Raw genomic sequence first — 57,671 nt, 5'->3', positions numbered from 1 at the left:
GGCGCAGGTAATGCGGATACATCACCTCGAACAGCGCTTCCGTAAATTCCGGATAGTCGTCGTCCAGTTTCTTGTTGATGCGCGCGCCCAGCAGCGCGAACGATTCGATCATCCGCTCGACGTGCGGATCCTCGCAGGTTTCGCCGGACAGCCCGAGCCGCGCGGCGATCTTCGGATAGCGCTGCGCAAAATCGCGCGACGAACCGCGCAGAAAGCCCAGTTCGCGTTCGTAGTAAGGCAGCAGTTCTTCCATCTTTCCCTTCTTCGCCGGCGGCGTGCCGCCAGCGCCCGCGTGCATGGTTTGTTATCAGGCGGCTGCCGCGGCCTTGGCCCGGCCCTTGCTCACCGAGTACTGCAAGGTGGACGGCTGCAGCGTCGCGTCGAACGTGACCGGCTCATGCGCCGGCCCCACGTCCAGCATCGCGGTAATCGCGAAATACAGCACCGAGGTCGCGCGGCTATCCACCTGCAGCAGCACCCGCACATGCGTCAGGCGCGGCTCGTGGCGGGCGATCGCCTGCTCCAGCGACCGGCAGATGAACTCGCGGTCGTAGTGGCTGGCCAGGCTCAAGCCGGAAAAATCCGACAGGCCATAGGTCAGGATGGAGCGTTGGCAATTCGGATAACGCTTGAGCGAGTCTTCGGTGAAGACCATGCGCGTATTGAGCAGGGCCTCGATGTCGCGCGCGACCGTTTCCTTGATTTCTTCCACCGACAGGCGTCGCAACGCATGCGGTGTCTGCCCGTCGCCGTCGAACAACTTGTCGAACAGGCTGGGTTCGAATCCCTTCATCGCGGCCTCATTGAGCAAAGGCGCCGGACCAGCCGGGGCCTTTGCCGTTCATGCGGTCAGGTTCAGACCGAGTACGTCTTGTCGTTCTTGGTGAGGCTCCATGCGCCCTGGGCGTTGCCGCCCTGGTTGCCGCCCACCTTCTGCTGCGTGTACTTCCACTGCACGGCGGCGTACTTCAGCGAGAACGATTCGTGCGGCAGGCCTTCGCTGACGACTTCCGGCGCCACGCGCGAGATGATCACGTACTTGAGCTTTATTTCCAGGTACTTGACGCGGTTGCCCTCGCCGTCGGCGCGCAGGAAATCGATGGTCACTTCATCGAAGGTGGTGCCGCCGGAAGCGTGCTGATACAGCAGCGGGCTGACCACGTCCAGGTCCTTGGTGAAGACCATCTCGCCATGCTCGGTACGCTCGGCGGTGTGGCCGCCGGAGGTGGAGGCGGTAGCCGAACGCGGCTGGATGATCTCATGGCGCCACGATCCGACTTCGATCCAGTCCGGATGGTCCTTGTCCTGCGACTCGCCCTTGAGCGCGGGATTGCCGAATTTGACGTAGATGTCCTTCATTAATAGCCTCTCCAGTTAAAAACGTCGAATCTGACGGTGATCACGATTTCTGGGCCTGGGCGGGCAGTTCCGCAACCAGGCGCAGCGAAATCGAAAGCTCGTCGAGCTGAAAGTGAGGCCGCAAAAACGCCACGGCCCGGAACACGCCGGGACGTCCCGGCACCTCGGCAACCTGCACCGATGCCTCCCGCAAGGGGAACTGCGCCTTCTGCTCCTGGCTCGCGTTGTCGTCCAGCAGCACGTACTGCGAGACCCAGCGGTTCAGGAAGCTCTCGACAGATTGCGCGGAGGCAAAGCTGCCGATCTTGTCTCGCATCATCGCTTTCAGGTAGTGCGCCACGCGCGATACCGAAAAGATGTATTGCAGCTGCGCCGACAGCACCGCGTTGGCGTTGGCGCTGTCGGTGTTGTATTTCTTGGCCTTCTGCACCGACTGCGCGCCGAAGAACGCGGCATAGTCCGAGTTCTTGCAATGCACCAGCGGGATCAGGCCCAGATCGCTCAGTTCCTTTTCGCGCCTGTCGGTAATGGCGATTTCCGTCGGGCACTTCAGCGCGATCTCGCCGTCGTCGGTCTTGAAGGTATGGGTCGGCAGGTTCTCGACCAGGCCGCCGCCCTCCACGCCGCGGATCGCCGCGCACCAGCCGAAGTCGGCAAAGGCCGCGGTCAGGCGCGCGCCGAAGGCCCAGGCGGCGTTGCACCACAGGTACTTGGCGTGGTCTGTCCCGTCCACTTCCTCGACGAAGTTGAAACCCTCCACCGAGGTGCCTTCCTTCGGGTCATACGGCAGGCGGCCCAGGAAGCGCGGCATGGTCAGGCCCACGTAACGCGAGTCTTCCGAATCGCGGAAGCTGCGCCACTTGGTGTATTCCACGGTGTCGAACACTTTGGCCAGATCGCGCGGGCGGCCCAGGTCGGCAAAGCTGTCCAGGCCCAGCAGCTCGGGCGAAGCCGAGGCGATGAAGGGCGCATGCGAAGCGGCCGCCACGTGCGACATCTGCTCGATGAAGTACATGTCCTCGGGCTGGCGCGTGATCTCGAAGTTGCCCAGCAGCGCACCGAACGGCGAACCGCCAAATGTGCCGAATTCTTCTTCGTAGACCTTCTTGAACATCAGGCTCTGGTCGAAGTCGATGGCGGTCTGGAAGTCGCGCACCAGATCACGCTTGGTGACGTTGAGCACCTTGATCTTCAGCATCGGGCCGGTGTTGCTCTCCTGGCACAGGTAATGCAGGCCGCGCCAAGTGCTTTCCAGCTTCTGGAATTCGGCTCCGTGCATGACTTCGCTCAGTTGGGCCGAGATCAGGCGGTCCAGCTCGGCCACGCGGGCGTCCAGCATCGCGGACAGGTTGTCCGACACGACCACGGTGCCCTTCATGACTTCGCGGGCGAGTTCACCGATCAGGTCCTTGGCGCGGTCGTGCTCGGCCGTGGACTTGGCCACGCGGCTCTGTTCGACGATCTGATCCAGCAGGCCCGAGTCGGCCTCGGCGGCGGGCGCGGATACGTTCTGCGCGGCGGCGGAATTACTCATTGCTGCCTCCCTTGCCGTTCTTGTCGGCTTCGCTGGTCAGTTGCTGCAGTTTTTCCGTGCTGCTGAGCACTTCGCCCAGCAGGTCTTCCAGCTTGTCGTTGCCCGCCAGCTTGTTGCGCAGGTCGGCCAGCTTGGTACGGATGTCCAGCAACTCCTTGAGCGGCTCGATCTGCTGCACCACGGCCTCGGGACGGAAGTCCTCGACCGAGCGGAACTTCAGATCCACGCCGAAGGTGCCGCCTTCGTCGGTCAGGCGGTTCTTCACGCGGTAGGCAGCGCGCGGCTCCAGGCCGCGCATCACGTCGTCGAAGTTGTCGACGTCGATGTTGACGAACTTGCGGTCTTTCAGGCGCGGCAGCTCGGCTTCCGACTGCGCGCTGAAGTCGCCGACCACACCCACGACGAAAGGCAGTTCCTTCTGCTCGATCGCGTCGCCCTTCTCGACGTCATAGGTCAGTTGCACGCGCGGCGGACGTACTTTCTGGAGTCTTTTCTGAACGCTTTCTTTCTTAGCCATGGGGGCTCCAAGCGAAGTGCATAGTGAAGAGGCCGTGGGCCCGATCAGGGTTTGAGAAGGTTGCCGAAAGGATCCGGCGCGCGGCCGGCCGGCGCGGCGCCGGAAGGCGCCGGGGCCGTGGGCGGCTTTGCGGCGGAAGCTGCGGCGGGATTCGCGGCAGGGGCCGCGGGCGTTGCGGCCGGCGTCGTCGCCGCCGCCGCGTTGGCGGCTGGCTTGGCCTGTTGCGCGGCGGCCGCGCCCTGCGCATCGCTGCGCCGCGGTTGACGCGGACGCGGGGGCTTGTAACCCTCGGGGAACAGCACGTCCTGGCCCAGGGTTTCGCGCATGGCGGCAGCCAGCGCCACCGCATCGGTGCGGGCGTTGCCCGCCAGCAGCGCGTTGGCGCGCAGATCAGCCAGCGACTGCATGGCCACGCGCAGGCCGCCCACTGCACGCACGGTCTTGGCCGTGAAGTCTTCGGGGTCGCGGTTCAGCGCTTCATCGGCCGCGACGATAGCCTCGCCATACTTTTGCTCGTCGAAGCGGATCTTCGCGATGTACGACCACGGCTCTCCTCGCGCGGGATTGAGCAGGGCAATCTCCTGGAACTCGGCGACCGCCTGGTCGTTGCCCTTGGCAGCCAAGGTCTGCGTGGCGTGCGTCATCGACTGCTTATATTCGGCGTCGGTCTGCGGCTTGGGAGATGTGGCGCAGCCCGCGAGAAAGGCCAACATTCCGCTGATGAGGAAAACCCGGTATCTGTGCATTTTTTTGGTATGTAGGAGGGTGTAACCAAGGCCGCGTATTTCAACAACCTTTTGTTAGCGCCACACTACAGTGCATTACTTCATGTAACTCACCCAAAAACTTCGCTCATCGTGCCGTGATCTGTATGTTGTCGCAGGCTTCCGGTATAAAGAGCCATGTCAAAACATCTCTATTTTTCTCGGTGCGTGGCAGTAGCGGCGATCATCTCGGCAAGCCCCGTAATCAGCGGTTGCGCAGCGGTTTCAGCGATTGGAGCGGTGGCCGGAATGACCGGCGGCATGATGGATATGGCGGGCCTGAAGAAGGACCCGAATGCGCCAATCGATGTGAAATTGGCGATACATGCCGGAGAAAATTTGAATGCGAGTAGCGGACAGCCCATGGCTGTGGTTACGAAAATATACTATTTGAAGAATGCCGAGGCATTTCAACGCGCACCGCTCACGCAATTGGTTGATACTGACGCCGAAAAGGCGGCGTTGGGTGACAGCATCATCGCTGCACGCGAAGTCACACTGACGCCGGGACAGCGCTACGAGCACCTGGAAAAAGTGCCGAAAACCGCTGCCTACATCGCTGTCGCGGGCTTGTTCTACGCGCCCGCGCCACAGCGCTGGAAATACGTATTCGAAGTGAAGACCGCCGAGGACACCGGCATCGTCATGGGCGCCCATGCCTGCGCGATGACCGTGGTCACCGGACAGATAGTGTTGCCACCGGGCGTGCCCGGCTTCGACCCGGCCCGTCTCGGCTCGGTGCAATGCCCGAACTGAACGCGAGCCGGCCATGCCGATCCGCCGTCCTCGACGCCCTCTCTATATAAGAAGCAAGAGCCAGCAAACGTGAGCCATTCAGCGAAGATATTGTGGGGAGAGGGGCTGTTCCTGCGGCCCCAGCATTTTCAACGCCAAGACGCGTACCACGAGGCCCGCCTCGCGGAAATGAGCCGCGCGCTGCATCCCTATGCCTGGGGCCTGCGCGCGGCGCGCTTCGACGCGGCGGCGCTTGCCAACGGCATGCTGCGCGCCACCGAGCTCTCCGCGATCTTTCCCGACGGCGAAATCTACAGCGCGCCCCACAACGACGACCTGCCGCCCGCGGTCGCGCTGGACGGCCTGGACGGCGCCAGCACGGCGGTGTTCTACCTGGCGCTGCATCCGATGAAGGACATCGGCGGCAACTATCGCGACACGCGCCAGGAGCAGGGCTTCGATGCACGCTATGCGCACCAGGACAGCCCCGCGCCGGATCTGTACACCAACGCCAGCACGGCCGAACTCGCCTTCCTGCGCAAGAACGTGCGCCTGCTGTCGGAACACGAGCCGCGCGACGCGCTGCTGACCATCCCCGTTGCGCGCGTGCGCCGCACCGCCAGCGCCGGTTACGAGCTGGACACCAGTTTCATCGCCCCCAGCGTCACGGTGCAGGCATGCAACGCGCTGTTCGAGCAGCTGCGCCGGCTGCTCGACGCGCTGCAGGCCAAGGTCAACGCGCTCTATGGCTTTCACCGCGAGCCGAACAAGAACATCATCGAGTTCCGCTCGGGCGACGTGGCTTCCTTCTGGCTGCTGCACACCTGCAACGAAGCCTATTCGGCGCTGTCGCACCTGTTCCACAACCCGCAGTTGCACCCCGAGCGCCTGTTCCAGGAAATGCTGCGGCTGGCCGGCGCGCTCATGACCTTCTCCAAGGTACACACGCTGGCGGACCTGCCGGCCTACCAGCACGACGCGCCGGGCGCGGCCTTCGCGCAGCTCGACGAGATCCTGCGCGATCTGCTCGACACCGTTATCTCCACCCGCTACTTCTCCATCGTGCTGGAAGAGCTGCGCCCCTCGTTCCATGTCGGCCGGCTGGATTCCGGCAAGCTCGACGAGACCACCGCGCTCTACCTGTCGGTATCCGCCGCCACGCCCGCCAGCGAACTGGCCGAAACCGTGCCGCTGCGCTTCAAGGTGGGCGCGCCCGACGACGTGGAAAAGCTGGTGCTATCGGCCATGCCCGGCGTGCAGCTTGTCTACACGCCGCAGGTTCCGCCCGCCGTGCCCGTCAAGCCGGGCGCGTGCTACTTCACCCTGCAGACGCGCGGCTCGCTGTACGACCGCATGCTGCAGGCGCGCAGCATCGCCATCTATGCCCCCTCGGGCATACCCGAACTGAAACTGGACCTCATCGCCGTCACCCGTTAGAGCCTGCCCATGACCGCCGACGCGCCCACCCTGATGCCCGGAGCCTCGCTCCCTCCCCGAGCCGCCGATTTTTACGGTTCACGCCCCGCGAAGTCCCTGCTGGACCTGCTGTACGACGGTTTCCTGATGCTGTTTCTGTTGAAAAGCGGCCAGGAGCCTGTGGACGCCGCCTCGTTCTCGGCGCGCGTGCAGCAGTTCCTGGCGGACTTCGAGCGCAGCGCCAAGAAAATGGACATTCCCGCCGAGGACGTCTACGCCACCAAGTACGCGTTCTGCGCGGCGGTGGACGAGACCGTGCTGAACTCCGGCTTTTCCATCCGCGACGCCTGGATGCTGCAACCGCTGCAACTGACGCTGTTCGGCGAACAGCTCGCCGGCGAGAATTTCTTTGCCCGCCTGGAAGACCTGCGCGCGCAAGGCGCGCCGCGCCTGCAATCGCTGGAAGTGTTCTATATGTGTTTGTTGTTGGGCTTCCAGGGCAAGTACATGATCGAAGGCCAGGAAAAACTGGGCTATCTCACGGCGCGGCTGGGCGACGAGATCACGCTGCTGCGCGGCAAGCGCGCGGGCTTCGCGCCCCACTGGCCCCTGCCCGACAAGATCGCCCACACGCTCAAGCGCGACGTGCCCCTGTGGAGCATTGGCGCGTTGTTCGCGCTGCTGGGGCTGCTGGCCTATCTGGGCATGAGCCACTTCCTGAACCGCGACATGCAGACCGCCATGGCTCCGTACCATGACATCGTCAAGATCGGGCCGCGCGCCGCGCACCTGACCATCTCGCTCCCCTGATTCGCTACCCTGACAGCCGCAGGCCGACCGCTCCACACCATGACCGACCGTTCCCAAACGCCCGCCGGATTCAGCAGCCTGGATGTTGCCGCCCTCTCCCAGAACGCCCGCATGCTGCAAATGCGTACACCCCTGGATGCGGCGCTCGCGGTAGAGCGCATGAGCCTGCGCGAAGGCGTCTCCGAACTGTTTGCCCTGACGCTGGACTGCCTGGCGTCGTCGGCGGAACTGGATGTGCAGGCCCTGCTGGGCCGCGAGATCAGCGTCAGCCTGCTGCTGGCCGATGGCGGCAGGCGCCAGTGGCATGCGGTGGTGGAAGGCGTGGACGCGCTGGGCGCGGATGGCGGCCTGGCGCGCTACCGGCTGCACGCCGCCCCCTGGCTGGCGGCCCTGGGCCTGCGCCGCGACAGCTTTCTTTTCCAGGACAAATCGGTCACCGACATCCTGAGCGAGATCTTCGCCGACTACCCACAGGCAGCCTACTCGTTCGACATCGCCGAACCGCCCGCGCCGCGCCCGCTGCGCACGCAGTACCGCGAGACCGACCTGGCCTTCGTGCTGCGCCTGATGGCCGAGGCCGGCTTGAGCTTCCGCTTCGACCATCAGCAGGGTGAACAGCAGAACGAAGCCTCGGGCGGCGCGCGTCACCGGCTGGTCGTGTTCGACACGCGTGCGGCGCGGCCCGCGTGCCCCGACGCCACGCTGCGCTTTCACCGCAGCGACGCCACCGAAACCGAGGACAGCATCACGCGCTTCGGCGCCTCCCGCGCGGTACGGCCCAACGCCGTGACGCGCCTGGCCTGGGACGATCGCAAGCTGCTCGCGCACGCGGCGCATGCGCAGTCCGACGTCCAGGCCGGCGCGGTGCCTCGCCTTGAAGATTACGACTACGATGGCCACGGCCGCTACGCCGATGGCGACAGCGCGGAGCTTGCCGCCGCGCGCAGCCTGCAGGCGCACGAAGCCCGCATGGTGCGCTTTGACGGCGGCGGCACCGCCCGCCAGATGATGCCCGGCCATGACTTCACGCTGACCCAGCACAGCCGCTACGCCGCGGGCTCGGGCCAGGCCGTCGATGAGATGGGCGGCAACCGCTACACGCTGCTGCACGTCGAACACGAAGCCGCCAACAACCTGGGCAGCCAGGCCGCCCACGCGCTGGGCGAGTCCGATCTGGAGCACGGCTCCTACCGCAACGCCTTCGGCGCCCTGCCCGCGGCCGCGCCGCTGATGCCAGACTGGCGCGCCAAGCCCACGGCGCCCGAAGGCCTGGCGGCCGTGGTGGTGGCCGCGCAGGACGCGCCCATATCCTCGGGCCGCGACCTGCGCATCAAGGTGCAATTCCCCTGGCAACGCGGCGCGCGCCCGCTGCCTGGCGGACTGGCGCACCGCAGCCACGGCGACGACACCGGCAATGCGCCGGGCGACGACAGTTCCGGCACCTGGCTGCGCGTCGCGGGCGCGCAGGCCGGCCCCAACTGGGGCGCACATCATCTGCCTCGCAAAGGCACCGAGGTCCTCGTCGAATTCCTGGATGGCGACATCGACCAGCCCGTGGCTTCGGCACAGCTGTACAACGACGCCGACCTGCCGCCCTGGTCCGCCGGCGAGGACGCCGCGGCCAACCATCCCGGCACGCTCAGCGGCTGGCACAGCAAAGCGCTGGGCGACGAGGGCCACAGTCAGTGGCTGTTCGACGACACGTCGCGGCAGATGCGCACCCGCCTGTCCAGTTCCATAGGCGCGACGCAGCTGGGCCTGGGCTATCTGGTCGAGCAGGCCGCGGACGAATCGAACCGCGGCGCATGGCGCGGCACCGGCTTCGAGCTGCGCTCGGATGCCTGGACGGTGGTGCGCTCCGGGCAAGGCATGCTCGTGTCCGCCAGCGCACGCGAAGATGCCCGGTCCACCCAGGCCGACGCCCAGGAAGCACTGACGCGTCTGCGCGGCGCACAGCATGCGGCGCAACGCCTGGATGCCGCGGCAACAAAGCGCCAGGCGCGCGCGCTCGCGGCCACCAGCCAATATGACGCGCTGACCCGCGCCATCGACCCCAAGGGCGACGGCCGCTATCCCGGCAGCGTGGGCGGCCAGCAGGCGGTCAAGGCCAGCGGCGCCGAGCGCACCGGCACGGAGGCAGTGGAGCGCATCGATGGCGCCCGCATGTTGATCGACGCGCCCTCCTCTCTCAACTTTGCCACGCCCGCCTCGGCCATCCTGCACGCCAGCGAAAATCTGCACGTCACCGCGCTGGCCGACGGGCACGTCGCCGCGCGCCAGACCTTCGCCACCGCCTCGGGCCGCTCCACCAGCCTGTTCGTACAGGACGGCGGCATCCGCGCCGTCGCCGCCGAATCGCCGGTGTCGATCCACGCGCATACCGACATGCTGGAGATGCTGGCCGGCCAGGACATCACCGTCACCTCCACCGCCGACAGCATCGAGATCCTGGCGAACCAGAGCGTCACCCTGCAGGCCGCCGGCGCCAGCATCGTCATGAACGGCGGCGACATCCTGTTCAAGGGGCCGGGCATGTTCTCGGTCAAGGGCGCATCGCACAGCCTGATCGGACCTGCCAGCGACGCGGCCACGCTGCCCGCGCTGCCGTCCACCCAAGTGGGCGACCCGATGCTGGTGACGGCCGAACTGGTGCACCGCCCCAAGGCCAAGCCGCAGGCGCAAGCCGGCTCCGGCCAGGCGCTGAATGCAGCCGGCGCGACCGGCGCGGTCGCCGCGGCTCCTGCCGCAGCCCCTACGGCGGCTGCGGCCGCCGGATCGCAAGCATCCATGCTTGGCAGCGCGGGCGCCGCGCTTGCAAGCGGCGCAACTGCCGTATCCAAGACCCTGTCCACAGTGGCCGATGGCGCGTCCGGCATGCTGGACCAGGCCAAGAGCATAGCCGGCGATGCGCTCAAGCCCGTGCAGGAATTGGGCGCGATGGCCGGCAAGACCATGCAGGCAGCGGACAAGGCCGGCTCGGAGCTGATGTCGGGCGCCATGGCCAAGGCCGGTGGCATGGCGAAGACGGCCATGCAGAATGTGGCTCCGTCGCTGACTGGCGGCGCCACGTCCTCACTGGCGAACGGCGCCACGCAATCCTTGGCGAACGTGGCGACGCCGTCGCTGATGGATGGCGGTCTCTCCACCATGAACATGGCACAGGGCGCTGGCGACGCGCTGGCTGGCGCGGTATCCATGCCGCAGGCGTTGACGGACGCGGCAGGAGCCATAACGAAGGCCAGCGGCATGGCATCGCAGGCCTCGGCCCTGGCGTCGCAGGCATCCACCCTGGCCTCGCCGGCCGCAGGCGCCGGCCCATCCGCCTCGGGCATGCTGTCGGGCGCTTCCAGCGCCGCCACGGCGATGGGCAGCGCCACGGCGGCATCCGCCCTGGGCGCCGCCTCCAACCTGACGACGGCCGGCAGTGGCGGCGTGGGGGCCGCCATCGGCCCGGTCATGACCCAGGCCATGGGCACGATGGGCGGCCGCCCTGCAGCGCTGAGCACGGCGGTGAACACGCTGCTGACCATGCCGGACGTCACCCAGAGCAATCTGCCGACTGTGGCGGGCGCGATTCTCAGCACGCCGGGCCTAACCGACTCCGCGATTCCGTCCGTGGTCGGCGCCATCCTGCAATCACCCACGATATCCAACGCCACGCTGCCCAAGGTGGCGGAGGCGATCATGAACATTCCCGCAGTGGCCAACTCGCCTTATCCGGCGATGGCCAAGCGGGTCATGGAAATGGCCGGCGTCAGCCTGCCCGGCGCCGCGGCCAAGCCCGCAGGCACGCCCGGCGGCCAGGACGCAGGCGGCGCCGCCGCGGCCGGGACGCCGGATGCCGGCGCGCCCACGCCGTCCGCCTACCAGGCCAGGAGCGGCGCCAAGCTCCAGTACGTCAACCTGCAGGAAGAGGACGAGGTCTGGAACGATGGCCAGGCGCTGGACAGCCTGGACCGCCAGACCAACAAGCCCAGGATCCGCGTGCGCTTCAACAAGGCCGGCCAGCATCGCTTCAGCGTCAAGGTCAGCCCGCGCCCGGGCAATGCGGTGTACTCCGCGCGCGAGCAAAGCCGCCAGCCGCTGTATCGCGAGCCCAACCAGCGCTCCTACAGCTACGTGACCGACGCCGACGGCACCAAGGTGGTCGACAACATCACCTTGCCCGCCGCCGGCCTGAACACCTATACCTTCGAGGTGGTGAACGACAAGAACCAGACCATCTCCACGGAGCAGGTCGAAACCGCAAGGCGCCTGTATCTCCAGGAGATCATGCTGCCCGGCCCCGAGGCCCTGGCGCGCCGCCACGGCTTCCAGCCGACCGCGACAGAGTACGCGCGGCATGGCGTCGACGTCGTGCAATTGCCGCCGGTCAGCACGCGCGGCGACGCCAACTCGGACGTGTTCACCGACGACGGCTACGACCGCCTCTGCCAACTGGCCCGCTCCGTCTACCCCCGATCGCAGGGCCCGGACCGGGAGCCCTACACTCTCGCGGTCTGTCACCTGGACAGGCTGGCGTCAATGCTGCCGATCCAGCCCATGTACGTGCAAGCCACGGCCGGCCCCGGCGCGGGCGACAAGCAGATCCAGTTCGCCAGCGCCGACGGCAACGTCAGCTTCCTGTGGTACCACATAGAGCCCACCGTGGACTGGTTCGTGGAATGCCTGTTCGAGTACACCGACCCAGCGGCCGGCGTCAGGCGCGCAGTCATTCCCAAGGACCGCGTCACCCCGGTGCCCTACGACCCAGCCAGCCCCAAGGCTTGCCATGCCGTAAATATCCGCATGGCCGGCCTGCTGCCCGTCCCGGCCTCGGGCAAGATCATCCTGCGGGTCCGGCTGATGGAAAGCGCCGCGGGCGGCGTGGCATTCCCCGGCACCAACCTCCTGGGCGTGGCGGCGATGACGCCCTGGGAACCCGTCACGATGGATTATCAGCAGCAGACGCTGGTGCACGAGATCGGCCACCTGATCGGCATGACGCCCAGCGGCCCCGAGTGGGCGCGGGCCCACCCGGACGAGGCAGAGATGGACTCGTCCAAGCTCGACAAGGGTCCGTACTTCTATTCCCAGTCCGGCAACCACTGCCATTTCGGCCTGACCGCCAGCCAGGCCGATCCCAGCAACACGGGCTCCTGCGTCATGTTCGGCGGCGACTGCGTCAGCATCCGCTTCTGCGCCAGCTGCGCCCAAGCCGTACGCAAGACGGACATGTCCAATGGCTGGCCCTCGTTCTGACGCGCGGCGCCGCCTGGCGCCGGCGCTGGCCCTGCTGCTCGCGGCCGCGCTGGCCATGGCCGCGCCCGGCGCCGCCACGGCCGCGCGCCCCACCCCTCATACCCAGAAGACCACGATGAACACCGACTGGATCGATCCGCCCTCGTTCGCCACCGCGCCCATCGGCACGGTGCGCGACCACGCCTGCATCCCGCCCAACCATGGCAGCGACGACCAGCTCAACATCGCCGCGCCCGCGCGCGTGCGTCCGCAGGCTTCCGGCGCGCTGGTCATTCCCGTCTGCGCGCAAGGCATCATCCCCGTATCGCAGAACCAGAAGCTGCCGCGCTTCGTCGCCGTCAACACGCAGACCAAGGCGGTCTATGAAGGCGTGGCCTACGAGTACAAGCCGCGCAAGCGCCCCGGCGTGGAAGTGGACGAGATCCCCAGCTCGCGTCCGCCCAAGGGCATCCCCATCAGCCCCGGCATCAGCGTGGGCACGCAGTTCAGCACCGATCTGGCAGCGCAGGTGCGGCTGCCCAAAGACCCGGCGGTCTACGAGGTGTATATCGAATCGAACGGCGTGCGCTCGAACACAGTGAAGATCGAAGTGCAGGCGGCGCAGTAGGCGCCCCGTTTCCAGCGGCCGCCTCAGCCGCCTGGCCGGCGGTTCCAGATCGCGCCGCCCCATATCCAGCCCGCAAGGGCCAGCGTCAGCATCGCGATCATGAATTCCACCCGGTGCTGCTGCGGCACCGGATTCAGGTGGGACAGGGTCAGGAAGGGCTCCACGGACAGCAGTTCGGTAGCCGCAAGCGAACTGAAAAACATCGCCAGCACCAGCCCAGTAAAGCGCGGACGCGCGCCGCGCGTCTCTTTGTCGCCCGTGATGAACCACAGCAGGCGGATCAGCTGTATCGCCGTCGCGGCGAACGGCACGCAGATGGCCAATGCCAGGGCGCCCAACGCAAGAAGACCGTAGATCGACATCATGCGTCCACCCTGGCCGGCCGCTAAGACGCGCGGGCCCCGATCATGCGCAGCACGCGGTCCCGGATCGACCGCCCATAGGCCCAGCACCAGACGGCCAGCGCCAGCATCGCAACGGTGAAATAGGCCCTGGCCTCGATCGGCACCGGATTCAGCGCCGAGATCGTCAGAAAGGGCTCATAGCCCACGAAATCGCTGGCGGCCAGGGTACTGAAGATCAGAGCCAGCACCGGCCCCGTGAAATGCGGCCGATCGCCGCGCGTGGTCTTGTCGGCCCAGAAGGACCAATGGATGAAACGGCTTAGCTGGATCGTCACCGCGAACAGCGGGATGACGACGGCCAGCAGCAGGACGAAAAGGGCGACGAGTACTTGAGGCGGAAGCATGGCGGGATTTTAGCGGCTGTGGGAAACGGCGCCGCGCCCGACACGCGCGCGCAACGCCAGCCCGAACACCGCCATTCCCATCGACAGCGACAGCAAGCGCAAGGCTTCCAGCGCCTTGTCGAAATAGGCCGGCTTATCGAACTGGGCGGCGACGCCATAGCCGAAGATGGCGTACGCAATGCAGGCCAGCAGAAACACCGCCATCAGCGCGATCGTGACGTCGCGCACCGCGCGCCAGGCCCCGGGCGAAAGCCCCGGAAGATTGGACTCCAGGCACGGCAGGATTCCAGCGCCCCACCAGAGCGGAACTATCTGGAATACCCCCCAGGCCAGCAATTCGCCGGACTGCAGGACATTGGCGGGATACACCTCATTCATGGCCGCGCTCCCGCTTCGCCATTCTCCGATGGACCAGCAGGACGATCAGGGCGGTAAGAAGAGACGGGCTCATGTACGGCATCAGCCCAAGCAGCGGAAACTCGTAGCCGCTGTCATGGTTGGTCGCCAGCCAATAGAACATGCCCAGCAGGACCAGCGCGAAAACCCAGACCGCCAGCATTCCAGCCGATATTCCGCGTCTGAAGGAACGCGTCCCCAGTCGGCCAAAATGCTGCGGCCACCGGCAGATGATCAGCGCCAGGATGCCCGTCGCCGGCACCAGGTAGGCGGTCGACTGGGCCATCAACATGCCAGACTCGGCAATCGCAGCAAGGACTGCATGCAAGTTCTTCTCCCAGGGCTAGAACCGACGTTCTCAGCGCAATCTGTGGCGAGCACCAGGCCGAACAGCGACAGGATCAGCGATGGCCCCAGATGATAGGGCAATCCGAGCGGCAGCGGGGACTGGAGCACGGCATACGCCCACGAAGAATCGTCATGAGTTCTGCCTGGATCGGCGATGGACCCACAGCACGACTCCCGCCAATGCCAGCGCGATCGACACCCACATCGTGGACAAGGTGCGTAGAGTAAGGTTCGTGAACCCGTGATCGTCGAAGTAAACAGCCACTGCCGAACCGTATATTCCGTAGACAACTACGTACACCAGAAACAGCGCCATCAGCGCCACGATCACATTCCGCAAAAGACGCCAGGTCGTCGACCGCAACAATGGCAAGTCGGACTCGATACACAATAGCAAGCCGATGACCCATACCATGGGCAGCAACGAAATCGATTCCGTGGCGAAGGTCTCTCCCGCCTTTAGCAGCGTAAGCGGAACGTCAATCATCTTCTCCGCCCCTGGCGCGAATCTTGTATCGGACGATCAATCCGATCAGAGACAAAATCAGCGACGGCGCCAGATAGGCAAGAAAAGCGACCAGGACAAAACCATGCTCCCGGGAATAGCTCCGCGAAACATAGAAGAGCAGAAAAAATCCCACGATTGCCAACAGCCATACGGCCGCCATGACTATCGCGAGACCCGTACGCGAGGCCGACGATCCCAACACACCGAAGCGACGCGGCCAGACATGAACCGCAATCCCCACGACGCAGACTAGTGGGAGCACGTACACCAGAGCGTACGCGGTCTGAAACGCCATATCGGCAGCCCAGATCAAGAATTCACGCACGACTTGTCTCCTAGGGCGTCAACTGGCGGCACCAATTGCCGCACTGCGAGCAAGAACCTCATCATGCTGCCTGTTCTTCTTTCTTGCTTTCAAAAATATCTTCCTTCGGCTTATTCGTCTGCTCCGCAATGACGCTATCCAGGACGCGTCCCGGCGGCTTCGGCGTATCTCCTTCGCCAGCCCCCCACGCCAAGGGCATTTCAACGAAAAATCCCTTAACTTTGGAACGCAAATAGGCAATTGCCTGCTCGATCTTATGCTCTGAATTCGCCATGTATGTCGGCTGTAAATCAGGCAACTTGGTGAAATCGTATTCCCCCGAGGGCGGACCGTCGACCAGAATGTAGCCATCACGCAGCTTGCCGTCCGGCCCGACATTGCCGATTGGAACGCCATTCACCTCGTACTTCTTAACCTGTGTATAGATCGGTGGAAAGGCTTTCCGTCCATCCAGGAGCTTGCGAAAACTGTTGCGAGGCGTATGCCGGAAAACAGTGCTGTAGGCCTCGCGGTTATCGTGCGCGAGCTTCTGCAAAGCCTGGATGCTGGAGGGATCCAAAGGTCTCTCCAGGCTGATTCCTTGCGGTACGCCGGCAGCTTTCTGGACGCCCGTCGAGCCGCTCTCGACCATCATGCCAAAGTGTTTGCGCCAGAGCTTCATGCGCAGGTCTCGGGCGAATTTCCGCGTCACGACTCTCACGCCAGCGCCAACATCGGTCATCGCAGCCCCATCGTCGTCCACTACCACGGCAGCCAGCTCGGTATCGCCGTTCCCGTTCAGGCTGCGATCGTTGATGTTTGCGCTGCCGATGATGGCGACCGCATCGTCGACGATGGTCAGCTTGCTGTGTACGTAGACCATCTCCGTAACAACACCCAGACGTGTCGAACCGTAATTCCGCAGATTCAACACCGTCAGGTACTTGCGCCATTCGTCCGCCATACCCCAATTGGCAAGCGCGACAGCGATGTCCGCGTTCGTCTGGGCTGGCTGAGCCACCTTCCTGGTCTTGCTGTGCTTGGCGTACAGTGTGGCGTTGATTCGATGCACCAGGCTGTTGCGCGCGCGCTTGACGCCCTGTAGTGCCCACCACGTCTGGGAGATGGTCGCCGGCTCTTCCAACAGGCCTTCCGGATGCTCCGGCAGTACCAGCCACACATGGAAGGGCCGGTCAGCATAAATGGCTGCCCCTATCGCATTGGCCAGTTCCGGAATGATGGGATTCGTCCCCGGCGAAGTTTTCTTGCCGAGCTGATCCACCCCGCAATCGGAAATGAAGAACTGATTCTCGATGTAGATGTAGGCCTGCGCCGACCGGATGCAGTTGACCATCGCGTCCCGGATGCTGGTCTGATGGTTGGCCGCCCACTTCGCCCGGGCAGCCTGAACTATCTTCCGGCGCTTCGGGTTGGGAGTCTTCCAGTCGTCGTTGACGTACTTGTAATTGTCGCCCCAGAGTTTCAGTTCATCCTGCAACTGTTGCGACGAGGCCGAACGGCATATCTGCACCGTGGCATTGCCGCTGCCGCGCGTCTGCGGATCAAGCAAATGCTGAGACCCTTTCGCTTGGTCGAACCAACTCGCATCCATGCCTGGATCGAACACATTGGTACCCACGCGCGCGAAGCTGTTCCAACGCAACACGAAGTTCAGGAAAACGTCGAAGGCCGCGGGTCCCTCGACTTTCATGGCCACGTCTTCCCATGGTTCCCGCGGCTGCCGCAAGGGATCGAGCAGAGTTCCACCCAACGGAGGCTCAAATCCCGGCAGTCCCCCTGAGGCCCGGGTGAGGTCCAGTTCTGCCTGGGTCGCCTTCCTGGCCGCCACAAGCTGCGCGTTGTACGCGTCGTTCAGCACGTGTATCTTCGGGTCGATGACGACATCGAAGGACGGCGTTTCCCAACGGCCGTAGGCCAGATCGATTCCGCCCAGGAATGCTGCTTTTCCGTCCACCAGCACGAACTTCTGGTGATGGGAAAAAAAAGTGTTTGTTGCAGGGACCCGCCCCGTATTGGCGTACTGCAGCATGACACGGATAGAACCCTTGCCCTTGGGCAAGCCATGCAGCATGTCCTGTGTCGTGTCATCGTGCGTATCTACAGCCATACTGATCGAATCGTAAAGCAGGATACGAACGTGCACCCCGCGCTGTATCGCGGCCGCCAGCAGCGACGACAAACGCCCCGGATGGCCATCTTCGCCGCGCCGGTCCAGCTCCACGTCGTAGTCCATCTGCCAGTCCGCGATCATGATGAAACTTTGCGCCCCGCGGATCGCGGCCGCCACGGCCGCCATGTAGTCCCGGCCGGTGATGTAGGACTCGCAGCGGTTGCCATACCGCGGCATGGCGAAGGGCTGGTTCAGGTCGAAGTACTGGCCCGATACCGTCGTCATCGTGTCCGGGACGATCTGCGCGGTGTACTGGTCTATGTCGAGTTTATCCATGGCCTTTTTCTTGAACGCAAGCTGGCGGACGGCTGCCTTATGCCTTCGTCTTGGGTTTGAGCGTCTCCATGCCCTGCGCCGACCCGTCGGCCAGGGCGTGCTCGGACAGCCAGTCGGCATGCGCCGTATCCAGTTCCGAACCCTTGCGCGCAAAATTCAGGGCATCGAGAATCCGCTCCGAGGTCGCCTGTTCCGAGGTCGTCGTCCAGCGCGCCGGCGTCATGGCTTGCGCGGTCAGGCCGCTGATCAGCCATACGCGGCCGGGATTCGCCATCACTTCGCTGTGGACGGCGTATTGCTGCGCTTCCGACAGGCCGAGCTCGCCGCTGGCGGGCGTCTTTCCTTCGCCCAAGACCTCGGACCACTCCGACGAATCGAACACCTGGGGGTTGATGCGTCCACCCTGTTGAACCACGTTCAGTTCCGCAGGCACCTTCACGATGCGCCAGGTCTCGCCCTCCGGCGCGATGCCATGGGCCCCCGGCATGTCCTGCAGGCGCAGGGCCAGCTTCATCGGCGCGGGCGCGCTTTGCACGAACACGGGCAGGGCATAGGACATCTGGTCCGGCCCGGCAAACTGCTTGTTCCCCGTCTTCACATCGATGCGCCCCGGCGCGGTCACGGTAATGTTGCCGCCTTCCAGCACGATGCTGGCGCCGGCCGCGGTGGCGATGCGGATGCGTTTGGGCGCGGCACACTCCACGGAGGTCTGCGCGCTGCCGATGGTAATGTCCTTCTGCGCCTGCACGCGCAGGATGTCGTGCTGGGCCTGAACGTGCACGTCGCCCGTGGCGGAGATCAGGTCCAGGCCGGAGTCCGCGCCGCCCTGCTGCAGACCAGCGACGATGCCCAGGCCCTGGCCGGTGTGCACGCGCAGCGCGCCCATCACGGCCAGGTTCTGGTCCTTGCCGGCCGACCAGTGCACGGTCTCGCCGGCGGTGTATTGCATGTGTTCGCCGGAGACCTGCGCCAGGCCCGCGCGCGCGGCCATGAACACGACCGGATCGGTGAGGTGCGGCACCTTGCCCTCGGCTGCCTGGGTGTGTTTGGCCGAGGCATCGCCGCGCGCGCCATCCAGGCTTTCGCCCGCGACGGTGCCGGATACGGCGCGATGCATGGCGGCCAGCGGCGCCTTGCCGTCGTCCAGCACGCTGGCTTCCGGTCCCCTGGAGCCGAGCGCGCTCGCCAGCCGCAAGCCCTGGTGTGCGCCGACCACGCCGTCCAGCGAACGCACCATCTGGTCGGCCTGGCTGGCCAGCGCTTGCAGCCCTGCGGCCTCGCCTGCGGGGCCGGCGGTGCCGGCGTAGGTGCTGAGCAGCACGCCCGCGCCGCCGCGCACGGCGCCGTAAGCGTCGGTGCGCAGCTCGGCGCCCAGGCCGCGCAGGCCGCCGCGGTAGTTGCCGGCCTGATGGATCAGGTGGCCCAGGTTCAGTTCACTGGCTTCCTGGCTGCTCTTGATCTGCAGCCGCAGTTGTCCGTCGCTGTCGTCGAACACGATCTGGTTGTAGCCCGAGCCGCCGAACTCCTTGCTCTTGAAGCCGCTCAGCGCGGCGGCGTTGCGGTGGTTCTCGTCGCCGCCCGCGGCGCCATGCCAGGCGGGCGCGTTGCTCCCTGCCAGGTTGGCCTGGGCGCTGGGCGCGGTATCGCGCGCGGCGGCGTAGACCTGGGTGTCGGCCTGGCCGCCGTCGCGGCCGCCCGGCGTGGCGGGCGTGCCGCCCTCGCCGCGGCCGTTGTACAGCGCGCCCACGACGATGGGCTGGTCCACGTCGTCGTCCAGGAAGCGCACCAGCACCTCCTGGCCGATGCGCGGCACGAAGCTCATTCCCATGCCCGCGCCCGATTGGCGCTGCGCCACACGGGCCCAGCGGCTCTTGGCCAGCCCCTCCGCGTCGTCGGCCTGCCAATGGAAACGGATGCGCACGTCGCCGCGCTTGTTGCGCAGGATCTCGTCCTGCTCCCGCGCCTGTACCGCGCCGTCCGCGTCCGTGACAATGGCCGTGTGCACGCCGTGGACCGACGGCGCGCCGCTCAGGCGCGCGCCTCGTGTCTGCGGCAGCGGCCGCCGCCAGGGACGGTCGCAGCGCACCGCCTGGAAGCGGTTGGCGTAGCCGACCTCGCGCGCCTTCGCCAACACGGCAGCGTCTGGCCGCGACGGATCGGCGCCCGTGCGCTCGGTGCCTGGCGACTCGGGAGCCTCGGCGTCCAACGCCAGATACGCATCCAGCCCGCCCAGCCGCTGCGCCAGCGAGGCGCGGGTTTCGGGCGGCAGGTTGTTGATGCCTACGTGCTCGACCCGGTCCAGCGCGAAGGCGGGCTCGAAGCCCTCTTCGCTGGCGGGCCCCAGTGGAGACATGTTCTGCAAAGTGAAGCGCGTGCCGGAACGGAAGGTGCGTACGCTGCCCAGACCGACAAAGGTTTCCGCAGCGGCCTGCACGGCTTCCATCGCCAGGGTGGCCTGACGCCGCGCCTCGGCCTCATCGGCAAAGCTGCCGTGGCCGGCGACTTCGTACCATTCCAGGCCGGCATCCTCGCCGCCGTCGACAGGACGCGCCAGCGCCTCGGCCGCCACCGCGCGCTTGCCGCCGCCATGCCAGCCCAGGACCGTGACGCGGTCCGGACCGCGCCGCCATTGGCGCGCCATGGCCTGCACGGTGTCACGCGATTCGGTCGCGCCCGCACGGTGAAAGCGCACGCCCTCGCCCGCGGACTCCGCGTCCTCGGCCAGGCCGCGGCTATCGGCGAAGATCAGCACGACATGCCGCGCAGGGACCTCCGGGTCTTCAACCACCGTCCAGCCCAGTCCCGCCTCGGCCAGCAGGCGGCTGATGAAGGCGTGGTCGGTCTCGCGATACTGCGTGGTGTAGGGGCGCGGCGCCAGGCCAGCCTGCGCTTCAGCCGCGTCGGTGGCCACGCGATGCACATAGCCTTCGTAGCCGCCCAACACATGGCCGACGATGTCCAGCACGGAACGCGCTTCGAACACGCGGCTGTTGCGCTGCTGCGTGGCCAGCCACAGCCAGGGCGCGAACGTGAGGCGGTAGCGCGCCAAGCCCGCGTTGCCCGACAGCAGCTCGGCTTCGCGGACCAGGCCGCTACGGCCCGCGCGACTGCCATCGGCGCGCGTGGTCCACAACGTCACGGGGCGTCCGATCATGTCGCGCAGATCCAGGCCGGCGTTGTCGGACAGCGCGACCACGCGCGTCTGCGAGATGCCCGACAAGGCTTCGCGCGCGATCCAGCCCTCGACCTGCAGCGAGGCGAGCGCGCCCTCGCCTTCCAGGCTGTAGAGGCGGGCGTCGGAACTGAACAGGCCGGGCGTTGCAGTCGGATCCATTGCGGGGAAAAACCTTCTCTGAAGACTCAGGGTTCGACCTGGGCTTGCGGATTGGGGCATTCGGGCGCGGTGCCCCAATAGCCTGAACACACCCGCAAGCGGCATTGCTCGCTTTCCAGGAAGCCCAGCTTGCGGCACTGCTCCAGGCGCGCCGCCAGGGGCGAGCCCGGCAGTTCGCGGACAAAGACGCCGTCGTTCTTGTAGACCTTGGTCCCAGGCGGCGAAGCAGGCGGCAGGCCATAGGACATCAGCGCGGCCAGCAGCGCGGCGTCGGAATCGTTGCGCGGCGTCTTCGCGCGCTGCGGCGCGGCCTGGGGCGGCGCCTTGGGCGCGGCTTGCGAGGTGTTCGCGCGCTGCACGGTGGGTCCGGTTGCCTTGGGCGCGGCAGCCTGCGCCTGCAACGCTGCACGAGGCGGCGGCGCGGCGGTGACGGCCAGCGCCGACAAGGGATTCTCGGGCACGCGGTCCTCATCGGCATTGGGAAGTCCCAATTGCGCCAGGGGATGGTCTTCGATGACGGCAGCCGAAGCAGGCTGCGTGTCGGCATCGGCCGCTGCCACGCGTGCACTCGCGGCCGGCGCAGGCGACACGGCCGCGGGCTGGGGCGGCTGCGCGGCCGGGGGAGTTGATTCGGCAACCACAGGCAGCGGCGGCGTATCGAACACGCTGTACAGCATGGCGCCCGCGGCGCCAGTCAACAACACCAGCAGCAGGGCCAGCGGCAGGCGGGAACGGCGCTTGGGCGCCAGGTGTTTGACCTCCGCGTCCGGCACCCGGCCCTCAAGCGCGGCGAGGATGCGCGAGGCCGCGCGTTCATCCGATGACGGTGAACGTCCTGCGAGCAAGCTGGGAACAGAGGTCGGTGATCGCGATCTTTTTTCGTCTTCTGCCATGCGAAGTCCCGTGTCTGCAGGGGCTGTCTGCACCCCTGTAACCAAGGGGTTCGAGAATACCTGATGACTTCTTTCACATCACCGTTTCTTGTTACGAGTTCTAAGCTACAGACGCGTTTTGCAACGCCCAAGCGCTTGCCTGAATCCCAAATAGAACAAAAGATTACGCCTTCGTAACTGAGGGACCTCCTTGCTGCTCCTGCTGCCTCTCTACTTTCTGCTCGCCATCGGCGTCTCCGCGTTGCTTGTCTTTCCGTCCTTGCGGGAGGCCTCGGCACGGGGAGCGCGCGCGTTCGCGCAGGGAATACGCCGGGGCATGGCGCGCGGCGCGGGACACGCCGGCGGGGCCGTGGGCGACTCCGCGCAGGCGCTGCGCGCGGGCTTCGGAAAGGCCGGCGGCGCGTTTTCGGCGTACCGCTGGCACATCGCCGTAGGCCTGCTGGTGGTGCTGCTTCCGTCACTTTTCGCTTTCGTCATGCGACACAATCACACATTTGTTTACGAGGATCGGACCGCGGGTCCGGACCCCCGCATCCAGGCTTTGCTGACCGGCGAAAGACTGGTCCCGCCGCCCCCGCTGGCGCCTGAAGCATTCACCACGCGCGAAGTGGAATTGGTGCGTCCCAACCTGGGCGGCGCCAGCCGCGACTGGAACCTGCTGGACGCCGATTACCGCCAGCGCCTGCTGGCCGCTTACCGCGTGATGCGTGAAGAGCACGGCTACGAGATGGTGCTGATCGAAGGCTATCGCAGCCCGGACCGCCAGGCGCAACTCGCGAAGATGGGCTCGCACGTGACCAATGCCGGCGCCTACCAGAGCTATCACCAGTTTGGTCTGGCCGCGGACAGCGCCTTCCTGCGCGACGGCAAGGTGGTCGTGTCCGAGAAGGATCCCTGGGCCATGCGCGGCTATGAACTCTTCGGCGAAACCGCCGAGCGCGTCGGCCTGACCTGGGGCGGCCGCTGGAAGATGATGGACTTCGGCCACACCGAACTACGCCGCCCCGGCGTCATGCGGCGCAACGGCGAGGCCGCGCAATGATCAACTCCGCAAACGTCGGATCGCATCCATGAGCCGCATACTCAGAACCGGGCTCCTGCTGGCCCTAGTCTTCGGCGTGGTCTGGCTCGCCGTCATCATCTGGTGGCAGGAGTCGCGCACGCTGCCCACGGGCGTGGACATCGGCCTCTATCTGTTCGCGCTGCCGCTGGCGCTGATTGTCGCTGCATGGGGCGGCGCGCGCATCGTCCACGCGCGGCGCGAGGCCCGCGCCGCGCCGGCCCAGCCTGCACAGGACAACACGGCCTCAACCGCCGAGCCCGCGCCGGCCGCCGCGCGCCTGCGCGTGCTGGCCAGCGCGGCCAGCGCCGCCATGGGCAGCGAGCCCGCCGCCATCCACGCGGCGCTGGCCGCACAGCAGCGTCCGGACCTGGATCCCTCTTTCAAGAACACGCAAGGCTTTCCGGTCTTCAGCGCGCGCGCGCCGCAGCTCGATACCGATGCGCTGCGCGCAACGGCGCGCGAGGCCCGCGCCCCGGCCGCCGCGCTCGAGGAAGAACGCGTGCGCGCAACCGCTCTGCTGGCGGAAGTGGTGGAGGCGCTGTCGCAGGAGGCGCGCGGCATCGTGCTGAACCAGGACGAACCGCAACGCGACGAAGCCTGGCCGCTGCTGCAGCTGGAACTGCTGCTGCCGGCGCAATGGCCCGACGCCGTGCGCGACCATGCCGCGCACCAGGTGCGCGCGATGGCCACATGGCCGGCCAGTCGCATCGTTCAGCGCCTGCATGCCGCGCAAGACGCGCTCGCCTGCGACGGCCTATTGCGCCAGCTGGCGCAGGAACCCCTGACCGCGCGCAGCGCCACGCTGCGTCTGGTCGCGGTCGCCGATTCCTACATCGACGCCACACGGGTGGAGCAATGGGACGCCGCAGGCCAGCTCATGACCAATTCCAATCCGCAGGGCCAGGTTCCTGGCGAAGCCGCGGCGGGCCTGCTGCTGGACCTGGCCGCGCAAGCGTCCGGCGGCGAGCCCGCACGTACCGACTCCGCGCTGATCCTTATCCTGTCGGCACAAGCGCAGCGCGCGGTCGGCGCCGACGCGCGCGGCGCGCTGCATGAACCCCGGCTGACCGAATTGGCCACGCAATTCCTGGCCGAACAAGACCAGCCCGCCGACGGCGTGGCCGCGTTGATCAGCGATGCCGACCACCGTGGCAGCCGCCCGCTGGAGACCGCCGGCCTGGCTGCGGCGCTGTTTCCGGCGCTGGACCCCAATCAGGACTGCCTGGCCGTGGGCTCCGGCTGCGGCCACACCGGCGCGGCCGCGCATCTGCTGACCGTGGCCGTCGCGGGCGCCGCCTGCGCCCAGGCCGGCGCGCCCGTGCTCGCACTCATGACCCAGGACCCCGCGCTGCGGACGCTGGTGCTGGTGTCTTCCTCCGAACCCCTCCCCGCCTGACCCACAAGAACATAGCTCAAACCATGCGCAGCCCCTCCGATCTCCTATCCGGCGCCTCCCGCGCCATCAGCGAAGGCCGACATTGGTCCTCGCGCGCGCTGGCCAGTCCCCGCACCTTCATGGCGCTCGGGCTGCTGGCCCTGGTGGTGTTCCTGTTCCTGTTCGCCGACACGGTGGAGATCGGCCTGGTCTGGGCGGGCATCGCCCTGGGCGTCTGCGTGCTGCTGTGGCTATGCGCCTATCTGTGGCGCCGGCGGCGCACCCGCAAGGCAAACAAGAACCTGGGCGATATGCTGGAGCAGCAGGTGCAGACCGGCGCCGCCGCCAACCGCAATGACGTGGAAGCGCTGCGCACGCGGCTGACCCAGGCGGTACGCACCATCAAGACCTCGAAGATCGGCCAGACCTCGGGCAACGAGGCTCTGTACGAGTTGCCCTGGTACATCGTCATCGGCAACCCCGCGGCCGGCAAGAGCAGCGCCGTGATCAATTCCGGCCTGCAGTTCCCCTTCGCGGACAAGAACGGCGCGGCGGTGCGAGGCGTGGGTGGAACGCGCAACTGCGACTGGTTCTTCACCACCGAAGGCATCCTGCTGGACACCGCCGGGCGCTACTCGGTGCATGAAGAGGACCGCAACGAATGGATGGGTTTCCTGGACCTGCTCAAGCGGCACCGTCCCAAGGCGCCCATCAACGGCATCATCGTCGCCGCCAGCATCGACGAGCTGACGGGCGCAGGCCCCGAGTTCGCGATCAACCTGGCCAAGAACCTGCGCCAGCGCGTGCAGGAGCTGACCGACCGCCTGGAAGTGTTCGCGCCGGTCTACATCATCTTCACCAAAGCCGACCTGATCTCGGGCTTCAGCGAGTTCTTCTCCGACAGCGACCAGAGCGAGCGCGACCGCGTCTGGGGCGCGACCCTGCCCTACGGCGCCGAGGAAAACCGCGACGTGCTGGCGCTGTTCGACAGCCGCTTCGACGAGCTGTATGAAGGCCTGAAGGAAATGGGCACGGCGCAGATCTCGCTGCGCAACAGCCGCGACCTGCCCCCGGGCCTGCTGACGTTTCCGCTGGAATTCGCCGGCATCAAGCCCGCGCTGCGCACGTTCCTGTCGACGCTGTTCGAGACCAATCCGTTCCAGTACAAGCCGGTATTCCGTGGCTTCTACTTCACCAGCGCGCTGCAGGAAGGCGTCACGCAAAGCACGTCAACCGAACGGCTGGCCGAACGCTTCGAGCTGCGTCCCGCCGCGCGCGCGCAGTCGCGCAGCGTGACCTCCAACAACGGCTTTTTCCTGCGCGACCTGTTCTCCAGCGTGATCTTCGCGGACAAGAAGCTGGTGCGCCAGCACGCCAGCCCCGCCAAGACGCGCATGCGCTATCTGGCCTTCTTCGGCCTGGTGCTGGCGCTGGGACTGGTGCTGGGCGGCTGGAGCTGGTCGTACCTGGGCAACCGGCAACTCGCGCACAACGTGCAGGCCGACCTGGACAAGGTGGTGCGCCTGCAAAGCGAGCGCACCGACCTGCAGAGCAGGCTCGAAGCGATGGAGATCCTGCAGGACCGCATCGAGCAACTGGACCGATATTCCTCCAGCCGGCCGTGGTCCCTGGGACTCGGCCTGTACCAGGGCGACGTGCTGAAGGAGCGGCTGCTGGCCGAGTACTACAACGGTGCACGCCAATTCATGCTGACGCCGGTGAAGACCAGCCTGGAAGACTTCCTGGCCAAGGTCGATACCTCTGCCGCGGCGGCCAACGGGAGCGCGCCGCAACCGGCGCCGCAGCAGGCCCGCGCCGCGCAGGCAGCCAATGGCGACACCCTGTTCCAGGATGCCTCGCCCACCAATGCGGACGACGCCTACAACGCGCTCAAGACCTATCTGATGATGGCCAATCATCAGCACGTGGACCCCACGCACCTGTCCGACCAGATCACGCGTTTCTGGCGCGGCTGGTTGGAGACCAACCGCGGCGCCATGCCGCGCGACCAGTTGATCCGCAGCGCCGAGCGGCTGATCTCGTTCTATGTCGGCCGGGCGCAGGACGACGGCTGGCCGCAGATCGACACCAATCTGGCGCTGGTCGAGAAGACCCGAGGCAGCCTGCGCGCCGTGATGCAGGGCATGCCGGCGCGCGAACGCGCCTATGCCACGCTCAAGGCGCGCGCCGCCACGCGCTTCCAGGCCATGACGGTGGCACGCATCGTCGGCGAGAACGACGCGGGCGTGGTCGCGGGCAGCTACGCCATCCCCGGCACCTTCACGCGTGAAGCCTGGGAGCAGTACATCCAGCCCGCCATCGGCGAGGCGGCCAAGAAGGAAGTGCAGACCAGCGACTGGGTGCTGGGCGTGAACGCGCGCGACGACCTGACACTGGAAGGCAGCCCGGAGCAGATCCAGAAAAGCCTGGCGACGATGTACAAGACCGAGTACGCCGAGGAATGGCAGAAGTTCCTGCGCGGCGTGACAATCAAGCCCTTCACCAGCTTCGAGCAATCGGTGGGCGCGATGAACCGCCTGGGCGATCCGCAGACCTCGCCCATCGCCAAACTCATCAACACCACCTATGAGCAGACCTCCTGGGACAATCCTTCGCTGATCAACGCCGGGCTGCAGCAGGCGCAGAGCGGCCTGGTCGGCTGGTTCAAGCGCGTCATCCTGCGCCAGACGCCGCCGTCCGCCGCGCCCGCCACCACCGCCAACGGCGAGGCGATTCCGATGGGTCCGGTGGGCCGCGAGTTCTCCGACGTGGCGCGCCTGGTGGTCACGCGCGACAATCAGTCGCTGCTGGGCAACTACATGGGCGCGCTGTCGAAGATCCGCACCCGCTTCAACCTGCTGAACAACCAGGGCGATCCCGGCCCCGGCGCGCTGACGCTGATGCGCCAGACGCTGGAAGGCAAGGAATCGGAACTGGCCGATGCGCTGAAGCTGGTGGACGAGCAGATGCTGGCAGGCATGTCGGCGACGCAGCGCGAGACCCTGCGTCCGCTGCTGGTGCGCCCGCTGATCCAGGCCTACGCCGTGACCATGCAACCGGCGGAGTCCGAGCTGAACAAGGTCTGGAACGCGCAGGTCTACCGTCCGTTCAACCAGACCCTGGCGGAGAAGTATCCCTTCGCCAGCCGCGCCAGCGTGGAGGCCAGCAGCGACGAGATCGGCCAGGTGTTCGGCCCGCAGGGCAGCATCGCCAGGTACGTCAACGACACGCTGGGTCCGCTGACCGTGCGCCGCGGCGACATCCTCACGGCGCGCACCTGGGGCGACATGGGCGTGAGCCTGCAGCCCGCCTTCACGGCCAACTTCGCGCAATGGGTGGCGCCGCTTTCGGGCGGCGCGGCCGGCAGCGGCGCGGCCAGCCAACCCCAGACGCTGTTCCAGATCCAGCCCAAGCCCGCGGCCGGCGTCACCGAATACACGATCGAGATCGACGGCCAGCAGCTGCGCTACCGCAACACTCCGCCGCAGTGGGTCAATTTCGTGTGGCCCAACGCGCAGGGCGCCCCCGGCGCGCGCATCACCGCCACCACCTTCGACGGCAGCGTGGTCGAGATCGTCAACGAACCCGGCCGCTTCGGCCTGGAGCGTTTGATCGCCACCGCCCAGCGCACCGCCAACGCCGACGGCAGCTTCAACATGAGCTGGGGTAAGTCCAACGTGACGGTGCCAGTGAAGCTGCGCATCATCAGCAACGCCCAGGCGTCCGGCGCCGGCGGCAGCGAGCCCGGCGGCAGCCAGGGCCTGCGCAACCTGCGCCTGCCCTCGTCCGTGATCGGCGCCGCTTCCGAATCCTCCGCCCAGACGCAACCCGGAGCGCCGCAATGAGCAACCCGCAGTCCCCCTTGTTCCGCACGGCTTACTTCGGCAAGATCCCCAGCCGCGGCGATTTCGTGAAGAACACCTCGCATCCGCAGCTGATGGCCACGCTGGACGCCTGGGTCGCCAGCACCATGGAGATGCTGGCGCAGGAGCCGCACTGGAAGGCGCTGTACGACGAGGCCGAGCCCATGCCGTTCGCCATCCTGGGGTCGCGCGGCAAGCTGGCCATCGCGGGGCATCTGCAACCCAGCCAGGATCTGTCGGGCCGCCGCTATCCCTTCCTGTCCGCCACCTCCGTGGAAGTGCAGAAGCCGCTGGCCTTCATCGCCCGCAGCCCCATCGCCTTCAGCCGCATGTGGAACCGCATGAGCGGCGCCGCCGTCCTGCTGATGCAGGACAGCGATCCCGCCTCGGCGCTGCAGACGCTCAACGAACTGGAAGGCGAGATCCGCACGGCGGCCGACGACGGTTTCGATGCCTTCGTCGACCTGCAGACGGTGGAACGGCTGGAAGCGATGCTGCGCGGCAACGGCCACGCAGCGCGCGTGCACGACATCATCCTGGCGCTGGGCATCCTGCTGGGGCCGGTGATGTCCAGCGGCTCCTCGCAGCTGGACAAGGGACTGTCGCTGCCACTGCCTGACGATCCGCTCTACATCAATCTGGTGGCCGCCTACTGGATGACGCTGATCTCGCCCTTCCTGTCCCGCGCGGACTTCGAGATCACGCTCTTCATCGGCCGCATCGCCGGCAAGCACCGGCTGGCCGTGGATTTCCGCGGCGCCTCGCCGCAGACGCTGGCCAGCCTGCTGTCCACGCCGCAGGCGTATGCCGAACAGCACATCGTGCTGGAAGACGCGCCCTGGGTCCGCAACCACGTGTCGGCCAGCCATGGCCTGGCCAAGCTGTCCAGCTACCTGGACCAGCCGCGCCTGTCCTTGCGCCTGGCGCTGGACACTTTTCTTGAAGTCTTCACCGGAGCCTGACCATGCGCTACTCCTTACTGCTCATGGCTGCGCTGTATGCCTGCACGGCGGCGGCCCAGGACGCGGCCACGGTGGTGCCCGCCAACGTCATCCCCCAGCCCGGCCAGGTCGTGGCCAGCGGCGCCGTGCCGGACGAGGCCACCAAGGCCGACGTGCTGGCGCGGCTGCAGCAGGTGTACGGCGTGGGCAACGTGATCGACCAGATCGATGTGGGCGGCGTGGTCGCGCCGCCCAACTGGTCCGAACACGTCGGCAAGCTCATCGGCCAGCCATTGAAACAAATCAACCGCGGCCAGCTGGAAATCGACGGCACCCAGATCCGCCTGCGCGGCGAAGTGCAGAACGAAGCCTCGCGCCAGCAGATCGCCAGCGCCTTCGCGACCTCGCTCAATCCCACCTACAAAATCGTCAACGGCCTGCGCGTGTCGGCCAGCAAAGACGAGCAGGGGCTGCTCGACCAGGTCCTGACCAATCGCGTGGTGGAATTCGAGACCGGTAGCGCCACGCTCACCGCGCGCGGCCGCGAGCTGCTGGACAAGGTGGCGGACGTGGTGCCCAAGCTGCACAGCAACAAGGTGCAGATCATCGGCCACACCGACAGCTCCGGCAGCCGCAGCACCAACCTGGCGCTGAGCCAGGCGCGCGCCGACGCCGTCAAGACCTACCTGATGGACAAGGGCCTGCCGCCCGCGCGCTTCGAGACGCTGGGAGCCGGGCCCGACCAGCCGGTCGCCACCAACGCCACGGCTGAAGGCCGCGCCAAGAACCGCCGCATCGAGTTCCGCGCCAGCCGCTAGGCGCCGGGCCGGCCCGCAAGGGCCGGCTCACTCAAGCAATGACTGGGCTCAGCCGTTGTGGTCCGTCGGCTTGGGCACGCCCAGCAGCTCTTCCAGGCCGGACAGCTCATCGCCATTCTTGAGGACCGTACGCAGCCACAAGTGCAGCGACATCTCGCCCCAGCTGGCGGCCTTGTCGGCCAGATAGGCCACGGGGCTGTGAGGCTCGGTGCGGCGGAAGAATTCCGCCACTTCACGCAGCTGCGCCAGCGCCTGCTCGCGCGTTTGCAGCGGGCCGCGCGCGGCTGCGGGCGCGGCGGGAACGGTATCAGCGGCGGACAAGGTCGGCTCCATCCGGGGGGCTGCGGGCGCAGCGGTGGGAGCGGCCAGCGCCGCGGTATCCGCGCGCACCAGCAGCCCGGCGTCGCGGGCGAAGCGGCGGGTCAGCTCGGTCACGTCGCGCAGCGCGTCGCGCACCGGCGAGAAGGCCGGGCCCTCATCGCCCAGGCGCTGCGCCAGGGTCTGTTCCAGCGTATCCAGCGCCGCGAAGCAACTTTGCAGACTGCCTTCCAGCTCGGAATAAAAAGCCGGCGGCGTGTCGCGGCGCGCGGCGTCGAACTGGTCCAGCGTGAGCTTGCCGCGCGTGATCTCGGCCGCGTTCTGCGGCGTGCGCTTGACCGCGTTGGCCAGCTGCGAGGCGCTGTCCCACAGCGCCGCTCCATAGCGCCCGCCTTCGGACTGCGTCAACGGCAGTTCGCGGATCAGCTGTTGCGAGCGCGCCAGCAACCAGGCCAGATTGCCCACGCGCTGCTGTACATCGCCCTCGTCCGGCACGGGATGCAGGCCCTCCCAGTAGTGGCGGCACAGGCCGTCCACCAGCAGATAGCCATCACGCAGTCCGGCGAAGCCGCGCGTCTTGGCCCAGGCCTCGGCCAGCCAGGCAGCCACGCGCACGTCCTTGCTCTGTTCACGCAGCACCGTGGTGCAGATGCGGATGACTTCCGGCCAGTCGGCTTCTTTGATGGCTATGACCCAGTCGCCCTGGTCCAGGTTCGGGTCATCGTGGCGGCGGGCTTCGCGTACGGCGTCGAACTCGGCGGAAAACACCATGTCGGCGCCGCAGGGCGCCTCGCCGGGTATGGGCTGCAGCAGTGTGTCGATATCGCTCATATAGGTCTTGTCGGATGGCAGGATCGCGGCCGCCGGGCCTGCGGCCGGCGGCGAGAAGAGGACCGATCCTCCCATATCTGTAACGGCCTTGCGTTTGAAGATGACACGTCCTATTACAAAACGCATCACGGACCCTGGATATCATGCGGGTTCCCCAGGACAAGGATGCGCGATGAACAAGTCATTCCACATGATGCCCGACGGCCGCTTCATCAACGGCAAGCCGCGCCGCTGCCCCGATGGCACCTACGTCGGCGACGGCGGGCCCGTCACGCGCGCGCCGGATGGCACTTACGTCGCCGGCAAGCCGCAGCGCGCGCCTGACGGCCGCTACCTCGGCGGCGACGGTCCGGTCCGCATGGCGCCCGACGGCACGTTCGTCACCGGCACGCCGCGGCAGGCCCCGGACGGCACCTATCTGTAAGCACACATAACCAACTGACAGGGCAACAGGCAGCCATGGCGCAGCTATCGGTGATACGCAAGGGCGACCGCACCTCGCATGGCGGGGTCGTCGTCACTGGCGACGAAACAGTGATGATCTTCGGCCAGCCCATGGCCCGGCTGGGCGACCGCGTCACCTGCCCCAAGTGCGGCGGCACGCACACCATCGTCGAAGGCGCGGCCGCCGTCAGTTCGGACCGGCGCACCGCGCTGGAAGGCATGAAGACGTCCTGCGGCGCGACCTTGATCGCGAGCCAGCAGTTTTATCGGCTGGAGCAGGGCTAGGCCGCGGACCGCGCACACAGGCGCCGCAGTCCCAGGCGCAGCGCCAATACCGCGAACGCGATGGGCAGCACCATGTCCAACTGCGCCACAAACAGTTCCATGGTGGCCTCGCCGGGCGCCCAGGTATTGCCGAACACCTGCGGGTCCGGCGGCGCCAGATACAGCGCGATCAGCGCGGCGGCCAGCGTCGCCACGGCCCGCCATGCAACCGAGCGGCGCACCCGCGCCACGCGCTCGGCCAGCGCCAGCGCCAGCAGGCCGGCCAGCCCCGCCAAGGCGGAATCGACATAGAACTCGAACGGCCCGTACATGAACGGCGCATCCGGAATCATCCAACCGTAGGCATCGGTCTTCAGCACCGAAATCAGGCAAGCGCCAAAGAGCGCCGCCGCGGCGGACAGCAGCAGAAAATCACAGAAGCGCAGGAAGAATTTCGACATCACGGAACGGGAATGCGCCGCGTGCGGCGGCGGGTGGCGAGTTGCGGGCGCAAGAATGCCACAGGAGCCCGCCCGCCGCATCCGATCCGCAGCGGGCGCCACGATTGCGCGCGGACCAGCGGCACACTGCGTTCTCTGAGAGAATGCCGCCTGTCTCCCAGGCCCCATCGATTAGACCTCAAGCAGCACCCATGACGCTTCCGCAATCCAGGCTGTACCCGTTGCTGTTGGCCGGCGCGCTCGCGCTTGCCCAGGCCGCCCTGCCGGCATCTGCCCTCGCCAGCTCGTCCGCCAGGAAGCCATCCACCCGCAGCACGCCCGCGGCGGCGCCGCAGGGGATGCCGCAGTACGGCAAGGGAGAACACGGCCGCTACCTGATCCTGAGGCTGGACAACAGCCGAGGCAGCGCCATCGCTCCGAATACGCCATACCGCCTGTTCCTGACAGGCAAGGGCCAGTCCATCGAGGGCATGCCCGACCACGACGGCATCGTGCACGGCGTCACCGACGCGCTGGGCCGCAGCGCCTGGATCTGGACCCGCGAGGCGCATCCCGCCAAGGACTTCACGTTGATCCGGCGCATAGGCAGCGGTGCCTGGGGCACTGTGTTCCAGTTGCAAAGCGGCGGGGATAAGGATCCGCTAGGGGGCTGGCCTTACGTCACCACCATGCACGTGCGTTGGGGCGAGCAATGGGTGGACCTGGGCTACAGCACCGCCCAGGGCAATACGGCGTACTTCAGCCACGATCGGCCGGCGGCCTCCCTCTCGATATCCGTCGAAGCGAGCGCGGCGGAAAACCGCCAGTGCTTCGACGAGCTGGACGCCATCAACCGCAAATTCAGCCAGAACGATGCCGAGGGCGCCCTGCAATGGGTGGATGCCACCGGCTGCGGCGCGCAGCCGCGGCAACAGCTGGACATGGCCAACCTGTTGCTGATGGCCGGCCGCGCCGACCTGGCGCGGCAATGGCTGGAACGTGCCCGCTCCGCGCCCTCGCCGGTGGAGCGCGATGTGCTGCGCGCAAGATTCAAGCTGGAACGCCTGCTGGGCATGCCGGCCCTGGCGCTGGAGGACGCAGTGGAATTGCAGCGGCGCCAGGCCGAGGTGCCGCTGCAGGACGAACCCGACTGGGCCAACAGCATCGCCTATTATCTGGCGGATTTTCCCGACCATCTGGCAGAAGCGGAAGCCCAGGCGCGCAAGTCCATCGCCAACTCCGGCCCTCTCCCCTACAACCTGGGAACCCTGGGCTGGATCGTGACCCTGAGGGGCGACATCGACGGCGGAATGGACCTGCTGAAGCAGTCCTACCGCGAGATTCCGCGCGACGAGGAAATCGTGGCCGATTACGGCCTGGCGCTGTGGCGCCATGGCCAGCCGGGCCTGGCCGCGCGGCTCTGGGCCCAGGCCGAGGCGCAATGCGTGTGGGGCGGACGCATGCATGACGCACTGCGCGAAGCCGGCCATCCCCATCCCTACTTCCAGGCGGCAAATTCCCCCGCGGTAGAGGCCTATCAGCAACGCTGCTCGGCGCCGCAGACCAAACGCAAGGCCAAGCCCGGCGAACAGCGCAACGCCGCGCCCGAAGCGTAAAATTGCCTGGATAGACCAGCCGCACGCCATGCGCCCGCCACAGGCGCTTGGCGCAGGAGACCATCATGAAATCCGCCTTGACCCGCCTGCTTTCCCTTTTGGCCACGGCCGTGATCCTGGCCGCTTGCGCGCAAGGCAATGGCGGCCCGCCGCATCCCGGCGCGGTCAACCCCTACAGCGAAGGCGGGTTCCACGACGCCGGCCCCAACTACCCCGACACCGGCCGCTGACAAGCGCCGGCTTCAGGCTTCCCGCAGCGTGCCCGACTTCAGCAGAGGCGCCAGGATGCCAGCGGTGTAGACCCGCGCCAGGTTCACCAGGAAATCGGTGAAATCCGCCTTCGCCGCGTGATCGGCCTGATCCGAGATCACCCGCAGCACCGCGAAGGGCACGCCGAATTCGTGGCAGACCTGCGCCATCGCCCCGCCTTCCATTTCCAGGCAGAGCGCATCGGGCAGGCGCTGGCGCAGCTCGCGCGCATGGTCATTGCTGTTGACGAAGACGTCGCCGGTGGCGATGAGGCCATGGTGCACGCGCGGCGGCTGCGCGCGCTGCCCCGCCGTCAAGCCGGCATGGCCGCGCGCGAACTGTGCCGCGCTTTCCAGCAGCCTCGCGCTCAGGACCGGATCCGCGTCGAAGCGCTCGCGCCCCAGCAAGGGAATCTCATGCTGTCCGAACAGCGGGCGCGCGTCCATGTCATGCTGCATCAGCGCGCTGGCCACGACCACGTCGCCTACCGCCACGTCCTCGTGCAGGCCGCCCGCCAAGCCGGTGAAGATCACCCGCGATGCCTTGAACTCCTGGATCACGATGGACGCGGTAGCTGCCGCGGCTACCTTGCCGATCCGGCTCAACGCGATCACGCAGGGCGTGCCCCACAGGGTGCCGACATGGAAGTCGCGCATGGCGACGCGGTGGATGGCGGCGCCCGGATCCATCGCCGCGAGCAAGTCGGCGATTTCTTCGTGCAAGGCGCCCAGTATGGCTAAAGGTCCCATGTACATCTACTCTGGTCATGCGCGGCCCGCGGCCGCACTGCCCGCAACATACCCCAAGCGCCGCTCGGCCGCCAACGCGGGCGCGCCGTCCGGCCTGGCCCGCCGGATTGCTACTTTCGATGTAGTACGGTTTTCCTCCTGCGTCCGCGCCGCCCCGCAAACCCAGCCAGGACAGCGGATCGCTACCAATTAGCTAGTCAAAAGTACGGTGTATGTCCGATCAGCAGGGAAAGCACGCCCCGGGCAGGCCCGCAGCGGCGTGCTAGCTTACGTCGCGCAGGACGCGGGCCATGCCAGCAAGCAGATTCATCGCAAGACTCCATCTGTGGAGAACGATCATGGTGAAGAATCTAGCCGTATTCTTCGATGGGACCTGGAACGAACCCAACGACCGCACCAATGTCTACGAACTCTACAAAGCGGCGCCCGAGACCTCCACGCAGGAAACGTTTTACATAGAAGGCGTGGGCACGCAGGGCCAGGGCCTGTGGGCCGCCATCGACAAGTTCGCCGGCGGCGCCTTTGGCGCGGGACTGTCGGCCAACATCCGCACGGGCTACCGCTGGCTTTGCCAGCGCTACGAACCGCGCGACCGCATCTTCCTGTTCGGTTTCAGCCGCGGCGCCTACTCCGCCCGCAGCCTGGCCGGCATGGTGCGCAAATGCGGCCTGCTGAATGATCCCTCAGACAACAACGTGGCGGAAGCCTATGCGCTCTACCGCGACGACTGCATCCCCTCGTCGCTGGAAGCCGCGACCTTCCGCGTCAACTTCTCGCGCGAGACCGACGTGCATTTCGTCGGCGTCTGGGACACGGTCGGCAGCCTGGGCATACCGGTGGGCGGCATCCCCTTTCCGGGCTTCTCCAGGTTCTACAACTTCCACGACACCGAACTCAGCAACCACGTCCATCACGCCTATCACGCCATCGCCACCAACGAATTCCGCGAACCGTATGCGCCGACCCTGTGGACCCGTCTGGCCAACTCCGAGCCGCGCCCGCCCGACCATCCGGTCGAGCAACGCTGGTTCATCGGCGCCCATTCCGACATCGGCGGCGGCTACCGCGACGGCAGCTTGCAAACGCTGCCGGCTTCGTGGCTGCAGGAGAAGGCGCGCCAGGCCGGCCTGGAAGCCGGGCTGGCGCAGCGCGTCGCGACGGACTACGAGCAATGCGAGCCGCACGATTCCTACCGCGAATTCACCGAAAAGGTGCTGATCCATGTGAAAAAACGCCCCAGGCTGTGGGACGGTGCGACCGTGCTCAATCTGACGGTGGACGAGCGTCTGGTGAAGCGGTTCGGGCTCAGCCAGGAATTCCTGAAGGATTATCCCGACTTCAAGGATGAGCTGGAAAAACTGCCTGTCGCGCGGCCATGACCGCCCCGCCGCGCACCGCGGAACAGGCCATGAAAGCACTCGCAATAGAGTGATGCAATGCGCTTGGAAATGAGACTTTACGACTTAATGCGATACAAACTTCGGTCCGTCGGAGTGTGGCGGGAAAACCATGCTGTGGACGGTACATTTCAAGTAACCTCCGGCCACCAGTCATTGTTACGAGCCGATGTTTACGCATGTTCCGCAATGTCTTTGCTCTCAAATCCCTTGAAAGGTATTTCCTGACACTGGCTGCAGGCGTAGCGCTGCCGGTCTCCATGCTGACCGTGATCGTGGTACAGCAGAACTGGCAGTCGCTGGCCGCCACCGACGACGCCATGAAAGGCTTCATCGTGGTCCGCACGACCCTGCTGACGATGGAGGCGGTATCCGCCGAGCGCGGACCCATGAACTCGGCGCTGGGCTCCGATCTGCCGGTTCCCGAAAACATCCTGCACGCGCTGGCTGAAGCGCGCCAGCGCACCAATGCGCGGATCGCCGACCTGCTTGCCCTCTACCGTGCTCCGCTCAACCCCAACGGCGCCCGTGAATTCACCAATATCCAGCGCATTCGCGAGTCGTTGTTGAACGCCCGCGCCAGCGCCGACGCAGCCATCGCCGCACCCCGCGCCAACGTCTCCGGCTACAACCTGTGGACGGTGGTCGGCGACATGGTCGCGCTGGTGCCCGAGCTGCGCGCCGCGATGTCCGACGGCATCGGCCTGGTCGCCCGGAACCAGGGCGAGGACTTCGACCTGCTGTCGCTGGCGTTGCTTGCCGGAGAACTGCGCGAGCAGGCCGGACTGGTGGGTTCCACCTTCGCGCCAGCCCTGAGCAAGCGCCGCACGCTGACCGCCAGCGATCAGCTGAGAATCGAACGCGTGATCGGCCGCATCGACGAACTGCGCGCGCTGATCGACGCCAACATCGCCAGCATGCCCCGTCATGCGTCCTCGCTCGCCTACCGCGAACTGCAGCAGCAGTACTTCGGCGACGGCATGAACTACCTCGACAGCGTACGCGCCATTGCCGAGCGGGCGCCCGAGGATTCCCTGGTGTCGATGTACGAACTGGGCGCGAACTATGTGCCGCGCATGAAGTCCATCGTCCGGTTCCGCGACCTCATGCTCAATGAGGTGGAGCGGCGCATCGGAGAAAACCGCCAGGCTGCGATCCGCGTCCTGCTGACCACCCTGGCTGCCGCGGCGATGCTTACCGCCGCGCTGATAATCGGCCTGACCATGTTCCGCAAGCGTGTCATCCGGCCGTTCGTCCGCGCCACCAACATCATCGGCGCGATCGCGAAAGGCGGTGACGTGCCGGCCATCCCCGCGGACCAGTACCGCGGCGAAGTGAACGGCATGTTCAAGGCCTTGAACGTGCTCAACGACAACGCCGCCGCCGTGCGCAAGCTGGAGCTGGAGCGCGACCGCCTGATCCAGGATCTCGCCATCATGGCCGAAACGGATTTCCTGACCGGCCTGCTGAACCGGCGCGCCTTCGAAAAGCGCCTGGAAGCCTCGCTGGACGACATCCGCAACGATGCGCAGGAAGGCCTGGGCTTCATCCTCTTCGACCTCGACCACTTCAAATCCATCAATGACACGTACGGCCACGCCACCGGCGACGAAGCGCTCAAGATGGTGGCGGAACTGTGCCGCAAGACCTTCCGCGAATCCGACGTGGTCGCACGCGTGGGCGGCGAAGAGTTCGCCGTGCTGTGCCGCAGCCGCAACCCAGACCGCGTCCGGGACATCGCGGAACGCATGCGGCTGAACATCGCGCAGACGCGGATCAGCGCCGACGAAGGAACCTGCTTCAGCATGACCGCCAGCTTCGGCGTCGCCCATGCCCGGGGCAACAACGCTATGGCGCTGGAGCAGCTTTCCCGTCGCGCCGACGAACTGCTGTACAAGGCCAAGCTGAACGGCCGCAACTGCGTGCTGCTGGACTCAGCACCTTGATGCCACGAGTTTCTCAGGCCGCCAGCGTCTCCCGCGCCCGCCCCCGGTAACGCTGCCACAGCTCGGCTTGCTGCGCACGCGCCCGTTCGACGTTTTGCTCCTTGACATGGCCGTAGCCGCGGATCGTGTCCGGCAACACGGCCAGTTCCAGCGCCGTGGCGCGATTGGCCGCGTCCAGCGTGCGGGAGAATTCCTCGGCCAGCGCCAGGTAGTCGGCCGCCAATTGGCGCTCCATGCGGCGTTCGGCGGTCCTGCCGAACACATCCAGCCAGGTGCCGCGCAGCCGCTTCATGGGCGCCAGCGCGCGAAACGCCAGCCCCATCCACGAACCGTAGGCGCGCTTCTGCAACCGTCCCCGTGCGTCGCGGCGCGCAAGCGCGGGCGGCGCCAGGTGATAACGCAGCGGATAGTCGCGGCCGGGTTCGCCTTCGAACTGCTCGCGCAGCCGGGCCTTGAAGGCCGGATCCACGTACAGGCGCGCCACCTCGTACTCGTCCTTGTAGGTCATGAGTTTGGCGAGGTTGCGCGCGACCGCCTGCGTGACCTCGAAACGCTGCGGATCCGCCAACGCGGCCTCGCGCGCCCGCACCGCCGCTACCGCTTCCAGGAAGCGCGCGGCGTAGGCCTCATCCTGATACGCGCCTACGTGTTGCGCCAGCCGCTGGACCTGGCCGTCCAGGGACTCCGGCAAGGCCATCACCTGCGCCCGCGGCGCCGGCTTGAGCGCGGCGGCGCCGTGGTGCGCGGCCTGCCGGCCCAGCTCAAAGGCGGCCAGGTTCTTCTCGACCGAGACGCCGTTCAGTTCGATCGCGCGCCGCAGGCTGTCCAGCGCCAGCGGCAGCCCGCCCTGCTGCCAGGCATAGCCCAGCAGCAGCGGATTGGCGTAGATGGTGTCGCCGAGCAGGGCCTCGGCCAGCGGGCCGGCCTCGATGAAATCGCAGTTGCCGCCCGTGCTGCGCGCCAATGCGGCTTCGGCCTGCGCACCGGGGAAACGCCAACTGGGCTGCGACAGGAAGGCCGCCGTCGGCGCGGCGCTGCTGTTCACCACGGCGCGGCCATGGTCCGGCCGCAGGCGCGACAGCACCTCGGGCGACGCCGACACCAATGCGTCGCAGCCGATGACCAGATCGGCCTCGCCCAGCGCCACGCGCGTGGCATGCAGGTCCGAGGGACGATTGGCGAGCTGCACGTGGCTGAGCACGGCGCCGCCCTTCTGCGCCAGCCCGGCCATGTCCAGCACGGTCACGCCCTTGCCTTCAAGATGCGCGGCGGCGCCCAGCAGCGCGCCTATGGTCACGACGCCGGTGCCGCCCACGCCCGCGATCACCACGCGATAGGCCGCTCGCTGGCGGATTTCCGCCAAGGCGGGGCGCGGCGGCTCAGACAGCGCCGGCAGGTTCCTGCCCGCGCCCGGCTTGCGCAGCGTCGCGCCTTCCGCCGTGACGAAACTGGGGCAGAATCCCTCCACGCAGGAGAAGTCCTTGTTGCAGGATGACTGGTTGATGCGGCGCTTGGTGCCCAGCGGCGTGTCCAGCGGCTCGACGGAGAGGCAATTGGATTGCACCGAACAGTCGCCACAGCCTTCGCAGACCGCCTCGTTGATAAAGGCGCGGCGCGGCGGATCGGGATACTCGCCGCGCTTGCGGCGGCGGCGCTTCTCGGTGGCGCAGGTCTGGTCGTAGATCAGCACCGTCGTGCCCGCGATGTCGCGCAGCGCGCGCTGCACCTCGTCCAGCGATTTTCGATGGTGCACCTCCACGCCCTGCGGCAGCGCGGCGGCGCCGGCGTACTTTTCCGGCTCGTCGGTCACGACCACGGTCTTGACCACGCCTTCCGCCTGCATCTGCGCGGCGATCTGCGGCACGGTCAGCACGCCGTCCACCGGCTGCCCGCCCGTCATCGCGACCGCGTCGTTGTAGAGAATCTTGTAGGTAATGCTGGCGCGGGCCGCCACCGCGGCGCGTATCGCCAGCAACCCCGAATGGAAATAGGTGCCGTCGCCCAAATTGGCAAAGATGTGGCGCTCGGACGTGAAATCCTTCTGGCCCAGCCAGGCAACGCCCTCGCCGCCCATCTGGCTGAAGGTATCGGTCTTGCGGTCCATCCACATCGCCATGTAGTGACAGCCAATGCCGGCGACCGCGCGCGAGCCTTCGGGCACGCGGGTGGAGGTGTTGTGCGGACAGCCCGAACAGAACCAGGGCTTGCGCTCTTCCACCAACGTGGGCCGGGCGGCCTCGCGCTCCTTGGCGTCGATGACCGCGAGCCGTGCCGCGATGCGCGCCCACAGCGCGTCCGACAGGTCGGCCTTCTCCAGACGTGCGGCGATGGCGCGGGCGATCAGCGCCGGCGACAGCTCGTGGCGCGCCGGCAGCAGCCAGCCGCCGCGCGGCGTGGACCATTCGCCGCCGCCGTTGTCGCGCGCGTCGAACTTGCCATAGACGCGAGGCCGCACGTCGTCGCGCCAGTTGTAGAGTTCTTCCTTCAGCGCGTATTCCAGGATCTGGCGCTTTTCCTCCACCACCAGGATCTCTTTCAGGCCAGTGGCGAACTCGCGCGCGTCCTGCGCGTCCAGCGGCCAGATGCAGCCCACCTTCAGCACGCGTATGCCGGCCTCGCTACAGGCGGCCTCGTCCAGGCCCAGGTCGTTGAGCGCCTGGCGCACGTCCAGATACGCCTTGCCGGCGGTCATGATGCCGAAGTGCGCCTGCGGCGAATCCAGCACCACGCGGTTCAGCTTGTTGGCGCGCACATAGGCCAGCGCCGCATACCACTTGTGGTCCAGCAGCCGCGCCTCCTGCGACAGGGGCGTGTCGGGCCAGCGGATGTTCAGGCCGCCTTCGGGCAGGGAGTCCTGGGGCAGCACGATTTGCACCCGGTCCGGATCCACCTCCACCGACGCGCTGGACTCGACCACGTCGGTCACGCACTTCATCGCCACCCACAGGCCGGTGTAGCGGCTCATGGCCCAGCCATGCAGGCCGTAGTCCAGATACTCCTGCACATTGGACGGGTACAGCACCGGTATGCCGCTGGCGATCAGCACGTGTTCGGACTGATGCGCCACCGACGAGGACTTGGCGGCATGGTCGTCGCCCGCCAGCATCAGCACGCCGCCATGCTTCGAGCTGCCGGCGGAATTGGCGTGCTTGAGCACGTCCACCGACCGGTCCACCCCCGGCCCCTTGCCGTACCACATGCCGAACACGCCGTCGCGCGCCGCGCCCGGGAACAGGTTCAGCTGCTGCGAGCCCCAGACGGCCGTGGCGGCCAGGTCCTCGTTCACGCCCGGCTGGAACACCACGTCGTTCGCCTGCAGGTGGCGCTTGGCCTTCCACAGCGCCTGGTCCAGCCCGCCCAGCGGCGAGCCGCGATAACCCGAGATGTAGCCGCCCGTGTTCAGGCCGGCCTGCAGGTCGCGCTGCTTCTGCAGCAGGGGCAGCCGCACCAGGGCCTGGGTGCCGCTCAGGTAGATGCGCCCGTGGGTGCGGGTGTACTTGTCGTCCAGCGTCAGGCCATGGGTATCGGCCGCGCCTGCGGGGTATGGGGCGTTCACGCTTGTCTCCTGCGTTCCGGGTTTTTGGTGTTTTGCCGCAGTGTAGGAAGCGCGGTTGTTATCGTATATTCATATATTCAGGTATCAGATATTCGATAAACACATGGCTAATGACGTCACCCTGCGCCAGCTGCGGTACTTCGCGGCGGCCGCCCGGACGGGCCGGTTTTCCATGGCGGCCACCGACGAGCATGTCTCGCAATCCGCGGTCACCAACGCGGTCCTTGCCCTGGAGGCGCAATTGGGTGTGCGCCTGTTCGACCGCCACCCGCATGGCGTCACGCTGACGCCCGAAGGGCACAACTTCCATCAGCGCGCGCGCGACGTGCTCGACGCCCTGGACGACGCCTTGCGCGAACCCGGCTTCCAGCGCTACGCGCTGCGCGGCGCCGTGCGGATCGCGGCGTCTTACACGGTACTGGGCTACTTCCTGCCGGACCTGCTGGCGCGCTTCCGCCGACGCTATCCCGACGTGGAGCTCGATCTGGTCGACATGGACCGGCCCGAGATTGAAGCGGCCGTGTCCAGCGGCGAGGTCGAGCTGGGCGTGGCGCTGCTGTCCAACGTCGACAAGCGCGAACGCTTCGGACACCAAGTGCTGGTGCGGTCGCGGCGGCAGCTATGGACCGCGTCCGGCCATCCGCTGACGCAGGCCGCGGCCCCGTCGCTGGCCGACATCGCCGGCTATCCCTATATCCTGTTGGAAATGGACGAGGGCGAACGTTCCGCCCTGGCCTATTGGCGCGCCCACGGCTTGCAGCCCGACATCGCGTTCCGCACGCGTTCGATGGAGGCGCTGCGCGGGCTGGTGGCGCACGGCTTTGGCGTCACCATGTTGTCGGACATGGTTTACCGTCCCTGGTCGCTGGAAGGCCGCAAGATCGAGGCCGTGCCCATCACCGATGCGGTCCCGCCCATGGAGGCGGGCCTGCTGTGGCATCCGCAAGCGCGGCTGGCCAAGCCCGCCGAAGCCTTCCGCCAGTTCATGATCTACGCCTGCGGCGTCTAGCGCCGTTGCACGCCTGGCGGCTACACCAGGATCGCGCCCTTGCGGCGCGTGAACTGGGCCAATGAACGCAGGGCCAGCGCATGCATGGCCGCCACCGACGGCAGCAGCGTTTCTTCCTTGCGGGTCAGCACGCCGACGATGCGCTCGACCGTGGGCTCGGCCAGCGGCACGAAGGCCAGTCCGGTCGCGGCCGCCGGCCGCGCCAGCACCGGCAGCACGGTCACGCCCAGGCCGCTGACCACGCTGGCCAAGAGCGACGCGCGGTTCGACACCACCATGAACGGGTCTTCGATGGCTCCGCCCAATTGCCGGTTCTTCAGCGTGTCGAAGGTGGCATTGCCTATCAGGCGCTCGTCGGCCAGCGCGGACCAGGGCACCGGTCCGCGGCGTCGCGCCAGCGGATGGCTCTTGCGGCACACCAGGCCGAACGCGTCGCGCGCCACCGGCGCGAACGCCACTTCCGCGGTGCGCGGCACCTGCCCCGCCACCCCTACCTGCACCTCGCCGCTCAGCACCAGCCGGTGCACGTCCTGCGAAGACTCGTCGATGGCGCGGATGCGGATCGCGGGGTGGCTGCGCGCGTAGCGCTCCAGCAGGCGCGGCAGCCACTCGTCGGCCAGCGACGGCATCACCGCCAGCGACACCGGTCCCTGGCTACCCAGCCCGAACTGGCGCGCCGCATCCAGCACCCGGTCGTGGGTGGACAGCAGTTCGCGGAACAGCGGGGCCACCGCGATGCCCAGGGGCGTGAGCTGCGCGCGCTTGCCGGGCTCGAACAACGGCGCGCCCAGCTGCTGCTCCAGATCCTGCATGGCCGCCGACACCGCCGCCTGCGAGCGGAACGTGCCTTCGGCCGCCAGGCGGAAGCTGCCATGGTCGGCCGCCAGCAGGAACTGGCGCAGGTGCTGGATTTTCAAGGGCGTGGACATGAGTTCAAGGCTGTAGAAAATTCGGATTTTCCGAAATTAACTTGAGTTAATTTGGATTGTCAAAACTCAGTCCCAAACCCAACAATGGCTGCGTCATTCATCCAACAGGTTCTGGAGCAGCGGTATGTCTTTGCAAGTGCGCAAGGTAGTCAGCTATGTGGAAAAAACCCTGATCGAAGGCGGCCGCGAGGCCGAGCGCCCGCTGGTGATGGTCATCGCCGCGGCCGTGATCCGCAACCCCTGGGCGGGCCTGCCGTTCCAGGAAGACCTGCGGCCCAAGATCCTGGAAGCCGCGCCGCCCCTGGGCGAGCTGCTGGTCGCGGAAATCCTGCGCCAGGCCGGCTCCGCCGATCAGGTTGAAGCCTATGGCAAGGCCGCGGTGGTGGGCACGGCCGGCGAAGTGGAGCACGCATCCGCGCTGATCCACACGCTGCGCTTCGGCAACGCCTATCGCGGCGCGGTCGGCGGCACCAGCTACCTGAGCTTCACCAACATGCGCGGCGGCCCCGGCTGCGTGATCACCGTGCCGCTGATGCACAAGCTGGACGAGGGCCTGCGCTCGCACTACCTGACCGTGCAGACCACCATCAACGATGCGCCGGCGCCGGACGAAATCGTGATCGCCCTGGGCGCTGCCACCTCCGGGCGTCCGCACCACCGGATCGGCAACCGCTACTCCGATCTGCAGGAACTCGAGCGCGAGGCGCAGACCAAATGAGCGCACATTTTCGGCGTTCAGGGCGCGGTGAGCCCCTGGTGCTGCTGCACGGCGTCGGCCTGGACCACACTTTGTGGGACGACCTGACGCCGCTGCTGGAGCCGGATTTCGAGGTGCTGCGCTATGACATGCTGGGCCACGGCCTGGCCCCCGCCATCGACGGCGATGTGACCGTGCAGGACTTCGTCGCGCAGCTGGACGCGGAACTGGACCGCGCCGGCTGGCAGAGCGCCAACCTGCTGGGCTATTCCATGGGCGGTCTGGTCGCGGGCGCCTATGCCGCCGCCCGTCCGCAGCGCGTCACCCGGCTGGCCTTGCTGAGCACGGTGTTCCGGCGCAGCCCCGACGAGGCGCGCGCCGTGCTGGCTCGGCTGGACGCGGCGGCGACGCAGGATCCCGCAGCCGCCGCCCAGGTCTCGCTGCAACGCTGGTTCACACCCGCGTTCCAGGCCCGCCGTCCGGAACGCGTCGCCAGCATCGGCCAGCGCCTGCTGCACAACGATCGCGCCAACTTCCTGGCCGCATACCGCGTGTTTGCGCTGGGCGACCCGATCTTGGCGCAGGCCGCGCCTGAGATCGACTGCCCTGCCCTGGTGTTGACGGGCGAACTGGACGTCGGCTCGACCCCGCGCATGACACTGGAACTGGCCGAGGCGCTGCCGCATGGCCGCGCGCAAGTGGTGCCGGGCCAGCGGCACATGCTGCCGGTGGAAGAGCCCGCCGTCGTGGCATCGGCGCTGCATGGATTTTTGCTGCCGGCGGCCGGCACACCGTCCTTGGTTTAGAGACGGCCGGCCATCAGCCCGCGTAGAGTGGATACGGAGACAAACAACATGAATCGCAGAACCATCCTGAAGAACATGGCGGCCCTGGCCCTCACGCCGCTGGGCGCCGCGTTGAGCGGCGCCGCCAGCGCGCGCGAAGCCCCCTTGCGCGTCATCGTGCCCTTCCCGCCCGGCGGCGGCACCGACGTGCTGGGCCGCGTGATCGCCGCCACGCTGGAAGGCGCGCTCGACCGCCCGGTGGTGGTCGAAAACAAGCCCGGCGCCAGCGGCATGCTGGGCGCCGACTACACCGCCAACGGCGTCAAGGACGGCAGCGTGCTGCTGTTCGCCGGACTGGTGCCTTCGGTGCGCTACTACGCCCGGCCGCCCGAGGACGTGCTCAAGCAGCTGGCGCCGGTCTGCCCCATCGCGCGTTCGCCCTACATGGTGGCGGTCAACGCCGACCTGCCGGCCAAGACCCTGGGCGAACTGGTTGCCCAGGCCAAACGCGAACCCAAGGGACTGACCTTCGGCTCCCCCGGCAATGCCACGCCGCAGCATCTGGCCACCGAGCTGCTGCAGGCCGCCTGCGGCATCGACATGCTGCACGTGCCCTACCGCGGCACGGGTCCGATGATGACGGACCTGCTGGGCGGGCAGATCCAGGTGGTGGTCGCCACCGTCGCGGCAGTGGAGCCTTATCTGCAAAGCGGACGCCTGCGCGTGCTGGCCGTGACCAGCCCGGAGCGCCTGCCCAAGTACCCGGACATCCCGACGGTGGCCGAAGGCGGCTACCCCGGCTTCTCGGCGCAGATCCAATTCGGCACCTATTGCGCCGCCGGCACCCCGGAAGCCGCCATCGCGGCGCTGAATCAGGGCATCAACCGCGCGTTGCAGACCGAAGCGGTCCGTTCCAAGCTGGGCGAACAGGGCTTCCAGCCCACCGGCGGCACGCCCGCGCAGCTGCAACAGGCGCTGCTGGCGGAAATACGCGACGTGGCGGGGCTGGTGCAGGCCGGCAAGGTCAAGGTCGACCTGTAGCGTCCCCCATACCCCCTGCTGGATAACCAGCATTTACAGGCGTGTCGTCCTCTGTGCATGCTGCCCGTTGATCCGGCGCAGATCGGGCGCAACATGGAGACGACATGCCTAGTCAGGAATCCCTGCACTCCGCCCATATCCGCGAGATCGAACAAGTCGGCCTGGGCCGGCCCACGCAACGCGACGCGCACGTGGTCAGCAGCTGGCTGCGCTGCCTGGACCAGTACCGGCTGGATCCCGCCCAGGCCTGCGAGGCCTACATCGTGCCGGATGGCCGGCTGCGCGAACACCGCCAGCAGTCCGAAGCGCTGATCTCGATTGCGCGGTCCGGCCTGGACCATCTCTTTCGCCAGGTCGCCGGCCAGAACTACGTGCTGCTGCTGGCCGACCGCCAGGGCGTCACCGTGGAGTTCCTGGGCGACGCGCAGCAGACCGCCAGTCTGCGCAAGGCCGGGCTCTATCTGGGGTCGGAATGGTCCGAGCGGCGCGCCGGCACCTGCGCCGTGGGCGCCTGCCTGGAAAGCGGCGAAGCCCTGACCATCCACCAGAGCGACCACTTCGACAATACCCATACGCCGCTGTCCTGCACCGCCGCACCCATCTACAGCGCCGATGGCGAACTCGCGGCCGTGCTGGACATTTCGCTGCTCAGCTCCCCCATCCTGAAAGCCAGCCAGAACCTGGCGCTGCACCTGGTCACCGGCGCCACGCGCCGCATCGAAATGGCCAACCTGATGGCGCGCACCAGCAATGAATGGGTGCTGCGATTCGCGCGCTCGCCCGAATTCCTGGACGTGGATCCTGAGGCCGCGATCTCGCTGGACGGCTCCGGGCGCATCCTCGGCATGACGCACACCGGCGCCAAGCTGCTGGCGCGCGCCGCCGGCCTGGACTGGCGCAATCCCGCCGGCCTGATCGGCCAGCCCGTCACCCGATTCTTCGACCTGCAGCTCGATGACCTGCCGCGCTACACCCGCGCCCATGCGCCGCAGCAGCGCCTGATCGTGGCTCGCGACGGCAATGCGCTGTTCGCGCACGCCATCGAGCCCAACCGGCACGCGCGAGGAGCCTCGGTCGCCGTGCGCGGCGCGCCGTCCGCCCTGCGCGGCCTGGACGGCGGCGATGCCCGCATGGCGGCGATGCTGACGCGCGCCACCAAGTTGGCCCGGCAAGGGCTGCCCATGCTGCTGCAAGGCGAAACCGGGGTCGGCAAGGAATACCTGGCCCGCGCCATCCACGACGGTAGCCAGCGCGCGGGGCGCTTCGTCGCCGTGAACTGTGCGGCGATCCCCGAATCCCTGATCGAAAGCGAACTGTTCGGCTATCTGCCTGGGGCCTACACCGGCGCGGCAACCAAGGGCCGCAAGGGCCTGATCGAGGAATCCGACGGCGGCACCCTGTTCCTGGACGAGATCGGCGACATGCCGCTGGCGCTGCAAAGCCGCCTGCTGCGGGTGCTGGCCGAATCCGAAGTCACGCCCATCGGCGCCAACGCGCCGCGCGCCGTGCGCCTCTGCCTGGTATCTGCATCGCACCGCGATCTTGCCGCGCTGGTGCGCGAGGGACGCTTCCGCGAAGACCTCTACTACCGCATCAACGCCGCCACGCTGACCGTGCCGCCGCTGCGCGAACGCGCCGACCTGGAATGGCTGATCGCCCGCCTGCTGGCGCGCCACCAGGACGAATCCGGCGCCCCCGTGCTGGCGCCCGCCGCGCTGCTGGCGCTGAAGGCGCACCCCTGGCCCGGCAACATCCGCGAACTCGCCAACGCCATCGCGGTCGCCGCCGCGCTGTGCGAGAACGGCGTCATCGAACCCGCCGACCTGCCGGACGCGCTGGCGCCGGCCGTGGCGGCCGCCAGCCCCGAAGAGGCCGCCTTGCGCGCCATGCTGGCCAGTTGCGGCGGCAACGTGTCCGAAGCCGCAAGGCGCCTGGGCGTGGACCGCTCCACCGTCCATCGCCAGATACGCCGCCACGGCCTAGCCGCGCGCTCCTGAGGTGCCACGCCCTGGCGCCACAGGTGTGGCGCGCCGCCACGGCATCCCGCCCCGCCTTCCTGGGAACCATGGCTGGCACGCCGATTGCTTGATCGTTATCGACGCCCACCGGCCGGCACAGGCCGGGGCTGTCAGCGGACCGCACACCAGTCCGCCACGACAACGACGCCCGTCACGGGCAAGGAGACTAGACATGCAGACCGATCAAGCCGGCGCCGCCCTGGACGCCGTGCTCGCGCGCCTGAACACGGCGCTGGGCAACAAGGACATCGATGGCGTCGCCGCCCTGTTCCAGGACGACTGCTATTGGCGCGACCTGGTGCTGTTCACCTGGAACCTGCGCACGCTCGAAGGACACGGCCAGATCCGCGACATGCTGCAACACCAGCTGTCGCAGGTGGAGCCGGTGCGCTTCAGCCTGGATCCGAAAGAAACCGTGTCGCAAGAGGCCGGCCTGCTGCAGGGTTGGATCGAGATCGAGACCAACCGCGCGCGCGGCTACGGCCACATCCGCGTGCAGGACGGCAAGATCTGGACTCTGCTGACCACCCTGTCCGAACTCAAGGGGCACGAGGAGCCCAGCGGCCTGCGCCGGCCCAAGGGCGCCGAGCACGGCAGCAGCCGCACCCGCCAGACCTGGCTGGAAAAGCGCGAACAGGAAGCCGCCGAACTCGGCTACCAGACCCAGCCCTACGTGCTCATCATCGGCGGCGGCCAGGGCGGCATCGCGCTGGGCGCGCGCCTGCGCCAACTGGACGTGCCGACCATCATCATCGAAAAGAACGAGCGCGCCGGCGACAGCTGGAGAAAGCGCTACAAGTCCCTGTGCCTGCACGACCCGGTCTGGTACGACCACCTGCCCTACATCCCCTTCCCCGAAAACTGGCCGGTCTTCGCGCCCAAGGACAAGATCGGCGATTGGCTGGAGATGTATACCAGGATCATGGAGCTCAATTACTGGACCTCCACCGTCTGCCAGTCGGCGCGCTACGACGAGCAGAAGCAGGAATGGGAGGTCACGGTGCTGCGCGAGGGCAAGCCCGTGGTGCTGCGGCCCAAGCAGCTGGTGCTGGCCACCGGCATGTCCGGCAAGCCCAACATCCCCAGCTTCCCCGGCCAGGACGAATTCCAGGGCGAACAGCAGCACTCCTCGCAGCACCCCGGCCCCGACGCCTACCGCGGCAAGAACGTGGTCGTCATCGGCGCCAACAACTCCGCGCACGACATCTGCGCGGCGCTGTGGGAAGGCGGGGCCAACGTCACCATGGTGCAGCGCTCGTCCACTCACATCGTGCGTTCCGAAACGCTGATGGACATCGGCCTGGGCGGCCTGTATTCCGAACAGGCGCTGGCCCGCGGCATGACCACGCGCAAGGCCGACCTGACGTTCGCTTCCCTGCCCTACAAGATCATGGCGCAGTTCCAGATTCCGCTCTACGACCAGATGCGCGAACGCGACGCCGGGTTCTACGCCAAGCTCGAAGAGGCGGGCTTCATGCTGGACTGGGGCGACGACGGCTCGGGCCTGTTCATGAAATACCTGCGGCGCGGGTCCGGCTACTACATCGACGTCGGCGCCTGCGACCTGATCATCGACGGCAGCATCAAGCTGCAGTCGCGCACCGACGTCAGCCACCTCACGCGCGACGCCGTGGTGCTGAAGTCCGGCGTCAAGCTGCCCGCGGACCTGGTGGTCTACGCCACCGGCTACGGCTCGATGAACGGCTGGGCAGCAGATCTGATCAGCCGCGACGTCGCCGACAAGGTCGGCAAATGCTGGGGACTGGGCTCGGACACCACCAAGGACCCCGGCCCCTGGGAAGGCGAACAGCGCAATATGTGGAAGCCCACGCAGCAGGATGCACTCTGGTTCCACGGCGGCAACCTGCACCAGTCGCGGCATTACTCGCAGTACCTGTCCTTGCAGCTGAAGGCGCGGCAGGTCGGCATGCCGGTGCAGGTCTATGGCTTGCAGGAGGTGCACCACAAGCGGTAGGCGCCCGACGCGCCCGGCCTGCGTCCCTCCAAGGGTCGGGCCGGGCTTGCACCCATCCGGGGTCCAGGGTAAATTGTTGACAATTCAACGCCACAAGGCGTTTTTTTCCGAATTTTTCTTCTCATAACGGAAAGATTGTCAACACAATGAGCAAGGTGCTGACCCTGCCCGGCGCCGCCCCCGGTGACAGCGAGACGCTTGCGGAACACATCTTCCGCAAGATCCAGTCCGCCATCGTCAAGGGAGAAATCGCCCCCGGCAGCAAGATTTCCGAACCCGAGCTGGCCCGCATCCATGGCGTCAGCCGGGGTCCGCTGCGCGAAGCCCTGCACCGGCTGGAAGGCCAGAAGCTGCTGGTGCGCGTGCCGCACGCCGGCGCCCGCGTGGTGTCCCTGTCGCAGCAGGAACTGTCCGAACTCTACGAAATCCGCGAATCGCTGGAAGGCATGGCCTGCCGCCTGGCGGCCGAACGCATGCCGCCCTCGGAAATCGCCGAGCTGCGCGCCGTGCTGGAAGCGCACGAACGCGACGAAGCCTTCCAGGCCGGCCTGGGCTACTACCAGCAGGAAGGCGACTACGATTTCCATTACCGCATCGTCAAGGGCAGCGGCAACCAGATGCTGTTCCGCATGCTGTGCGATGAACTCTATCAACTGGCGCGCATGTACCGCATCCAGTATTCGACAACGCCCAACCGCCCCCGGCAGGCTTACGCCGAACACCACCGCATTCTGGACGCCATCGCCGACGGCGATGGCGAGTTGGCCGAAATCCTGATGCGCCGCCACATCCGCGCATCCCGTCTCAACATCGAACAGCAGATCGCGCAGGGCAACCTGCAGCGCACAGAGGCATGAACCAAAACTACCGCAAGCCCCTGCCCGGCACCCGCCTGGACTACTTCGACACCCGCGCCGCCGTCGAGGCGATTTCGCCGGGCGCTTATGACCGTCTGCCCTACACCTCGCGCGTGCTCGCGGAAAACCTGGTGCGCCGCTGCGACCCGGCGATGCTGACCGACGCGCTGAAGCAGCTGATCGAGCGCCGCCGCGACCTGGACTTCCCGTGGTTCCCGGCGCGCGTGGTCTGTCATGACATTCTCGGCCAGACCGCGCTGGTGGACCTGGCCGGCCTGCGCGACGCCATCGCCGACAAGGGCGGCGATCCCGCCAAGGTCAATCCCGTGGTGCCGGTGCAGCTGATCGTCGACCACTCGCTGGCCGTGGAATACGACGGCAACGATCCCGACGCCTTCGCCAAGAACCGCGCCGTGGAAGACCGCCGCAACGAAGACCGCTTCCATTTCATCGACTGGACCAAGCAGGCCTTCCGCAACATCGAAGTCGTGCCCCCGGGCAACGGCATCATGCACCAGATCAACCTGGAGCGCATGTCGCCCGTCATCTACACGCAGGACGGCGTGGCCTTCCCCGACACGCTAGTCGGCACCGACAGCCACACGCCGCACGTGGATGCGCTGGGCGTGATTGCGATCGGCGTAGGCGGCCTGGAAGCCGAAAACGTCATGCTGGGCCGCGCCTCGTGGATGCGCCTGCCCGACATCGTCGGCGTGGAGCTGACCGGCCGCGCCCAGCCCGGCATCACCGCCACCGACATCGTGTTGACGCTGACCGAGTTCCTGCGCAAAGAGAAGGTCGTGGGCGCTTACCTGGAGTTCTACGGCGCCGGCGCCGCCAGCCTCACGCTGGGCGACCGCGCCACCATCTCGAACATGGCGCCCGAATACGGCGCCACGGCCGCGATGTTTTCTATTGACCAGCAGACCATCGACTACCTGCGCCTGACCGGCCGCGAGGACGAGCAGATCGCCCTGGTCGAGAACTACGCCAAGACCACGGGTTTGTGGTCCGACAGCCTGAAGCACGTCGAATACGAACGCGTGCTGCGCTTCGACCTGTCCAGCGTGGTGCGCACCCTGGCCGGTCCGTCCAATCCGCACCGCCGCCTGCCCGTCAGCGACCTGGCCGAGCGCGGCATCTCCGGCGTGGTGGAAAACGAGCCCGGCCTGATGCCCGACGGCGCCGTGATCATCGCCGCCATCACCAGCTGCACCAACACCAGCAACCCGCGCAACGTCATCGCCGCCGGCCTGCTGGCGCGCAATGCCAACCGCGCCGGCCTGACCCGCAAGCCCTGGGTCAAGAGCTCGCTGGCGCCAGGATCCAAGGCCGTGTCGCTGTACCTGGACGAAGCCGGTCTGACCGAAGACCTGGAAAAAATGGGCTTCGGCGTCGTCGCCTTCGCCTGTACCACTTGCAACGGCATGTCGGGCGCGCTGGATCCCGTCATCCAGCAGGAAATCATCGATCGCGACCTCTACGCCACCGCCGTGCTGTCCGGCAACCGCAACTTCGACGGCCGTATCCACCCCTATGCCAAGCAGGCCTTCCTGGCCTCGCCGCCGCTGGTCGTGGCCTATGCCATCGCCGGCACCATCCGCTTCGACATTGAGCGCGACGTGCTGGGCCATGACGCCAGCGGCCGCGAGATCCGCCTGAAGGACATCTGGCCCAGCGACGAAGAAATCGACGCCGTGGTCAAGGCCGCGGTCAAGCCCGAGCAGTTCCGCAAGGTCTACGCTCCCATGTTCGGCATCCAGGACGACCGCAAGGCCGCCGTCAGTCCGCTGTACGAGTGGCGCGCGCAGAGCACCTACATCCGCCGCCCGCCGTACTGGGAAGGCGCGCTGGCCGGCGAACGCACGCTGCGCGGCATGCTGCCGCTGGCCGTACTGGGCGACAACATCACCACCGATCACCTGTCGCCGTCCAACGCCATCCTGCTGGACAGCGCCGCCGGCGAATACCTCGACAAGATGGGCCTGCCCGAAGAGGACTTCAACTCCTACGCCACCCACCGCGGCGATCACCTCACCGCGCAGCGCGCCACCTTCGCCAACCCCAAGCTCTTCAACGAAATGGTGAAGAACGAGGACGGCACGGTGAAGCAGGGCTCGCTGGCCCGCGTCGAGCCCGAAGGCAAGGTCATGCGCATGTGGGAGGCCATCGAGACCTACATGGACCGCAAGCAGCCGCTGATCATCGTGGCCGGCGCCGACTACGGCCAGGGCTCGTCGCGCGACTGGGCCGCCAAGGGCGTGCGCCTGGCCGGCGTGGAAGCCATCGTCGCCGAAGGCTTCGAGCGCATCCACCGCACCAACCTGATCGGCATGGGCGTGCTGCCGCTGGAATTCAAGGCTGGCGTCAACCGCAAGACGCTGGCCCTGGACGGCACCGAAAGCTACGACGTCACCGGCGAACGCAAGCCGCGCGCCGACCTGACGCTGGTAATCCACCGCCACAACGGCGAAACCGTCGAAGTCCCGGTGACCTGCCGCCTGGACACCGCCGAGGAAGTCTCGATCTACGAAGCCGGCGGCGTGCTGCAGCGCTTCGCCCAGGACTTCCTGGAAGCCTCGTCCGCGGCCGACGGGCAGAAAGCCGGCTGATACGCCACGGCCGGGCGGGCGCTCCGGCGCCCGCCTCCCCACACAAATCATCAGGACTGCCCCATGACCCATGCTCCCCAGACCAAGATAACCGCCACCTACATGCGCGGCGGCACCAGCAAAGGCGTGTTCTTCAAGCTCGACGACCTGCCCGAATCCGCGCGCGCGCCCGGCGCCGCGCGCGACGCGCTGCTCATGCGCGTGATCGGCAGCCCCGACCCCTACGGCAAGCAGATCGACGGCATGGGCGCCGCCACCTCCAGCACCAGCAAGACCGTCATCGTCGGCAAGAGCACGCGCCCGGACCATGATGTGGACTACCTGTTCGGCCAGGTCTCCATCGACCAGCCCTTCGTGGACTGGAGCGGCAACTGCGGCAACCTGTCGGCCGCCGTGGGCCCGTTCGCCATCACCAATGGCCTGGTCGACCCGGCCCGCGTGCCGCGCAACGGCACCGCCGTCGTGCGCATCTGGCAAGCCAACATCCAGAAGACCATCATCGCCCACGTCTCCATCACCGATGGCGCCGTGCAGGAGACCGGCGACTTCGAACTGGACGGCGTGACCTTCCCCGCCGCCGAGCTGCGCCTGGAATTCATGGATCCGGCCGAAGAAGGCGACGGCGGCTCCATGTTCCCCACCGGCAAGCTGGTGGACGATCTGGAAGTGCCCGGCATCGGCACGTTCAAGGCCACCATGATCAACTCGGGCATCCCCACCATCTTCCTGGACGCCGAAGCCCTGGGCTACCGCGGCACGGAACTGCAAGACGACATCAACGGCGACGCCGCCGCACTGGCGCGCTTCGAGACCATCCGCGCCCATGGCGCGCTGCGCATGGGCCTGATCAAGAAACTCGAAGAGGCGGCCAGCCGCCAGCACACGCCCAAGGTCGCCTTCGTGGCGGCGCCCAAGGAGTACGTGTCCTCCAGCGGCAAGAAGATCGGCGCGGGTGACATCGACGTGCTGGTGCGCGCGCTCTCCATGGGCAAGCTGCACCACGCCATGATGGGCACCGCGTCCGTCGCCATCGCCACCGCCGCTGCGGTGCCGGGCACGCTGGTCAATCTGGCCGCGGGCGGCGGCGAACGCGACAATGTCTGCTTCGGCCATCCGTCCGGCACCTTGCGCGTCGGCGCCGAGGCCAAGCTCGTGGACGGTGAATGGAAGGTCACCAAGGCCATCATGAGCCGCAGCGCCCGCGTGCTGATGGAAGGCCGCGTGCACGTGCCGCGCGAGGGGTTCTGACCCGGCTTGCGGTTTCCGGCATGACGAACGGGGCTTTCAAGCCCCGTTTTTTTTTGCCCTGCGCAAGCGCTTCAGCCCTTCGCTCCCGCCGGCTCCAGCAGGCGCACAACCTCGGCCTGGCCGCGCTCACGCGCATGGCGCAGCGGCGTCACGCCTTTGCCGTCAGCTAGGTTGACGTCGGCGCCGGCGTCGATCAGCCGCTTGACGATTGCCTGATGGCGCGCGCCGCCATCGCCCAGGATCACGGCTTCCAGCAGGCCGGTCCAGCCCAGGTTGTTCACATGGTCCGGGTCCACGCCCGCGCGCAACAGCATGTCCACCACCTCGACGTGGCCCCGCTCGCATGCGGGGATGAGCGCGGTGCCGCCGTAGCGGTTGGTGCTCTTCAGGTCGGCCCCATGCGTCAGCGTCAGCGCCAGGATCTCGCGGTAGCCGCGCGCGCCGGCTAGCAGATAGGCGCTGTCGCGGATCGAATTCTGCGCGTTGACGTCGGCGCCGGCTTCGATCAGGGCGCGGGCCGCCTCGACATGATTGCCCTGGGTTGCGCGCAGCAGCGGCGTATTGCCTTCCGCGTCGCGCGTATTGACCCCGGCGCCTTGCTCAAGCAGCTGCTTGACGCGGGCCGCGTCGCCAGTGCCCGCCGCGCCCAGCAGCGCGCTATCCGGACCCGCAGCTGCGGCCGCGCCCCCCATGCTCAACAAGAATGCCGCCAGCCAGATGCGGCCCGCACGAAAGATAAGCATCGATATTCCCTCCAGATCAACAACCAGGGACCGGCCAGATCGGCTCGCGGCCCTGTAAGTCTCGTAGTATGGCAACGGCCCCAAGTATTATGAAATTAATTGGCTCGATAGATTCAAGTGGACATCCAAATGCTAGATCCCGTCCTGCTGCGCAGTTTCCTTACCGTCGTGGACACGGGCAACTTCACCCGCGCCAGCGAACACCTGCACCTGACGCAATCCACCGTCAGCCAGCACGTCATCCGTCTGGAAGAGAGTTTGGGTTGCCGCCTGCTGGACCGCGCGCAGCGCCACGTCCTGCCCACCGAGGAAGGCGAGCGCCTGCTGGGCTACGCCCGCAGCATCCTGCGCCTGGCCGAGGAAGCGCGCGAAAGCGTGGCCGCCGCGCAGGCCAGCGCGGTGCTGCGCCTGGGCGCGCCCGAGGATTTCATGGGTTCGACGCTGATGCCCACCATCGCCGCCGTCGAAGCGGCCTATCCCCGATTGCGCGTGGAGGTCGAGGGCGGCCTCAGTCATGAGCTGTTGCGGCGCTACCGCGATGGCGAACTCGATCTGCTGCTGGTCAAGCATTGGGAAGTCGATGCCGATTGCCACGCGCAGTGGCCCGAGCCCCTGTGCTGGATCACCGCCAGCGGCTCGCCGCCGCCCGCATCCGACACCGCCGTGCCGCTGGTGGCGTTTCCGTCCGGCGCGCTCTACCGCCAGGAAATGACCGCCATGCTGGAGACCAGCGGCAAGCCCTGGCACGTGCGCTTCTCCAGCCCCAGCCTGCCCAGCCTCAGCGCGGCGGTCGCGGCAGGGCTGGGCGTCAGCTTGCTGCCGGCCGCCTGCGTCACCGACGAGCACCGGATGCTCACGCCGGAAGAAGGTTTCCCGACGCCTGACGGACTGCGCCTGTCGCTCTATGCCCGTTCGCGCCTGAGCGATGCCGGCCACGCGCTGCTGCGCGCACTGGCCGAGTTTTGCGAACAGCGCGCCGCGCAGGTCACGCCGCCGGCCTGACAGCGCCGAAAGCCGCTACAGCGTCGCCCACAGGCTCGCCCTTGCGGAACAGCAAGCGCTGTGCCGGCACGGCAGCGACCGCGGCCGCGCCGTTGGGCGCGGGCAGCGCCACGAAGGTCGCCTCGTTGCCGGGCGCCAAGCCGTAGCCCTCCAGGCCCAACACCTCCGCGCCCGCGTGGGACGCCATGCGCAAAGCCGTCAGCAACTCGCCGTCCGTGTAAAGACCAGAGCGGTAGCCTATCAGCATCGCGCGCTGCAGCATGTCGCCATTGCCGTAAGGCCACCAGCAGTCCTGGATGTTGTCGTTGCCCGTGAACACGCGCACGCCCGCCTCGATCAACGCCAGAACCGGCGGAAATGCCCGGTCGCCAGGCGCGTTCGTCATGATCGCCACGCCCGCGTCGGCCAGCTTGCGCGCCACCTCTTCCAAAGCGCGCGGTCCGACGTCGCCCAGCGCATAGGCGTGGCTGATGGCGACCCGGCCCGCGAGGCCGAGCGCCCGCGCGCGCGCAGCGATCCGGGAGATCTGATCGACGCCCTGCTCGCCCGGCTCGTGCAGATGGATGTCGATCTTCGCGCCCAGCCTGTCCGCAATGCCGAATACGCAATCCAGCTGGCCTTCGGCGTCGCCGTCCAGAGTGGAGGGATCGATGCCGCCCACCACCTCGGCGCCCTCGCGCACGGCCGCTTCCAGCCATTGCGCCGTGCCCGGACAGGACATCACGCCGGCCTGGGGAAACGCCACCAGTTCGATGTCGACGATGCCGCGCCATTTCTCGCGCGCCGCCATGACGGCGCGCAGATTGCTCAGTTCGGTGGTGGCGTCCACGTCCACGTGGCAACGCATCGCCACCGTGCCGAACGCCGCGGCTTGCGCGATGAGCGCATCGGCGCGTCCCTCGAT

Annotated in this window: 48 protein-coding genes (2 of these 48 only partly in view); 26 read left to right on the top strand and 22 right to left on the bottom strand. The window is 67.2% G+C overall.

Going from position 1 to position 57,671, the window contains the following annotated elements:
* The 6 genes from tssF to FOC84_RS17325 all read right to left on the bottom strand — a co-directional run.
* Positions 1-253, bottom strand: partial view of a type VI secretion system baseplate subunit TssF gene (gene tssF, locus FOC84_RS17350; RefSeq protein ID WP_173150207.1) — the 5' portion only. Its footprint begins 1,586 nt before the window's first position; the window shows 253 of its 1,839 coding nt (coding positions 1-253); the start codon lies at positions 251-253; its stop codon lies off the left edge, out of view.
* A gap of 54 nt (positions 254-307) precedes the next feature.
* Complete coding sequence (gene tssE, locus FOC84_RS17345) at positions 308-793, bottom strand: type VI secretion system baseplate subunit TssE (RefSeq protein ID WP_173145517.1); 486 nt, start codon at positions 791-793, stop codon at positions 308-310.
* A 62-nt stretch (positions 794-855) separates the two neighbouring features.
* Complete coding sequence (locus FOC84_RS17340) at positions 856-1,359, bottom strand: Hcp family type VI secretion system effector (RefSeq protein ID WP_006395404.1); 504 nt, start codon at positions 1,357-1,359, stop codon at positions 856-858.
* Between the two features lie 40 nt (positions 1,360-1,399).
* Positions 1,400-2,893: a type VI secretion system contractile sheath large subunit gene (tssC, locus tag FOC84_RS17335; protein ID WP_059371264.1), complete on the bottom strand. Its 1,494-nt coding sequence runs from the start codon at positions 2,891-2,893 to the stop codon at positions 1,400-1,402.
* Entirely contained in the window at positions 2,886-3,410 is a 525-nt protein-coding gene (gene tssB, locus FOC84_RS17330; RefSeq protein ID WP_173145516.1) for a type VI secretion system contractile sheath small subunit, read from the bottom strand. Before tssB ends, tssC begins: the two co-directional genes overlap by 8 nt.
* Positions 3,411-3,454: 44 nt before the next feature.
* Positions 3,455-4,123, bottom strand: coding sequence for a hypothetical protein (locus FOC84_RS17325; protein ID WP_173145515.1), 669 nt, complete (start codon positions 4,121-4,123; stop codon positions 3,455-3,457).
* A gap of 189 nt (positions 4,124-4,312) precedes the next feature.
* Here FOC84_RS17325 and tssJ point away from each other — a divergent pair, with 189 nt between their 5' ends.
* The 5 genes from tssJ to FOC84_RS17300 all read left to right on the top strand — a co-directional run bounded on the left by tssJ (position 4,313) and on the right by FOC84_RS17300 (position 12,983).
* Entirely contained in the window at positions 4,313-4,930 is a 618-nt protein-coding gene (gene tssJ, locus FOC84_RS17320) for a type VI secretion system lipoprotein TssJ (RefSeq protein WP_173145514.1), read from the top strand.
* 69 nt (positions 4,931-4,999) lie between these two features.
* Positions 5,000-6,346: a type VI secretion system baseplate subunit TssK gene (tssK, locus tag FOC84_RS17315; RefSeq protein WP_173145513.1), complete on the top strand. Its 1,347-nt coding sequence runs from the start codon at positions 5,000-5,002 to the stop codon at positions 6,344-6,346.
* A 33-nt stretch (positions 6,347-6,379) separates the two neighbouring features.
* Positions 6,380-7,135 (top strand): type IVB secretion system protein IcmH/DotU, encoded by a 756-nt coding sequence (icmH, locus tag FOC84_RS17310; RefSeq protein ID WP_223283522.1) that lies wholly within the window; start codon positions 6,380-6,382, stop codon positions 7,133-7,135.
* Positions 7,136-7,174: 39 nt separating this feature from the next.
* Positions 7,175-12,376 carry a type VI secretion system tip protein TssI/VgrG gene (gene tssI, locus FOC84_RS17305; protein ID WP_173145512.1) on the top strand — a complete coding sequence of 1,734 codons (5,202 nt, stop codon included), beginning with the start codon at positions 7,175-7,177 and terminating at the stop codon, positions 12,374-12,376.
* Entirely contained in the window at positions 12,357-12,983 is a 627-nt protein-coding gene (locus FOC84_RS17300) for a hypothetical protein (protein WP_173145511.1), read from the top strand. The genes tssI and FOC84_RS17300 overlap by 20 nt, the downstream gene beginning before the upstream one ends.
* Positions 12,984-13,006: 23 nt before the next feature.
* Here FOC84_RS17300 and FOC84_RS17295 read toward each other — a convergent pair whose 3' ends face one another.
* From FOC84_RS17295 to FOC84_RS17255, 9 genes are all read right to left on the bottom strand, one after another.
* Positions 13,007-13,348, bottom strand: coding sequence for a hypothetical protein (locus tag FOC84_RS17295; protein ID WP_173145510.1), 342 nt, complete (start codon positions 13,346-13,348; stop codon positions 13,007-13,009).
* 20 nt (positions 13,349-13,368) lie between these two features.
* Entirely contained in the window at positions 13,369-13,731 is a 363-nt protein-coding gene (locus FOC84_RS17290) for a hypothetical protein (protein WP_173145509.1), read from the bottom strand.
* A 9-nt stretch (positions 13,732-13,740) separates the two neighbouring features.
* The gene (locus tag FOC84_RS17285) at positions 13,741-14,109 is read right to left on the bottom strand and encodes a hypothetical protein (protein ID WP_173145508.1); all 369 of its coding nucleotides are present in this window, start codon (positions 14,107-14,109) and stop codon (positions 13,741-13,743) included.
* Positions 14,102-14,419, bottom strand: coding sequence for a hypothetical protein (locus FOC84_RS17280; RefSeq protein WP_173145507.1), 318 nt, complete (start codon positions 14,417-14,419; stop codon positions 14,102-14,104). Before FOC84_RS17280 ends, FOC84_RS17285 begins: the two co-directional genes overlap by 8 nt.
* 186 nt (positions 14,420-14,605) lie before the next feature.
* Entirely contained in the window at positions 14,606-14,962 is a 357-nt protein-coding gene (locus FOC84_RS17275; RefSeq protein ID WP_173145506.1) for a hypothetical protein, read from the bottom strand.
* Complete coding sequence (locus FOC84_RS17270; protein WP_173145505.1) at positions 14,955-15,308, bottom strand: hypothetical protein; 354 nt, start codon at positions 15,306-15,308, stop codon at positions 14,955-14,957. Before FOC84_RS17270 ends, FOC84_RS17275 begins: the two co-directional genes overlap by 8 nt.
* 61 nt (positions 15,309-15,369) lie before the next feature.
* Positions 15,370-17,754, bottom strand: coding sequence for a phospholipase D-like domain-containing protein (locus FOC84_RS17265; protein ID WP_173145504.1), 2,385 nt, complete (start codon positions 17,752-17,754; stop codon positions 15,370-15,372).
* Positions 17,755-17,791: 37 nt separating this feature from the next.
* Positions 17,792-21,088 (bottom strand): type VI secretion system Vgr family protein, encoded by a 3,297-nt coding sequence (locus FOC84_RS17260; protein WP_173145503.1) that lies wholly within the window; start codon positions 21,086-21,088, stop codon positions 17,792-17,794.
* 26 nt (positions 21,089-21,114) lie between these two features.
* Complete coding sequence (locus FOC84_RS17255) at positions 21,115-21,933, bottom strand: hypothetical protein (RefSeq protein ID WP_173145502.1); 819 nt, start codon at positions 21,931-21,933, stop codon at positions 21,115-21,117.
* Positions 21,934-22,171: 238 nt separating this feature from the next.
* Here FOC84_RS17255 and FOC84_RS17250 point away from each other — a divergent pair, with 238 nt between their 5' ends.
* From FOC84_RS17250 to FOC84_RS17230, 5 genes are all read left to right on the top strand, one after another.
* Positions 22,172-23,023: a M15 family metallopeptidase gene (locus FOC84_RS17250; protein ID WP_173145501.1), complete on the top strand. Its 852-nt coding sequence runs from the start codon at positions 22,172-22,174 to the stop codon at positions 23,021-23,023.
* A 28-nt stretch (positions 23,024-23,051) separates the two neighbouring features.
* The gene (locus FOC84_RS17245; RefSeq protein WP_173145500.1) at positions 23,052-24,440 is read left to right on the top strand and encodes a hypothetical protein; all 1,389 of its coding nucleotides are present in this window, start codon (positions 23,052-23,054) and stop codon (positions 24,438-24,440) included.
* A 119-nt stretch (positions 24,441-24,559) separates the two neighbouring features.
* A complete protein-coding gene (gene tssM, locus FOC84_RS17240) occupies positions 24,560-28,264 on the top strand; it encodes a type VI secretion system membrane subunit TssM (RefSeq protein ID WP_173150205.1) in 3,705 nt (1,234 codons plus the stop codon).
* Positions 28,261-29,244 carry a type VI secretion system-associated protein TagF gene (tagF, locus tag FOC84_RS17235; protein ID WP_173145499.1) on the top strand — a complete coding sequence of 328 codons (984 nt, stop codon included), beginning with the start codon at positions 28,261-28,263 and terminating at the stop codon, positions 29,242-29,244. The genes tssM and tagF overlap by 4 nt, the downstream gene beginning before the upstream one ends.
* Before the next feature lie 2 nt (positions 29,245-29,246).
* A complete protein-coding gene (locus FOC84_RS17230; RefSeq protein ID WP_173145498.1) occupies positions 29,247-30,041 on the top strand; it encodes an OmpA family protein in 795 nt (264 codons plus the stop codon).
* Positions 30,042-30,089: 48 nt separating this feature from the next.
* Here FOC84_RS17230 and tssA read toward each other — a convergent pair whose 3' ends face one another.
* Positions 30,090-31,190, bottom strand: a complete 1,101-nt coding sequence (gene tssA / locus FOC84_RS17225) for a type VI secretion system protein TssA (protein WP_173145497.1) — start codon at positions 31,188-31,190, stop codon at positions 30,090-30,092.
* A gap of 172 nt (positions 31,191-31,362) precedes the next feature.
* Between tssA and FOC84_RS17220 the strand changes: the two genes are divergently transcribed.
* On the top strand, positions 31,363-31,614 hold the full coding sequence (locus tag FOC84_RS17220; protein ID WP_173145496.1) for a hypothetical protein: 252 nt from the start codon (positions 31,363-31,365) through the stop codon (positions 31,612-31,614).
* 35 nt (positions 31,615-31,649) lie between these two features.
* On the top strand, positions 31,650-31,919 hold the full coding sequence (locus FOC84_RS17215; protein ID WP_088142844.1) for a PAAR domain-containing protein: 270 nt from the start codon (positions 31,650-31,652) through the stop codon (positions 31,917-31,919).
* Here the strand turns inward: FOC84_RS17215 and FOC84_RS17210 are convergent.
* On the bottom strand, positions 31,916-32,359 hold the full coding sequence (locus tag FOC84_RS17210) for a hypothetical protein (protein ID WP_173150203.1): 444 nt from the start codon (positions 32,357-32,359) through the stop codon (positions 31,916-31,918). The two genes, FOC84_RS17215 and FOC84_RS17210, sit on opposite strands and share 4 nt — an antisense overlap.
* A gap of 191 nt (positions 32,360-32,550) precedes the next feature.
* On the opposite strand from FOC84_RS17210, the gene FOC84_RS17205 reads away from it, so the two are divergent.
* Entirely contained in the window at positions 32,551-33,954 is a 1,404-nt protein-coding gene (locus FOC84_RS17205; protein WP_254241691.1) for a tetratricopeptide repeat protein, read from the top strand.
* Positions 33,955-34,019: 65 nt separating this feature from the next.
* Entirely contained in the window at positions 34,020-34,184 is a 165-nt protein-coding gene (locus tag FOC84_RS17200; protein WP_173145495.1) for a hypothetical protein, read from the top strand.
* 12 nt (positions 34,185-34,196) lie between these two features.
* On the opposite strand, the gene FOC84_RS17195 is transcribed toward FOC84_RS17200, so the two are convergent.
* Positions 34,197-34,952 (bottom strand): 5'-methylthioadenosine/adenosylhomocysteine nucleosidase, encoded by a 756-nt coding sequence (locus FOC84_RS17195; RefSeq protein WP_173145494.1) that lies wholly within the window; start codon positions 34,950-34,952, stop codon positions 34,197-34,199.
* A gap of 338 nt (positions 34,953-35,290) precedes the next feature.
* Here FOC84_RS17195 and FOC84_RS17190 point away from each other — a divergent pair, with 338 nt between their 5' ends.
* Positions 35,291-36,331 (top strand): DUF2235 domain-containing protein, encoded by a 1,041-nt coding sequence (locus tag FOC84_RS17190; RefSeq protein WP_173145493.1) that lies wholly within the window; start codon positions 35,291-35,293, stop codon positions 36,329-36,331.
* 278 nt (positions 36,332-36,609) lie between these two features.
* The gene (locus FOC84_RS17185) at positions 36,610-38,295 is read left to right on the top strand and encodes a GGDEF domain-containing protein (RefSeq protein ID WP_254241690.1); all 1,686 of its coding nucleotides are present in this window, start codon (positions 36,610-36,612) and stop codon (positions 38,293-38,295) included.
* Positions 38,296-38,308: 13 nt separating this feature from the next.
* Here the strand turns inward: FOC84_RS17185 and FOC84_RS17180 are convergent, their stop codons facing one another.
* Positions 38,309-41,851: an indolepyruvate ferredoxin oxidoreductase family protein gene (locus FOC84_RS17180; protein WP_173145491.1), complete on the bottom strand. Its 3,543-nt coding sequence runs from the start codon at positions 41,849-41,851 to the stop codon at positions 38,309-38,311.
* Between the two features lie 103 nt (positions 41,852-41,954).
* On the opposite strand from FOC84_RS17180, the gene FOC84_RS17175 reads away from it, so the two are divergent.
* Positions 41,955-42,860, top strand: a complete 906-nt coding sequence (locus tag FOC84_RS17175) for a LysR substrate-binding domain-containing protein (protein ID WP_173145490.1) — start codon at positions 41,955-41,957, stop codon at positions 42,858-42,860.
* Positions 42,861-42,880: 20 nt separating this feature from the next.
* On the opposite strand, the gene FOC84_RS17170 is transcribed toward FOC84_RS17175, so the two are convergent.
* Positions 42,881-43,789, bottom strand: coding sequence for a LysR family transcriptional regulator (locus FOC84_RS17170; protein ID WP_173145489.1), 909 nt, complete (start codon positions 43,787-43,789; stop codon positions 42,881-42,883).
* 124 nt (positions 43,790-43,913) lie between these two features.
* Between FOC84_RS17170 and FOC84_RS17165 the strand changes: the two genes are divergently transcribed.
* The 8 genes from FOC84_RS17165 (at position 43,914) to prpF (ending at position 55,022) form a co-directional block, all read left to right on the top strand.
* Positions 43,914-44,507 (top strand): amino acid synthesis family protein, encoded by a 594-nt coding sequence (locus tag FOC84_RS17165; RefSeq protein ID WP_173145488.1) that lies wholly within the window; start codon positions 43,914-43,916, stop codon positions 44,505-44,507.
* Positions 44,504-45,292 carry an alpha/beta fold hydrolase gene (locus FOC84_RS17160; protein ID WP_173145487.1) on the top strand — a complete coding sequence of 263 codons (789 nt, stop codon included), beginning with the start codon at positions 44,504-44,506 and terminating at the stop codon, positions 45,290-45,292. The genes FOC84_RS17165 and FOC84_RS17160 overlap by 4 nt, the downstream gene beginning before the upstream one ends.
* Before the next feature lie 48 nt (positions 45,293-45,340).
* Positions 45,341-46,312, top strand: a complete 972-nt coding sequence (locus tag FOC84_RS17155) for a Bug family tripartite tricarboxylate transporter substrate binding protein (protein WP_173145486.1) — start codon at positions 45,341-45,343, stop codon at positions 46,310-46,312.
* A 104-nt stretch (positions 46,313-46,416) separates the two neighbouring features.
* Positions 46,417-48,309: a sigma-54-dependent Fis family transcriptional regulator gene (locus FOC84_RS17150; protein ID WP_173145485.1), complete on the top strand. Its 1,893-nt coding sequence runs from the start codon at positions 46,417-46,419 to the stop codon at positions 48,307-48,309.
* Positions 48,310-48,502: 193 nt separating this feature from the next.
* Positions 48,503-50,305 (top strand): NAD(P)/FAD-dependent oxidoreductase, encoded by a 1,803-nt coding sequence (locus FOC84_RS17145; protein WP_173145484.1) that lies wholly within the window; start codon positions 48,503-48,505, stop codon positions 50,303-50,305.
* A gap of 146 nt (positions 50,306-50,451) precedes the next feature.
* A complete protein-coding gene (locus tag FOC84_RS17140) occupies positions 50,452-51,162 on the top strand; it encodes a GntR family transcriptional regulator (protein WP_088142856.1) in 711 nt (236 codons plus the stop codon).
* On the top strand, positions 51,159-53,774 hold the full coding sequence (gene acnD, locus FOC84_RS17135) for a Fe/S-dependent 2-methylisocitrate dehydratase AcnD (protein ID WP_173145483.1): 2,616 nt from the start codon (positions 51,159-51,161) through the stop codon (positions 53,772-53,774). Before FOC84_RS17140 ends, acnD begins: the two co-directional genes overlap by 4 nt.
* Before the next feature lie 63 nt (positions 53,775-53,837).
* Positions 53,838-55,022: a 2-methylaconitate cis-trans isomerase PrpF gene (gene prpF, locus FOC84_RS17130; protein WP_173145482.1), complete on the top strand. Its 1,185-nt coding sequence runs from the start codon at positions 53,838-53,840 to the stop codon at positions 55,020-55,022.
* A 71-nt stretch (positions 55,023-55,093) separates the two neighbouring features.
* Here the strand turns inward: prpF and FOC84_RS17125 are convergent, their stop codons facing one another.
* The gene (locus FOC84_RS17125) at positions 55,094-55,765 is read right to left on the bottom strand and encodes an ankyrin repeat domain-containing protein (RefSeq protein WP_173145481.1); all 672 of its coding nucleotides are present in this window, start codon (positions 55,763-55,765) and stop codon (positions 55,094-55,096) included.
* Between the two features lie 129 nt (positions 55,766-55,894).
* Here FOC84_RS17125 and FOC84_RS17120 point away from each other — a divergent pair, with 129 nt between their 5' ends.
* Positions 55,895-56,767 (top strand): LysR family transcriptional regulator, encoded by an 873-nt coding sequence (locus FOC84_RS17120; RefSeq protein ID WP_173145480.1) that lies wholly within the window; start codon positions 55,895-55,897, stop codon positions 56,765-56,767.
* Here FOC84_RS17120 and FOC84_RS17115 read toward each other — a convergent pair.
* Positions 56,751-57,671: the 3' portion of an amidohydrolase gene (locus FOC84_RS17115; protein ID WP_173145479.1), read on the bottom strand. The gene runs 282 nt beyond the window's last position; only the last 921 of its 1,203 coding nucleotides appear in the window; its start codon lies beyond the right edge, outside the window; the stop codon is at positions 56,751-56,753. The two genes, FOC84_RS17120 and FOC84_RS17115, sit on opposite strands and share 17 nt — an antisense overlap.

The sequence above is a fragment of the Achromobacter pestifer genome (assembly GCF_013267355.1).
Taxonomy (GTDB): Bacteria; Pseudomonadota; Gammaproteobacteria; order Burkholderiales; family Burkholderiaceae_B; genus Achromobacter; species Achromobacter pestifer_A.
This window is presented reverse-complemented; position numbering and strand designations above follow the sequence as displayed.

Bases quoted from the DNA above. Each gene is read 5' to 3' on its own strand.
- FOC84_RS17150 (WP_173145485.1), top strand. From the start codon at position 46,417: ATGCCTAGTCAGGAATCCCTGCACTCCGCCCATATCCGCGAGATCGAA.
- FOC84_RS17165 (WP_173145488.1), top strand. From the start codon at position 43,914: ATGTCTTTGCAAGTGCGCAAGGTAGTCAGCTATGTGGAAAAAACCCTG.
- FOC84_RS17230 (WP_173145498.1), top strand. From the start codon at position 29,247: ATGCGCTACTCCTTACTGCTCATGGCTGCGCTGTATGCCTGCACGGCG.
- prpF (WP_173145482.1), top strand. From the start codon at position 53,838: ATGACCCATGCTCCCCAGACCAAGATAACCGCCACCTACATGCGCGGC.
- FOC84_RS17300 (WP_173145511.1), top strand. From the start codon at position 12,357: ATGGCTGGCCCTCGTTCTGACGCGCGGCGCCGCCTGGCGCCGGCGCTG.
- FOC84_RS17170 (WP_173145489.1), bottom strand. From the start codon at position 43,789: ATGTCCACGCCCTTGAAAATCCAGCACCTGCGCCAGTTCCTGCTGGCG.
- FOC84_RS17190 (WP_173145493.1), top strand. From the start codon at position 35,291: ATGGTGAAGAATCTAGCCGTATTCTTCGATGGGACCTGGAACGAACCC.
- FOC84_RS17145 (WP_173145484.1), top strand. From the start codon at position 48,503: ATGCAGACCGATCAAGCCGGCGCCGCCCTGGACGCCGTGCTCGCGCGC.
- FOC84_RS17295 (WP_173145510.1), bottom strand. From the start codon at position 13,348: ATGATGTCGATCTACGGTCTTCTTGCGTTGGGCGCCCTGGCATTGGCC.
- tssE (WP_173145517.1), bottom strand. From the start codon at position 793: ATGAAGGGATTCGAACCCAGCCTGTTCGACAAGTTGTTCGACGGCGAC.
- tssJ (WP_173145514.1), top strand. From the start codon at position 4,313: ATGTCAAAACATCTCTATTTTTCTCGGTGCGTGGCAGTAGCGGCGATC.
- FOC84_RS17340 (WP_006395404.1), bottom strand. From the start codon at position 1,359: ATGAAGGACATCTACGTCAAATTCGGCAATCCCGCGCTCAAGGGCGAG.
- tagF (WP_173145499.1), top strand. From the start codon at position 28,261: ATGAGCAACCCGCAGTCCCCCTTGTTCCGCACGGCTTACTTCGGCAAG.
- tssA (WP_173145497.1), bottom strand. From the start codon at position 31,190: ATGAGCGATATCGACACACTGCTGCAGCCCATACCCGGCGAGGCGCCC.
- FOC84_RS17200 (WP_173145495.1), top strand. From the start codon at position 34,020: ATGAAATCCGCCTTGACCCGCCTGCTTTCCCTTTTGGCCACGGCCGTG.
- FOC84_RS17160 (WP_173145487.1), top strand. From the start codon at position 44,504: ATGAGCGCACATTTTCGGCGTTCAGGGCGCGGTGAGCCCCTGGTGCTG.
- FOC84_RS17140 (WP_088142856.1), top strand. From the start codon at position 50,452: ATGAGCAAGGTGCTGACCCTGCCCGGCGCCGCCCCCGGTGACAGCGAG.
- FOC84_RS17245 (WP_173145500.1), top strand. From the start codon at position 23,052: ATGAGCCGCATACTCAGAACCGGGCTCCTGCTGGCCCTAGTCTTCGGC.
- tssM (WP_173150205.1), top strand. From the start codon at position 24,560: ATGGCGCTCGGGCTGCTGGCCCTGGTGGTGTTCCTGTTCCTGTTCGCC.
- FOC84_RS17280 (WP_173145507.1), bottom strand. From the start codon at position 14,419: ATGTTGATGGCCCAGTCGACCGCCTACCTGGTGCCGGCGACGGGCATC.
- tssI (WP_173145512.1), top strand. From the start codon at position 7,175: ATGACCGACCGTTCCCAAACGCCCGCCGGATTCAGCAGCCTGGATGTT.
- FOC84_RS17120 (WP_173145480.1), top strand. From the start codon at position 55,895: ATGCTAGATCCCGTCCTGCTGCGCAGTTTCCTTACCGTCGTGGACACG.
- tssC (WP_059371264.1), bottom strand. From the start codon at position 2,893: ATGAGTAATTCCGCCGCCGCGCAGAACGTATCCGCGCCCGCCGCCGAG.
- tssB (WP_173145516.1), bottom strand. From the start codon at position 3,410: ATGGCTAAGAAAGAAAGCGTTCAGAAAAGACTCCAGAAAGTACGTCCG.
- FOC84_RS17325 (WP_173145515.1), bottom strand. From the start codon at position 4,123: ATGTTGGCCTTTCTCGCGGGCTGCGCCACATCTCCCAAGCCGCAGACC.
- FOC84_RS17290 (WP_173145509.1), bottom strand. From the start codon at position 13,731: ATGCTTCCGCCTCAAGTACTCGTCGCCCTTTTCGTCCTGCTGCTGGCC.
- FOC84_RS17185 (WP_254241690.1), top strand. From the start codon at position 36,610: ATGCTGACCGTGATCGTGGTACAGCAGAACTGGCAGTCGCTGGCCGCC.
- FOC84_RS17220 (WP_173145496.1), top strand. From the start codon at position 31,363: ATGAACAAGTCATTCCACATGATGCCCGACGGCCGCTTCATCAACGGC.
- FOC84_RS17195 (WP_173145494.1), bottom strand. From the start codon at position 34,952: ATGGGACCTTTAGCCATACTGGGCGCCTTGCACGAAGAAATCGCCGAC.
- acnD (WP_173145483.1), top strand. From the start codon at position 51,159: ATGAACCAAAACTACCGCAAGCCCCTGCCCGGCACCCGCCTGGACTAC.
- FOC84_RS17205 (WP_254241691.1), top strand. From the start codon at position 32,551: ATGACGCTTCCGCAATCCAGGCTGTACCCGTTGCTGTTGGCCGGCGCG.
- FOC84_RS17155 (WP_173145486.1), top strand. From the start codon at position 45,341: ATGAATCGCAGAACCATCCTGAAGAACATGGCGGCCCTGGCCCTCACG.
- FOC84_RS17215 (WP_088142844.1), top strand. From the start codon at position 31,650: ATGGCGCAGCTATCGGTGATACGCAAGGGCGACCGCACCTCGCATGGC.
- FOC84_RS17125 (WP_173145481.1), bottom strand. From the start codon at position 55,765: ATGCTTATCTTTCGTGCGGGCCGCATCTGGCTGGCGGCATTCTTGTTG.
- icmH (WP_223283522.1), top strand. From the start codon at position 6,380: ATGCCCGGAGCCTCGCTCCCTCCCCGAGCCGCCGATTTTTACGGTTCA.
- FOC84_RS17275 (WP_173145506.1), bottom strand. From the start codon at position 14,962: ATGATTGACGTTCCGCTTACGCTGCTAAAGGCGGGAGAGACCTTCGCC.
- FOC84_RS17210 (WP_173150203.1), bottom strand. From the start codon at position 32,359: ATGTCGAAATTCTTCCTGCGCTTCTGTGATTTTCTGCTGCTGTCCGCC.
- FOC84_RS17285 (WP_173145508.1), bottom strand. From the start codon at position 14,109: ATGAATGAGGTGTATCCCGCCAATGTCCTGCAGTCCGGCGAATTGCTG.
- FOC84_RS17260 (WP_173145503.1), bottom strand. From the start codon at position 21,088: ATGGATCCGACTGCAACGCCCGGCCTGTTCAGTTCCGACGCCCGCCTC.
- FOC84_RS17265 (WP_173145504.1), bottom strand. From the start codon at position 17,754: ATGGATAAACTCGACATAGACCAGTACACCGCGCAGATCGTCCCGGAC.
- FOC84_RS17175 (WP_173145490.1), top strand. From the start codon at position 41,955: ATGGCTAATGACGTCACCCTGCGCCAGCTGCGGTACTTCGCGGCGGCC.